The sequence below is a fragment of the Flavobacterium sp. HNIBRBA15423 genome (assembly GCF_052655965.1).
The window spans coordinates 4,037,005-4,094,675 of sequence record NZ_CP199751.1 but is presented as its reverse complement, the minus strand read 5'-3'; the positions used below and the strand labels follow the sequence as shown (position 1 = coordinate 4,094,675).

Here is a 57,671-nt window from a genome sequence, read left to right as displayed (position 1 = left end):
CTTAGATTTATCACCTAATCCTCTACCTTCTATTAAAGAGGATGAATGGGTAGAAGTAAATTAAAATAATCATTTAAAGCCCAAACTTCTATTAGCAATGTTTGGGCTTTTATTTAAAATAAACATCATGAAATACTATGCCGCATTATTCCAAAAAATAAAAGATTATTACAAAACACAAACAACTAATGATCTAGAAATTCCATTAATATGTCCTTCATTAAGAGTCTATGAAGAATCTGAAATGAAGTTATTACTTCCTCAAATGCTTATTGAGGAAAAACTTAAAGGAGAAGCATTACTCAAAAAACAAGACATCTCATTTCAATTAAATTCTATTCCATCATCTGATAAATATTGGGATATAAACCCAAGCAATACACTTTTTGATGCTTATAGCAAAATTATCAATACAGAACAAAGTATTACTATTGAAGAAAATCAATTAGAAATTGAAGACGCAAAAAAAATACTATATGATGCAAAAGAAAAACCTACAAAAGAAAAAAAAGCATATGATAAATACATTAATCTCTTTGATAATTTAATTTCAGAATGGGAAGAACATGTTTTAAAATTCAATAATTTAACAACTGATGATGAAAAACAAGTTTGGTTAGAAAAATTAAACATTATTTTGTTAAAAAAGGAAAAATTAATTATTGATCATAAACTTTTGGGATATAAAGATAGTATTGAAAAGGCAATGAAAGTAATTAATAAAACTGATGGGTTTGATGTTTTTTTATCCAATCTCATCAACTCCAGAAATATAATGGAAAACTCTAAAAAGACTGGACTTCAATCTTTAGAATCCTATCATGATATAAACTTTGTCCCATATGATTTCATGTCAAACGATAATGGCTGGACTAAGTTATTAATGGATAAAAAAGAATTAGATGAATTATATGAAAAAGTAAAACTTGAAAAAAATGATTTCCCAGAAGAAATTATATCAATAGATTATGATGAAAAAAACATCTTAGGTATAGAACTAGAATTCTCAATAATTAACATGCAACGCAATTGGTTTAATTTATCACCTATAATTTCTAGCTTTTTCAAATGGACAGAAGTAAAATCAATTTCTGATGGTCAAACAATAAGCAATGAATTTTTATTACCAGCCTTTTCAAAAAAAATGATTTTAATGAAAAATCTAAAAATAAATATTGATCCTAGCATAAATTCTGAACAAGTAAGTAATATTAATCAGCTTATTCATTTTGGTCCCATAATAATGAAAAACCAACTTTTTGTTAATTCCCAAAGTAATGTGAAATTTGTTAAAGCTATAAAAAATAAAGAAACTTTAAAATCAAATAATATAAATTATTACAGAACAAAAGCCAATATTTCCGATGCAACAATCAGCAAACCAGTAACTAGAACAGCTCCTATACCTAAACCAACAGCAGATTTTAGTAGAATTGCAAGACCAATAACTAGAGTTACTCCTGTTAAACCTGGAGCTATTAATCCAAAACCTATAATTATGGCTTCAGCAATTAAACTTAATCCCATCTTGTTTCAGCCTGCAACAGTTTTAGCTATAAATAACAATTTAACAACTATAGTAGTAAATATTAAAGATGCTGTTACAAAAGAAGCAGTATATAAATCAGAAATTTCAATTATAGGAACTAATAACAGTTATTTTAAAGAAATAGAATCTGATAAAGAAGGCACAATAGATTTCAAATTACCCATAGGCAATTATAAAATAAAAATTGTAAAAAATGGCTATAGCATCCTTGAACAAGAATTAAAAGTCGAGAATAAAAACACTATTACAAAAGAATATTCTTTATCACCAGAATCGGTTAATTATGATAGTTATTTTTTAATAGGTATGATTTGCGAAAAACTACCTAAAATCCCTAAATAAAACCTTATGCAAAAAAGTATAGAAACAAGGTGGTTATTAAGTTCAAATGAATTTAAAACGATAGAACATTGGTTTAACCAAAAAGATGTTTATTTTAAAAACACAGCTGATTTTCCTAGACAAGATTATTATTTAAAACTAGTAAAGAACACTAACCTAGGTATAAAAATAAGAGAACCAAAATTGGTTAATAATGAACAAAAATCTAAGCTAGAAATAAAACTACTCTTAGAAGATAATGGTTCTCAAAAATTCAATAATAACAATCAGGGCATAGTAAATACTTGGGAAAAGTTCAGTTTTGAAACCATTGGAAATGAACCAGAAACCGAAAAAATAATAGCATTATTTACTTTTAACGGTTGTGACTTACAATCTTGGATTAAAGTTGAAAAAGACAGATTATTGGTAAAATTTGATACCATCAAAAACACAATAGTTTCTGCTGAAACTATGATAGGTGAAGGAAGTGGTATCGAATTAACCAAATTTAAAATTGAAAACAAAATATACTATTCCCTAGGAATTGAAACCTTTTCGACTTCAAAAAAAGAAAAAGATAATTTTAATCAAACAACAAATTATATCTTCAATGATATTAAAATATCAGGACTTAGTAGTTTAAAATCACTCTCTTATCCAGAAATCATTAGTAATCATTTTCTAGGTTATTAAATAAACAAATTATCATGAGAACTATAAAATACAACAATAAAGCACCAGAAGTTGCTACATTATGCGATTTGCTTTCAAAACTAGGTTATAATTTAGTAGTTTCAGATTCTTTTACCCTTCAAGTAGATGCAGCGGTAAAAGATTTTCAATATAAAAACAACTTAGTTGTAGATGGAATAGTTGGTATAAAAACTTGGTCAAAACTATTTGAATTAAGTAATATTACAACACACAATAACAAACTATTATCGGAACGAGATTTAATAGAATTTGCAAATGAATTCCAACTTGAATTGCCTTGTGTAAAAGCTGTAAATGAAGTTGAAAGTAGCGGAAAAGGATTTTTAGCAAATGGCAAACCCAAAATATTATTTGAAGGACATTTTTTTTGGAGAGAGCTCAATAAAAAAGGCTTTAATCCTAGCCAATATTCAAATGCAAATACGGCTGATGTCTTATATCAATCTTGGACAAAAAAACACTATTTAGGTGGTGACGGAGAATATACTCGATTACAAAAAGCGATGCAAATAAACCCTAGTCAAGCATTTCAAGATGCTGCATATTGTGCTGCATCATGGGGTTGTTTTCAAATTATGGGATTCAATGCTATATCCATAGGTTATAATTCTATTGATGAATTTGTTCAAAAGATGCATCTCAACGAAAAAGAACATCTCATTGCCTTTGGAAAATTCCTAAAAACAAATAATCTTATTCCTTATTTACAAAATAAAGATTGGGCTGGTTTTGCTTTTCAATATAATGGTCCTAGTTATAAAACCAATAAATATGATGAAAAGTTAGCTACTGCATATAGAAAATATTCTTAAAAATTTACCTTTAATTAGATAAAGCAAATAATAACCAAGATTATTATGGGGGGTAGATTCAAATAATTATAGATTATATATATGACTAATTACTACACACTAAAAACCAAATACGCACACTCAACAACCTTGCTAAATTCCTAAAAAAAACTATCGTGAATGGTTTCAATTTTGACGTATATTAACCCATACTGATGTATTTAAAGCGGTTTAATAAGGGTTTTGTCGGAGATTGTTCGGAAACACTTCTGTCAAGTAGCAAAAAACTGACACTTTTTTGCAACAACTTCCGAACGAAACTGCTACCAAACCAAGAAAGGTAAATTTTATAATATTTCTGAGGATTAACCTAAAATTGTAAACTAAAACTAGTACAAGACAACAGCTATTTTAGGACGAGTCAAAGACAAGTCAAAGTAATATTTATAACGTATATATAGCGTATATATAGTGTCTTTATAACGTATATAATAGGAATACAACAAGGGGTAAAGCAATTTCATAATAAGAGCTTTTATTCATCATCCTTCACAAAAACACCTTCGTTTTATAAAGAATAAGAAACATAAAGTCAATTTTAAAACTAATTTTTAAAGCACATAAGATTTAGCTATACCACAATTTCTTTTTTTCATCTAAAAAAAGACTACAATTATTCGAAATTTAGTATTTTCGCATCTTCAAATAAGAAAGCGATATAATGAGTACTAAATTTACTGAATATAAAGGACTTGACTTGCCAACAGTTGCGTCTGAAGTATTGGATTTTTGGAAAAAAGAAAACATCTTCGATAAAAGTGTAACCACACGAGAAGGAAACCAACCCTATGTGTTTTTTGAAGGACCTCCTTCAGCAAACGGATTGCCTGGTATTCACCACGTAATGGCACGTGCTATCAAAGATATTTTTTGTCGCTATAAAACACAAAAAGGATACCAAGTAAAACGTAAAGCAGGTTGGGATACACACGGCTTACCTGTAGAATTAGGTACCGAAAAAGAATTAGGAATCACCAAAGAAGATATTGGAACTAAAATTTCCGTTGCAGAATATAACGAAGCCTGCAAACGCACTGTTATGCGTTACACAGATGTTTGGAACGATCTAACAGAAAAAATGGGCTATTGGGTAGACATGGAAAATCCCTATGTGACCTATAAATCCAAATACATGGAAACCGTTTGGTGGTTGCTAAAACAAATCTATAACAAAGACTTGTTATACAAAGGCTACACCATCCAACCTTATTCTCCAAAAGCAGGAACAGGTTTGTCTTCGCACGAAGTAAACCAACCAGGAAGTTATAGAGATGTAACTGATACTACAGTAGTAGCACAGTTCAAAGCAATTAATGAAACCTTACCTTCATTTCTTCAAGGATTTGGAGAGGTTCATTTTCTAGCTTGGACAACAACTCCTTGGACATTACCTTCAAATACAGCATTAACCGTTGGTCCAAAAATCGATTATGTTTTGGTAGAAACGTTTAACCAATATACCTTTCGACCAGTAAAAGTTATTCTAGCTAAAAACTTAGTAGGAAAACAATTTGGAAAAACATTTTTCGAATCTGCTGAAGCATCAGATTTTGAAAATTTCAAAGAAGGAGATAAAAAAATTCCTTTTCAAGTACTCAAAGAATTCAAAGGAGCTGATTTAGTTGGAATTCGTTACGAACAACTAATGCCTTTAGCTTTGCCTAATGATAATCCAGAAAATGCTTTTAGAGTAATTGCTGGTGATTTCGTTACCACAGAAGATGGAACAGGAATTGTACACACCGCACCAACTTTTGGAGCAGACGATGCTAAAGTAGCAAAAGAAGCAAAACCAGAAGTACCTCCAATGTTAGTCAAAGACGCTAATGATAACTTAGTGCCTTTAGTAGATTTACAAGGAAAGTTTATTCAAGGACTGGGAGAATATTCTGGGAAATACGTTAAAAACGAATATTACAACGATGGTGAAGCTCCAGAGCGTTCAGCAGATGTAGAAATAGCTATCCAATTAAAAGAAGAAAACAAAGCCTTTAAAGTAGAAAAATACGTACACAGTTACCCACATTGTTGGAGAACAGACAAGCCTATTTTATATTATCCTCTAGATTCATGGTTCATTAAAGTGACGGAAGTTAAAGAACGTATGTTCGACTTAAATGAAACCATTAACTGGAAACCAAAAGCAACAGGAGAAGGACGTTTTGGAAATTGGTTAAAAAATGCCAACGATTGGAACTTATCACGTTCAAGATATTGGGGAATTCCATTGCCAATTTGGAGAAACGAAGAAGGAACAGAAGAAATCTTAATTGGTTCCGTTGAAGAACTATACAACGAAATAGAAAAAGCAATTGCAGCAGGTTTCCAAAAAGAAAACCCATTCAAAGGATTCGAAATAGGAAACATGAGTGAAGAGAACTACGATTTAGTCGATTTACATAAAAATGTAGTAGATGATATCGTTTTAGTTTCTGCTTCAGGTAAACCAATGAAACGCGAGAGCGATTTAATTGACGTTTGGTTCGATTCCGGTGCAATGCCTTATGCACAATGGCATTATCCATTTGAAAACAAAGAGAAAATAGACGTAAATAAAGCATTTCCAGCCGATTTTATCGCAGAAGGAGTTGACCAAACACGCGGTTGGTTTTATACCTTACACGCAATTGGAACCTTAGTTTTTGATAAAATTGCCTATAAAAATGTAGTGTCAAACGGATTAGTGCTAGACAAAAACGGACAAAAAATGTCAAAACGTCTAGGAAATGCAGTAGATCCATTTACTACTTTAGCAGAATATGGCCCAGATGCTACACGTTGGTACATGATTTCAAATGCAAACCCTTGGGATAACTTAAAATTTGATATCGAAGGAGTAGCTGAAGTGAGACGTAAATTTTTTGGAACACTATACAATACATATTCATTCTTTGCGTTATACGCTAACATTGATAATTTCACGTATGCAGAAGCTGAAATTCCATTAAACGAAAGACCAGAAATCGACCGTTGGATTTTATCAGAATTGCATACTTTAATTCAGTTTGTAGATGAAGCGTATGCGGATTATGAACCTACAAAAGCAGCAAGAGCAATTTCTGACTTTGTTCAGGAAAACTTGAGCAATTGGTACGTTCGTTTATGTAGAAGAAGATTTTGGAAAGGAGAATATGGAACAGATAAAATTGCAGCCTATCAAACACTTTACACCTGTTTAGAAACAGTAGCAAAATTAGCAGCACCAATAGCTCCATTCTTTATGGACAAACTTTATAAAGATTTAAATGCGGCTACAGCCAAAGAAAAGTTTGAAAGTGTACATTTAGCAGAATTCCCAGTAATGGTTGAAAACTTTGTTGATAAATCACTCGAAAGCAGAATGTTGAAAGCGCAAACAGTATCTTCATTAGTTTTGTCCTTACGTAAAAAAGAAATGATAAAGGTACGTCAACCACTGCAAAAGGTAATGATTCCGGTGCTTGACAAAGCTTTTAAAGCTGAAATAGAAGCCGTTTCAGATCTTATAAAAGCAGAAGTAAATATCAAAGAAATTCAATTGTTAGAGGACGCTTCTGGGGTATTGGTAAAACAAATTAAGCCAAATTTTAAAGCACTTGGACCACGTTTTGGTAAAGATATGGGTTTGATTTCCAAAGAGATACAAAATTTCAACCAAGAACAAATCCAAATTCTTGAAAAGCAAGGCGAAATAATGCTTGAAATATCAGGAAAAAGTATTACTTTAACAACCGAAGATGTAGAGATTTCATCACAAGATATTCCAGGTTGGTTAGTAGCTAATTCAAATGGAATTACGGTTGCACTAGACATTACAATTGATGAAAAATTACGTAATGAAGGTGTTGCTAGAGAGCTAGTGAATAGAATTCAAAACATTAGAAAAGATTCTGGATTTGAAGTAACAGATAAAATAAAAGTACATATTCAAAATAATGCGATTATTGAGCAATCCGTTATAGAAAATGAAACCTATATTAAATCAGAAACTTTAACAGAAGAATTAATTTTTGTACCAAAAATAGAAAATGGTATAGAAATTGAGTTTGATGAAGTAAAAACAGTTGTGTTAATATCAAAATAGAGTTTCTGTTGAACTCCTTCTAGATATGATTATTAGTAATAACCTTAATAAATAGAAATGATGATTGATGAAAAATTAAGATATTCAGACGCAGATTTAGCTGAGTTTAAAGAAATTTTATTAAAAAAAATAGAGAAAGCACAAGCCGATTTAGATTTGATCAGAAGTGCTTATATGAATGATTTAAATAATGGAACAGATGATACTTCTCCAACGTTTAAAGCATTTGAAGAAGGCAGTGAAACAATGTCTAAAGAAGCAAATTCTCAATTGGCTACACGTCAAGAAAAGTTCATTAGAGACTTAAAGAATGCGCTTTTCCGTGTGGAAAATAAAACATATGGTATTTGTAAAGTCACAGGTAAGTTAATAAGTAAAGATCGCTTAAAAGTGGTTCCTCATGCAACTATGAGCATAGAGGCAAAAAACTTACAACGTTAATCTTTATATAAAATAATATTAACGCTCCTTTAGGAGCGTTTTTTTTTATTAAAATCCTTATTTTTGTTCAAATTTTAAACAGAATGTCATTAAAGAAAGCTTATTTTATAGTAATACTTATTCTACTTATCGATCAAATTTCTAAGATCTATATCAAAACACATTTTTTTATTAACGAAGAAATAAAAGTCTTTGAATGGTTTCGTATTCATTTTATTGAAAATGAAGGTATGGCATGGGGAGCAGTAATTCCTGGAGAGCATGGGAAATTAGCGCTTACCCTTTTTAGATTAGTAGTAGTGCCAGGAATAGCTTGGTGGCTTTGGGATTCAATTAAGAAAAAACAATCAAATTATTTAATTACTGCAATATCTTTAATATTAGCTGGTGCCATTGGAAATATTATAGATTCTGTTTTTTATGGAGTAATATTTAATGATAGTTATCATCAAGTAGCAACTGCGTTCGCTGAACAGCCTTATGGAACATGGTTTCATGGTGAAGTAGTAGATATGCTTTATTTTCCATTTTGGGAAGGAAATCTACCAGAATGGTTGCCATTTTGGGGAGGAAAACATTTTTCTTTCTTTAATGCAATTTTTAATGTTGCAGATATGGCAATTTCAACTGGTGTAGGTATATTAATTGTCTTTAATAAAAAAGCATTTTCCAAATAGCTTATTTTAATCAAAAAATATTGAAGTATAAAAAAAACGCTTTGCATTTGCAAAGCGTTTTTTGTGTAAATTATTATCAGTTTTTTATAAACTAGCTTTTAAAAATTCTCTATTCATACGAGCAATGTTTTCAAGAGAAATTCCTTTAGGACATTCAACTTCACAAGCTCCTGTATTTGTACAGTTACCAAAACCTTCTTCATCCATTTGTCTTACCATGTTTTGTACACGTTGAGTTGCTTCAACTTTACCTTGAGGCAATAAAGCATATTGAGAAACTTTCGCACCTACAAATAACATAGCAGAACCATTTTTACAACTTGCTACACATGCTCCACAACCAATACATGCGGCTGCCATAAATGCTTTGTCTGCATCATCCTTAGGAACAGGAATAGAGTTAGCGTCAATAGTGTTTCCAGAAGTATTTACAGACACAAAACCACCTGCTTGTTGAATTCTATCAAAAGAACTTCTATCTACTACTAAATCTTTAATTACTGGGAAAGCTTTGCTTCTAAATGGCTCAATATATATTGTATCACCATCTTTAAACTTTCTCATGTGTAATTGACAAGTAGTAGTTCCAGTTTCAGGACCATGTGCTCTACCATTAATGTAAAGAGAACACATACCACAAATACCTTCTCTACAATCATGGTCAAATGCTACAGGTTCTTGTTTATTATTAACTAATTGTTCGTTTAATTGGTCTAACATTTCTAAAAACGAACTAGCTGTAGATACATTATCTAATTTGTAATCTACTATGCCCCCTTTTTCTTTAGCATTTTTTTGACGCCAAATTTTAAGGTTTATATTTATATTTTTTGCTGTACTCATAATTTTCTATTTATAATTTCTAGCTGCAATTTTAATAAATTCATACTTCAAGTCCTCTTTATGAAGTTCTGCTTTAGTAGTATCTTGACCTTTGTATTCCCAAGCACCTACAAATGACATATTAACATCATCACGAAGTGTTTCTCCTTCAGCATCTTGATACTCTTCTCTAAAATGTCCTCCACAAGATTCTTTACGTTGTAATGCATCCATTGCCATTAATTGTCCTAATTCTAAGAAATCAGCTACACGAAGTGCTTTTTCTAATTCAGGATTCATTTCATCAGCACTTCCAGGGACATAAACTTCTTTGTAAAACGCTTCACGAATTTGACCAATTTCTTCAATTGCTTCTTTTAATCCTTGTTCATTACGAGCCATACCTACCTTATTCCACATTACGTGTCCTAATTTTTTATGGAAATGATCAACTGTCTTTGTTCCATTGTTATTTAAGAACATGTTAATTGAATCTTTTACATTCTTTTCCGCTTCAACAAATTCTGGAGCATCAGTTGAAATTTTACCTGTACGAATTTCATCTGCTAAATAATTAGAAACAGTATATGGTAATACGAAATAACCATCCGCTAAACCTTGCATTAAAGCTGATGCACCTAAACGATTGGCTCCATGGTCTGAGAAGTTCGCTTCACCAGCAACAAAACAACCCGGAATTGATGATTGTAAGTTATAATCAACCCAAACGCCTCCCATTGTATAGTGAACTGCAGGGTAAATTTTCATTGGTGTTTCGTATGGATTTTCGTCAGTAATTTTTTCATACATTTCGAATAAGTTACCATATTTCTCTTCCAACCATTTTTTTCCTAATGTGATAATTTCTTCTTCAGAAGGATTGTGGTTTCCTTGTGCATAAGCAACCTCTTTTCCTTTACTTTTCACTTCAGAAGAAAAATCCAAGTAAACACCTTCGTTAGTATCATTAGCTTCAATTCCATAACCTGCATCACAACGTTCTTTTGCTGCACGAGAAGCAACGTCACGAGGGACTAAGTTACCGAAAGCAGGATATCTTCTTTCTAAATAATAATCTCTATCTTCTTCAGCAATTTGTGTTGGTTTTAATTTACCTGCACGTATTGCTTCTGCATCTTCTTTTTTCTTTGGCACCCAAATACGACCTGAGTTACGTAATGATTCCGACATTAACGTTAACTTTGATTGGTTAGTTCCATGAACTGGAATACATGTTGGGTGAATTTGTACATAACATGGGTTAGCAAAAGCAGCACCTTGTTTGTGAATTTTCCAAGAAGCAGTTACGTTACTTCCCATAGCATTTGTAGAAAGGAAATATACGTTTCCATAACCTCCAGAGGCTATAACCACAGCATGAGCAGAATGTCTTTCAATTTCACCAGTAACTAAGTTACGTGCAATGATTCCACGAGCTTTACCATTGATTTTAACTAAATCAAGCATTTCGTGACGGTTGTACATTTTAACACGTCCTAACCCGATTTGTCTTGATAAAGCTGAATACGCTCCTAATAATAATTGTTGTCCAGTTTGTCCAGCTGCGTAGAAAGTACGTTGTACTTGTACACCACCAAACGAACGATTGTCAAGCATTCCGCCATATTCGCGTGCAAAAGGAACACCTTGAGCTACGCATTGATCGATAATGTTTCCCGAAACTTCTGCTAAACGGTGAACATTTGCTTCTCGAGCACGGTAATCACCACCTTTTATGGTGTCATAAAATAAACGGTAAATAGAATCACCATCATTTTGATAATTTTTTGCTGCATTAATTCCACCTTGTGCAGCAATGGAGTGCGCACGACGTGGAGAATCTTGAAAACAAAAAGCTTTTACATTATATCCCATTTCTCCAAGAGAAGCAGCTGCTGAAGCACCTGCTAAACCAGTTCCAACAACTATAATGTCTAATTTTGGTCTATTATTTGGAGCAACTAATTTTAAATGATCTTTATAATCAGTCCATTTTTTATTTAATGGTCCTTCTGGTATTTTAGAATCTAACTTCATATTATATCTGATGTTGATTATTTAGTAAAATGAATGTATAATGGGATAATTGCAAACAATAGTGGTACAATTACAGAAAATGCTTTCCCAATAAATTTAATAGTTGGTGTGTATTTAGGGCCATTTAATCCTAATGATTGAAATGCACTTGAAAACCCATGCCATAAGTGAAATCCTAAAGCAAACATTGCTAATACATATCCAATTGTAAACAATAAACCATATTTTGCATCTCTAAAAAATGCCATTGTAATTTTATGTAAGTCTTTATATAAATCGGTAATTTTCACATTAGCTTGAGCGTGATATAATTCCGTTTTATTAACTAATTTAAATTGTTTTGGAGCATGATTGTGTTCCTCTGTATGGGTGCCAATTTCTACTTGATCTATTGGGTAGTATTGACCCGATTGTGTGCCTACGTAGAAGTCTTGTTTCATACCAGGTTGACCTTCAATAGATTTAGTCATCAAAGGCATATTTTTATCAAAATGCATCTTTGCCCAAAAATTAACCATGTGAGTTACAATAAATACTAAAACAATTGTTCCTAAAACGGCCATGTTTCTTGAAGAAAAACTACTGTTAGCTGAAGGATTTGTTTTTGCGTATCCTATTGGTCTTGCTTTTGCATTTTGATAGGTTAATAAAAATCCATCAATAGCATGAAAAAGAATTGAAATGTAAGTTAAATAAGAAAGAATTTTTACTGCAGGATTAGTAGTCATAAATAACGCATACTCATTAAATTGTAATGCATCACCAAAAATCAATTGAAGATTTCCGGCTAAGTGACCAGCTAAAAACAAGCATAAAAATAAACCTGTAAGAGCCATCCAGTATTTCTTAGCAATAGATGACTTTAAAAGTGCTGATTTTGCCATAATTTTATTTGATTGTTCTAGTTTTAAAAATCAAACAAAAATACTGCATAAAAAATTTAACTACAACCTTTTAGTGGTAATTTATAATCAATTTAAAATATGTTTAATTGTCTTTGTTAATCAAAGGGTTACAGTTCTAGTTATCTAGTAAATGTTGGCTGTAAGCCTCTTATACCCATGTCAATTACATTTTCACCCGCAGTAGGTTCATATTTTCCATCTGCATTTACCTCTTGCCATTCAAAACTATTGTTTGTAGAAAGTGAAAGTGTTACAACAATGTCTTTATTTTCATTTCCAGTAATGACTAAGTTGTTTGAAAATTTACCGGTAACAACACAAGATCCCGATGGAATCGAAGATGTAGAAGCTATAGGGTTTGGTACGGTTGTGGTTCCTTGTGGAGTTTGACTTGAAGTTGCATAAGGGAAATCATGCAAAGCTAATGCCCAATATCCTTGTAAACGATTAGCATTCACATTAAAAATATTATTACCAATATTATGTGTTGTGATGTAAGTGTTATATCCTACAAAACTTTCTAAAGTTGCCGTATAATCATTTCCATTATTTAATATTGAAATATCATAATTTTGATAAGATAATGATACTCTAACATATTGATAACTTCCTTGATTAATGTTGCTTAATGGTATAGATAAGAATGTTTCATCTTCAAAAACTATTTTTGACTGAGAAAAATCAATAGCTGCATCTCCACCAGAAATAGTTTCTGGAGCATGATATAAAACAGTACCTTCTCCTAATTGAGTAAATTTGTTTTGGGTTAATTCAAAATAATGAGCACTTATAGTATTGAAAATAGGGGATTGAGCTGCATTTCCAATTGGAATTGATGAGGGCTGACCAAGATTATCTAGTCTAAACTGATTTTCATCAAACTTAAATTTTATGATTAATTGAGGTTCTTCGTTAACTAAATTATCGTCTTTGTCTGAACAAGAAAAGAAAATCACGCAACCTGTGAAAAACAGTATCAATAAAAATTTATTCATTTCTTTTCTAAAAATTTAACAATTAACACTTTAGTTAGTCTCTTTAAATATATTATTTAATAACGTGTAAAAATAGAATTTTATTGTTAATAATTATTGTTTAATAATGTTAAAAATGCAGATTGATTATTCTAAAATTATTCTGTGATTATATAACAATTTATTGTGAATTATAAAACGGAACTAATCTTTTATTTATAATTTAATAAAAATGAATTTTACTTGTTTTTTCTTGTTTTAAACAAGAGTTTTTTTTGACTAGAATTGTAAATTTATGGGCTTAAAAAAATGAATATGAAAACAGGAATCGATGCCATCGCATTTGATATTGCAAAATTATATTTGCCTATAAAGAAGTTGGCAATTGCCAGAAATATTGAGCCTGAAAAATTAGAAAAAGGACTAGGCTTATTAAAAATGACATTGTCTGATATTCATCAAGATACCGTTGTTTTTGGAGCCAATGCTTTGACGAAATTAATAGTAGAACAAAACATCAATTTAAGTGATATTTCCAGAATTTATGTAGGAACTGAAAGTGCAATTGATAGTTCAAAACCAATTGCTTCGTTTTTAAGTTCATTAATGGAACAAAAATTTGGTTTTAATTCTCTTTCAGAATGTGATGTTGTGGATTTTACATTTGCCTGCATTGGTGGTGTAGATGCTTTGCAAAATTGTATTGATTTTGTTCGATTAAATCCCGATAAAAAAGCAATAGTTGTTACTACTGATATTGCCAAATATGACTTAAATTCTGCTGGTGAATACACACAAGGTGCTGGTGCTGTAGCAATGTTAGTAAGTTCAAATCCTAGAATTATTGCTTTTGAAAATCATTGGGCAACTAGTACAAAAGGAGTTTTTGACTTTTTTAAACCATATCGAAATCTTTCAAAAGAAACAATTACAGGAAATGTATTTAATGAGAATTGGTTCAATAATTTAGAAGCAGAAATTGAAATTCATAAAGATCAACCTGTTTTTGATGGTCAATATTCTAACCAATGTTATATGGATCGAACAAAGGAAGCTTATTTTTCGTTTAAAAAACTAAAAAACACTGAAGACACCATATATTTTAGCTGGTCAAGTATTATTATGCATTTGCCATATTCGTTTCAGGGAAGAAGAATGCTGTCTGAAATTTATGCTTTGGATTCGAAAGAAATAATAGTTGATTCTAATTCTTTGGATTACCAAAATAAATTAAAAGAAGTGAGTAAATCTGAAGCATATCAAAAATTTGTTTCGGAAAAATTACAACCAGCAGAAATTGCTTCATCAATTATTGGTAACCTTTACACAGGTTCTATTTTTATGGGATTACTATCTACTTTATCTCATTTTTATAATATTAATAATGAAATTAAAGGAGAAAAATTTGGTTTCTTGGCTTATGGAAGTGGTTCCAAGTCTAAAGTTTTTGAAGGTACAATTCAATCGCAATGGAAAGAAGCTTTAAGTAAAATCCATCTTTTTGAAACCTTAGAACAAAATCACGAAATTGATTTTGAAACTTATGAAAAGTTACATAAAAAAGAACAAAAAACTAGTATAAGAACTCCAAAAAACGAATGGATTATCGATTATATTGAAAAAGAAAACCCAAATTTGATAGGTGCTCGTTATTATAAATGGATAGATTAACTTTCTAACTATATTTCTCCATGTATTTATTTACAATTAAATCCGTATTTTCATTACGAATTTTTTGTTCCAATTGTACAGGAGCTGCAGCTCTTTCTAAACAATCTTTAACCGCACAAGTTTCACAAGTAACACCAACCACTTGTTTTACAATTGATTCATTATCAATAAATTTAAATTTCTTTTTTAAAGTTGGTGTAATTAAAATCCCAACAGAAATGCTTCTAATATGATTTTTCTTAAAAGGATCTGGTGTTGCTGATGAGAATACTAAATATTCGTTTTTACTATTTTCATAACACGAAATTTGAGCATCAAAAAAATGTTCTTTTTTTTGTTTTAAAGATTCAACCATAGTTCGAACCGAAACCCATCTTCTGCAATAATGTTCGTTCATTTCATTAGCATGTGGTTCTTGCTGATTTGTGATATGTAATTCTTTCTTAATCTTATAATTATCACTTCCTATTTTATGCGACATACGTAAGAAAAAAAGATTTTTTAACTGATAGTCTTTTGGTAAAAGATTGGTTAGTCTTTGGTAAAAAGACTCTGGAGAAACCTTAAAGTCAGTAATCAATTGAACAAATTCTTGTGGTTTTGGGTTTTCTTTGGCAATAAATATGTCTAGTTTTTCGATCATCTTCTTTCTTGGTAATAACAAAGCACCAGCAAAATAAGAAGCATAAAAATTATTTAATACTTGATCAAAATTTTCAAATTTTATCCAACTAAACGTGTATAGTCGTTCTTCGATTTTTAAATAATTATAGGCAATTTCTTTAGCAAAAATGAATGCTTTCTGAGAATTATCAACATCGGTAGAAATTAATAAGGTTTTGCTTTTTGCAACAAAAATTGAACGCAAATCGCCTAATTCCTTTTGTTCATTAAAAAGTAATTCTTCTATTTTGTAATTATACTCTTCTATTAAAATCGATTTTAATTCCTCTAAGGAAATTTCAGCATCTAAATCAATATGAAAGGCTTTTGCAAAATCGAGTACTTTTTGCTCTAAATCTTCAAAGTAATTATTTTGAGCTTCTTGATAAGAGCGCAAAGCAGCTAAAAAAAAACTTTCTCTAGATAAATTATAGTGTTGAGCAATTTCAATAATAGTACTAATAAAAGCATTTACTTTTGCTGGAGCATTGGCAATAATATCAATTAAATCACTTTCTTCAATGCCAAAAATATCTAAAGGGATTTCTTTTAAGATTCCAGAATTTAAAATTTCACCAATAGGAGCAAGATTATTATCGAGCTTTAAAGAGACCATGTTGTCATAAGGAATCTCTAATTTTTCAGATAATAGTATGATTTTATCTGTTTTTGGATATTTTTTCCCTTTTTCAATTTCGTTTAAATACGATTTTGACAAACCTGTAATTTTTGCTAAACCAAATAATGATAAATTCTTGTTTGTTCGAGCCTGCCTAAGTTTCAGCCCAAATATCAATTTAATATAATCTCTTTCCAAATTCATAATATCAAAGATACGCTAATATTTAAAATAACAAAAAAATAATTTTTTTACATTTTAGCGTACGTTCGCTTGTTTTGTAAAAAACTTTTTTATAATATTGTACGAACAAAAATATTAAGTCATGGAAAATCAATTAGAAACAACTGCAAAAACATTCGAATTAACCAAAGGAATAAATGAGAAATTTCCTGCTATTTTAACTGAAAGTGCTATTCTTTTCTTAACTGAGTTGCATGATAGGTTTAATGATAAGAGAATTGAATTACTTGAAAAAAGAAATGAACAACAGCAAAAATTTGATGAAGGAGAATTACCTAGTTTTCCAAAAGAGACAAAAGACATTCGAGAAAAAGATTGGTTTGCAGGAACAACTCCTGAGGATTTACTAGACAGAAGGGTAGAAATTACAGGTCCAGTTGACAGAAAAATGGTCATTAATGCTTTAAATTCTGGTGCCAAAACATTTATGGCAGATTTTGAAGATAGTACTTCACCTACTTGGAGTAATTTAATGAATGGGCAACAAAATTTAAAAGATGCAGTTGAAAAAACGATTTACTTATTTGATGAAAAGAAAAATAAGGAATATAAGCTAAATGATGAAACAGCCGTTTTGATGGTTAGACCCAGAGGAATTCATTTAAATGAAAAACATATTCTAATAAATAAAGAAGAAACTTCAGGTTCATTAGTAGATTTTGGTTTGTATGTGTTTCATAATCATAAAACTTTAGCAGAAAATAACACGGCTCCTTATTTCTATTTGCCAAAATTAGAACATTATTTAGAAGCAAGATGGTGGAATGATATTTTTGAATTTACTGAAGAATATTTAGATATTAAGAAAGGCACTTTAAAAGCAACAGTTCTTGTAGAAACCATAACGGCAAGTTTTCAGTTAGATGAGATTATTTATGAATTGAGGAATCATATTGTTGGATTGAATTGTGGTCGTTGGGATTATATTTTTTCCTATATCAAAAAGTTTAGAAATAATGATAAGTTTATTGTGCCAGATAGAGATCAGGTTACGATGACAAGTCCATTCATGAAAGCTTATTCAGAATTGGTTATCCAAAGATGTCATAAAAGAAATATTCATGCAATTGGTGGAATGGCAGCACAAATTCCTATTAAGAATGATGAAGATGCTAATGAAATTGCTTTTAATAAAGTGAAGGCAGATAAAGAACGTGAAGTCAAAAATGGTCATGATGGCACTTGGGTTGCTCATCCAGATTTAGTTGAAGTAGCTATGAGGGTTTTTGATGAAAACATGCCAACGAAAAATCAAATCCACGTAAAAAGAAATGAATTAACTATTATAGAAGCTGATTTGTTAGAAGTACCAACTGGTACAATTACTGAACAAGGTGTTAGAAAAAACATTAACATTTCTGTTTTATACATTGCTTCATGGTTAAATGGTCAAGGTGCAGCAGCTTTAAATCATTTAATGGAAGATGCAGCAACAGCAGAAATTTCTCGCTCACAATTATGGCAATGGTTACGAAATACAGTAGTTCTAGACAATGGGAAAGCATTAACTGAAAAATATTACGACAAAATTGCGATGGAAGAATATGAAAAAATTAGAAATCAAGTAGGAGATGAGAATCATGAAAAATATAATTATAGATTGGCCGAACAACTTTTAGATATTTTAGTAGTCAACTATAATTTCATCGATTTTTTAACGCTTACAGGATATAAATACATTTAACACAACCCTATATTATAAATAAAATGAAAACACAAGAAACAAGAATCCAGGAATTAGTAACTGATTGGTTAACAAACGAAAGATGGAAAGGTATAGAACGTCCTTACACAGCAGAAGAAGTTGTTAAACTACAAGGCTCCTATAAAGTAGAACATAGTATTGCAAAAATGGGTGCTGAAAAACTGTGGAGAAAACTAAATAGCCAAGATTTTGTTGCTGGATTAGGTGCTTTAACAGGAAATCAAGCAATTCAAGAAGTAGAAGCAGGTTTAGAGGCAATTTATCTAAGCGGTTGGCAAGTAGCTGCAGATGCTAATGTAGCTGGAGAAATGTATCCAGATCAATCGTTGTATCCTGCTAATAGTGTGCCTCTTGTGGTAAAAAGAATTAATAATGCTTTACTGAGAGCCGACCAAATTCAGGTGGTGAATCAAACAGCAGAAAAAGATAAAAAAGATTATTTAGTACCAATTGTTGCCGATGCAGAAGCTGGTTTTGGAGGTAATTTAAATGCTTTCGAATTAATGAAATCGATGATTGAAGCTGGTGCTGCTGGTGTGCATTTTGAGGATCAATTAAGTTCAGCAAAAAAATGTGGTCACTTAGGTGGAAAAGTATTGGTTCCAACTCAAGAAGCGATTAATAAATTAGTGGCAGCACGTTTAGCAACTGATGTAATGGGAACACCCACTTTAATTGTAGCTCGCACAGATGCAGATGCAGCTAATTTATTAACAAGTGATATTGATCCAAGAGATGCAAAGTTCATAACTGGTGAAAAAACAAGCGAAGGATTTTTTTATGTGAAATCTGGGATTGAGCAAGGAATTGACAGAGGATTGAGTTATGCTCCTTATGCAGATTTAATTTGGATGGAAACAAGTAATCCAGATTTAAAATACGCTAAGCAATTTGCAGATGCTATTCATGCAAAATATCCAGGAAAAATGTTGGCTTACAATTGTTCGCCATCTTTCAATTGGGCTGCTAAATTAAGCGTTGCAGAAATGGAAACGTTTAGAGAAGACTTAGCAGCAATGGGTTATAAATTCCAATTTATTACTCTAGCTGGGTTCCATGCTTTAAATACAAGTATGTTTGAATTATCAAAAGCATACAAAGAAAGAGGTATGGCTGGTTACTCAGAATTACAAGAAAGAGAATTTGCTTTACAAAAAGACGGTTTCAAAGCTGTAAAACACCAAGGATTTGTAGGAACAACCTACTTTGATGCGGTTCAAAATACCGTTACTAACAATAGATCTTCAACAACAGCAATGAAGGATTCTACTGAAGTAGCGCAGTTTTAATTTATTTTTAGACAATTTGGTTTGACAAAAATGCCTTGGGAATTTCTCAAGGCATTTTTTTTATAAAAAATACCCGTTGGGTGTAATTATTTGCAGTAAAAAAATTGACTAGATATTGGTCAAGATACTGAAATTCAAAATCTTGAAATCGCCCAACAAGCCAATATCTATGTCAAATATAGTGAAAAATTATTTTAGAGTTTTAGAAGTTATAAGTTCTTTGAATTGTAAATTAGAGAATAGATCAGATGTTTGAAGAAAACAAAAAATATCTGATTTAGAAGTAGTTGCATTGAGTTTGATGGCTGAATTTATGTCTGTTGATAATGAAAACTCCCTGTTTAAAGAGATAAATAGTGAACAAATTTCCAATTTAATTGAATGAAGTCAGTTCAATAAAAGAAGACGAAAATTGTTTTTATTTTTAGAAGAAGTAAAAACAAAATTGGCATCTCGATTTTTAGAATTTGAAGATTATTCCATCGTGGACAGTATACCGTTGGAGGTTTGCAAATTTGCTCGTCATAGGAGAATTAAAATCTGCAAAAATGAGTTTGAAACTACTCTTTCAAAAGGGTTTTGTGCTTCTCAAAATAATTGTTTTATGGATATAAATTGCATGGAATTTATTCTATAACTGGAGTTTTTCACTCATTAGATATTACAAAAGCAGAAGTTCACGATGTTCATTTTTTAAAAAACATAAAACAACAAATGTCTGATTGTGTGTTGCTTGGATATAGAGATTACTTGTCTCAAAGCATTCAATTAGATTTGTTTCAAACGGTAAATATTAAATTAGAAACCCCAAAAAGGACTAATCAAAAAGATTATAAGCAAAACCTTATATATTTAGGAAATCAAGAAAAGAATTGAAACATTATTTTCGCAATTATTTGATCCGTTTAGAATTAGAAACAATTATGCTAAAACTTTTGAAGGTTTTAAAACAAGAATTTTAGTAAAAATAACAGCATTAGCATTGGTTCAATATATCAATAAATTCATTTTTGATAGACCAATGAACCATATAAAAATCAAACAATTTAATTACACCTAACGGGCTATAAATTAAGCAAACAATATAATACCAAAATTTAACGATTTAATTACAAAAAAATCCCACTAAAATTTAAAATTCTAGTGGGGTTTTTCCTTTTGTCAAAATGACAATGTGATATGTATATTTATAAATATTACCTCACTCTCTTGCGAATATCTTCTAAAGCATGGTCAATTAAAAGTTTTCCATCTCTGAAGACTTCTTTCATTTCGCCTTGTTGCTCTTCGTTCCAAGAAACATTATCTGTTAAGGTGTAATTTCCATCTACTAAATCGATTTTCATTAAGCCTTTGGCTGATTTTTTGGTTCCGTCATCTGTAATTGGGTCTTTAAAAATAGCTCTTCCTTCTCCATTTACTTCTCCATAAGTTGCTTTCATAGCAAATCCAAAGGTGTCACGCGTATTATATTGATACGTAAACGAACCAATTCCTAGAACGACATTGGTAGATGCAAATCCTTTTTTCTTTAATTCTTCACAAATTTGGGTAGCTCTATCAATCGTGATACTATCTCCGTAAATCGCTCCAATTTGTGGGACCAACTCTTTGTAGCCTTTTGCATTAGTAGTTCCTCCAAAAGTATCCCAAAGCAGCTCTACCACTCCTTTTCGTTCTTGCTCGGTTTTTCCGTTTGGATTTCCGCATAAAATATGGATTGGATCACCACTATCTGGTCTAACGACTACTTTTCCTTCTCTGCTTACAATTTCATCTTTTAATCTTGGTAAATAATCGGTTAATACTTTCCATAAATCCCAAGTATCAGAAACGATAGATACAATTCCTTTTGGATAAACTTCGCAAATTAATCTTTTGAAAGTATCATATTCTCCTTCTGTTGTTCCCATACACATTACAGAATGTTCAGTTGCTGCTACGGAACCACCTATTAATGTTGCATCGGAATTTGCGTTATAATATTCTTCTAAGAAATCAATTGCTGGAATAGTATCTGTTCCTGTGAAACTCAATAAGTGACCCGCTGCTGAAATTACGGCTGCTTCAATTCCTGCCATTCCTCTCATAGAGAAATCATGTGCTTGCCAATCCACAAATTCTGTAATTGAGGAGGTTTCATGAGCATACTTATCTAATACTTTTCGATATTGTTTCGCAATGGTAGCCGAATTGCATGGCATCCAAACTACTGCTGAAAGTAAGGTTTCAAAATAATTGGTTAACCAAAAGAATTCTGATTTTGTATTGTACATGGTGAACATTGGTGTACGAATAGGTACAGAAACTCCTTCTGGTAATGCTTTAAACGCCATAGGAATATAGCCTAAATCGTGTAAGTCTTCAATATGTTGTATTCCAACTTGGTTTTCTCCTAAATAATTATTAATTCTCCGAGCGTATTTTTTAGCTACTTCTTCTTTTGGTTTACCAAAGAAATGTGCTTGAAAATCTTCTAGAATATATTTTTTAATGAAATATTGTAAGCCAAAGAAAACTACCTCATCAATTCCTTCTATTCTTGATTTTCTTGGTGTCCAGTTGGAATATACTAAGGTTGTTCCGTTTGGGTATTGTCTTCTGTGATCTACTTTGTAACCGTCGGTTAATAGTAATGGGTTCATAATAATTATGTTTTACTTTATTGCTTTAAAAAATTTAGATTCTGGTGAATAAGAACCATAAATTGTGTCAAATTTAGTCTTTAATTTATCAAAATTAACTTCTTGTTTGTATTGATCCAAACAGGTTATTACTAAATTGCATTTTGTTGCTTTTGAATATATTTGGTCAATTTGCATTGCATGAAGTAACAACTCTTCGTCTAATTCTCCAAATCGAAGTTCTTTTTGAAATTCATTATATATACAAGTTTCTTCTTCATTGTTTACCAATTGCATTTCTTTTTCATTTGGCATCCAACCACTTCCATGTCTTGTGATGTAACATCTAGAAACATAAAATAGTTCTACATCTTGAATGTCTAACTTTTTACAAATTTCTATTGCGTTTTTTGAAGTTGTATTCGCATAAGTCACATTTGGAAATACACCATGATCCATATCCAACAAAACGCCTTGACTACCTTCAAAGATAAGGGTTTCATAGTTTTTTAATGCATTGTAATTGGCAATTTTCCAATCTATTCTTTCAATGCATTCTAAGAAGTATGCTACTTCATTTTGTAATTCAATAGTATTGGAAACACCATAATAAAATCCTATGTTTTTCAGTTTTTCAATTAGAAGATTTTGTGGTCCAACTAAATCTATGGCAAATAATTTATACGGCCCTTCGTTTCTTTTCATGGTGGCTCCAATTCCTTTTCCACATGAACCATGTACTAAGTTCTTGGAATTATTTCTATTTTGCCAAACATCAAATGGTGTAGTTATTTTTGCTAATGGATGAATGTATAAAGTGGTGTTTCCTTCTTTTTCTTTTAATTCAAGAAATTCATTGTATAAAAGTGATGGATGAATCGTACAATGTTCGCTAAAATAAGAGGGTAATCCTCGCAAAGCTCCACTTGCAAAACTAGAATGCACGTGCTTTTTTCCGTTTAAGATTACTGTGTGAGCTGCTTGTTGGCCACCTGAAAAACGGATTACTATAGCTTCGGGATTTTGGCTACAAAGAAAATCGGTTGTGATACCTTTTCCTTCATCGCCAAATCCTAAACCTATAACAATTTTTGCTTTTTTCATTTATAACATATCAATATGATCAAATCCTGTTGTTTCAGAGGTGCTTGAATCTCCTGTTAACCCTGATTTTGACTTGTATTTTTCACAAATGATGGTTTTAATAACATCTGGAATGGTTTTATAGTCTTCCACCGAAATGCAATTTTCTCCTAGCACTTCTTTCCAACCAATTTCTGCTGTTTGTGCTCTTGTAGAATGTAATACACTTATGTGGTAGACTTCGTATCGTTTTTTGGCTTCAGCCAATAATTCTAAATCACTATACGTTTGTTCTCCGCTTCCCATAATTTCTTTGATAGCAGAAGCTGGCAACACTTTCAAATTAGGTTCATCTCCAATGGTGAATAACAATCCTTTTTGGTTTCTTTTTTCGAAAGCGTCGATTTTAGTATGAAACGCTGCAAAATACCATGCTAATAAATAACTCTCTCCTGCATTTCCTCCACCACCCGATTCGATATAGGTTCTGGTTAACCACATGTCTAATTCTTCATCACCCGATTCGAATTGTCCTACTTGCAACGGATAACCATCGCATTCATGATCACCAATTCCTAGAAAAAGAAGTGCTGGATCTGGAACACCTCCATCTATAATTCCTCCCATTAGTTTTGGTAAACCTTCTTTTACTAATTCGTGTGGAATATGCCCCATACTTCCTGTTACGTCTAATCCTAAGATGATTGGGTATGAATTAGGATTTGCTTCAGAATCTCTAGCTTCTCTAAAGGTTACTCCATTAGGATTCATTGACTCATGTGCCTTTCTTAATCTATTCTGTGTGAAAATTTCATTAGCGGCTTTTGAAGCATATCCTTCTTTTGCTGCTTTACTAAGACGTGCACTAAAATTATATTTTGTTCCTCCCATGATTAATATGTTTTACCGAATAAGTATTCGTATCTTGTTTTTGCTATTTCAAATTGGATTTTTAGGTTTCTAATACTCAAAGACAATTCGATATCTCTTTGTACAAAAGTATCTGGATTGAAATCGGCAAAGGTTAGGCTATTTTTGTCTAACGGACTAATGTCGATACAGCTTTCTTGTTCTCTTTCTAATCGTTTTATTTTTAATTCGATGTCTTCAATGCGTCTTTTATAGATTAGTTCTGAGTCTTCTGCAATGGCTTTGGCTCTATCTTCTCTTATTTGGTCGTTGTTTCTTCGTAAAGCATCAACGAATCTTGGTTTTAAATCGTCACTCATATTTTTAGTTTTTATAGTTTTAGAATGTTTCTATTTTCTTATTATTATTTATCAGTTATTCTACCTCAAAGATACGTTCGTAAAGGCTTCTTCAAATCATCATAAATAATGATTTTCTTATCTTCTTCTAATTTCTTCCTCTTTCGTTTGGATATAAAGTTTGTACGACATCACTTTGCCAAAATTCTTTTGTTTCTATATCTAAACAAGTTAGTTTTCCCATGAAAGCTGCTCCAGTATCTATATTCCAAACGTTTGCTTTGTTCATTGGAAATTCTTCTCCATAATTTGTCGTTGGAGTATGTCCAATATAAATCTCATTATAATGTTTCAATCTTTTTGGATATAAAATAGAATCAATTTGTATTGTCTTATCCATTATTAAAACTGTTTCCCACAAAGTTCTATCGAAATAATAATTAGATTCGTATTCTTCTTTTCCCACTCCATGAATGGAAGTAAATCCTGCATGAAGAAATAGATTATTATTCTCGTCTATATGATAGTTTTTCAATTGTTGAAAAAAGATTTTGTGGTCTTCGTTAATTACATAACCTGTTTTCAAATAACTAGCTTTAGTTAATTTCCCACCATGTTCTTCCCAAACTGGATTTGAAGCTCCCAACTCTAGCCATCTTCCACACCACAGATCATGATTCCCTTTGATGAAAATACATTCTTGTTTTTCTGCTACTTCAATTAAAAATTGAATCGTTTCTGCTGATTCACTCCAACCATCTACATAATCTCCTAAGAAAATTAAGGTATCATCAATAGTGATTTTTGCTCTTTCAAATAATTGTTCTAAAGCTTTTAATCCTCCGTGTATGTCTCCGAAAACGAGTGTTCTTTTTTGTTTCATTTTAATAATCCCAAATTAATCCATTTTCATTTAAACGAAACTGATATTTTTGTGTATCTCCAAAGGTTTGATAGTCTTTATAATTTCCGTTTATTATTTCATCATAAGCCAAAAACATTTGATTCGATGCAATATGAAATGGCATTCTTCCACAACCTGTTGCTAACCCTGGAATAGCGACCGTTTTGATGGCTTCATTATTTTTGCAAGCAATTAATATGGCTTTCATCGCTAAATAAGCATTGACAGATGTTGCAATATTGAAACTCATTGGCACACGCATAGTTGGTGCTGAAATTAGAAATGGAATTCTCTCATTTCCTGTAGCCAAAGTAATAGATTTTCCAATTAGTAATTCTCTTTCGTCTAACTGAGCAATTTGTGCTTGTAATTCTTTTTGTAAATGCCAACCTAGTTTTTCAGAAAGATGCAAATCCAAACCTCCATCCATAAATCCGAAGGAATTTGCTGGACTTACTATGGCATCGCATTCGACCTCTAAAATATCTTGATTGATTACCTCAACATTTGGACAGTTTTTGAAATCTTCTTTCCAAGCTGTGCCTAATTCCTCTTCTCTGTATACTAATTTAACTTGTAACATGTTTTTAAAATTCAATATATTCTACTGGTATTTTATCAGTAAGCCAAACTCCGTTTTCTGATATGTAAAATTTGAGACCATCTTTGTGCATTTTTGGTGCATTAATACTCAAAATTATGGGTTTTCCTCTTCTACTTCCTACTTTTATGGCTGTTTCTCTGTCTTGACTTAAATGTACGTGTTGTCGGCTCATTTTTTGTAAGCCTTCTTTACGAATGGATTCCATAAATTTATCTACTGTTCCATGATATAGAAAATGTAATGGTTCAACTTCTTTTAATTCTAATTCGACCGAAATGGAATGCCCTTGACTGGCTCTTATTTTAGTTTTATCTTCATTGAAAGCAAATCTCTTTTTATCATTGTTTTCGACTACGTAATCGAGTAGCGTATTATCTAATTTCTTATGAAACTTATTACATTGTGTAAGTAGCTCGTCTACATTTGCCCATCCATTTTCGTCTAGGGTTAATGCTATGGTTTCTGGTGCATGCCTTAGTACTAAACTAAGGAATTTGCTTATATTTTTGGTTTCTATCATAAACATATCGCTCCGCTGGAGCTAGTTCTCTTATTATATATATTAAACTCCGCTGGAGTTTATAAAAGTTGTTCGTACAACTTGTAATTTTCTTCATCAAAACATACAAAGGTTATTTCTAGTATGTTTTCAACTGGATATTGCTTAACGGTTTCAATGGCAATTTTTGCAGCTTCCTTTTTAGGAAAGTGATAAATTCCTGTACTAATATTTGGAAAAGCGATTGATTTTAATTGGTATTGCTCTGCTATTTTTAAACTGTTTTTATAACAATTAGCCAACAACTGTTTTTTTTCTTCTTTATCTCCATTCCAAACTGGACCAACTGTATGAATGACATATTGAGAAGGTAAATTTCCTGCTGTTGTGATAACTGCTTCACCAACATTACAACCTCCTTGCTTGTTTCTGATAGCAATACATTCTTCCAAAATGGCTTTCCCTCCTGTTCTATGTATGGCTCCATCAACTCCACCACCACCAAGCAAAGAAGTGTTAGCTGCGTTTACGATTGCGTCAGCGCTTATTTTTGTTATGTCGTCTTGTGTTAGTATTATTTTCATATATACATGTCGCTCCGATGGAATCTATAAATATTCCGCTCCGCTGGAGCTTTTTTTATCTTATTATGTTTAAATTATAAATATTAAACTCCGTTGGAGTTTTTAAAATCGCTTTCACTATTTCGCTTCTTTTACTAATACGTCAAATACTTTTTGCATTCCTGTTGTTGCTTTTTCTTTTACATAGATGGCTCTTCCTCCATAATTTCCTCCGTCATGTTCAGGATTAATGATGATTAGCTGTGCGTCGTTTTTAATAAAGCTTAACAAGTTGGCTGCTGGATAGACTTGCAAAGAGGTTCCAATTACCATAAAAATATCGGCTTGTTTTACTATTTCGATAGCGACAGGATATAAAGGCACATCTTCCCCAAACCAAACAATATCGGGTCTTAACTGGGAATTATCTTCTGCTTTATCTCCTATTTTTATATCTTCAAAACATTCGTATACTAATTTTCTATTAAGCGAGGAACACATTTTGTTTAATTCTCCGTGTAAGTGTATTATGTTGTTTGAACCTGCTCTTTCGTGCAAATCGTCTATGTTTTGTGTAATGATATGTACTTCGAAATGTTCTTCTAATTGTTTTACTAAATGATGGGCTTTATTGGGTTCTACTTCTTTTAGTTTTCGTCTTCTTTCGTTATAGAATTCTAATACTACTTCTCTGTTTTTTCTCCACCCTTCTGGTGAAGCGACATCTTCTACTTTGTGGTTGTGCCATAATCCATCTGCATCTCTGAAAGTTTGAATACCACTTTCTGCACTTATTCCTGCTCCGGTTAATATTGCTATTTTTTTCATTTTATTTCTTTTTAATCCACCCTTTATACTTTCTTTCTTATTTATAAACGGTTCTCGATACATTTTTTACTCCACTTCGTTACGCAAAAAACACTTGAACTGACGAACTAACTTATTAAAGAGAATCTATTTCTTTTAATCTTTCCTTCAAAGTTTCATTTTGAGAATTTTGGTACTTTTCTCCATAAAACACTTTTACTATTTTTATTTCTCCTACGATATTCTTATTAAACACTTCTAATTCTTCTGAGGGAATCCATAGTTCGTTATGGTTTTTATCGCCTACATTTTGAATTTCAAATTGCTGTAAATAATCACTATTGACATCGAAAGCAGTTACAATACCACAATAACCTGAAAATTCATCGGGTGTGTTCCATTCTTTTGCTATTTGTTCCGCATATTCTTGGTTCATTACTGGATAAAATATGGTTTGCCAATCTAGTCTGGGTGGAAAAGATTTGAAATCACTTTCTGTAATGAGTTCCATTTCTTTTAATCCTACTGGACGGTATAGTTTTGTTGTTTTCATTTTACTTCTTCTTTCATTCTATACATTACATCACTTCGTAATGCGTATTTGTAACCACTTTCTATTTTCTTTCCTTCATGTTTATAGGAATGATAAAAGACCAATAGATCACCTGTTTTAGGTTGGATTGTAAACAAATCTTCAAATTCGGTTTCACCTCCTTCAAATTCTTCATTAAGATAAATTAGGAATGTAAAAAAGCTTTTTTCTCTTTCATTTCTTTTAAAACTTCCATCTCTATGCATTTTAAATCGTTGTCCAGGACTGTATTTGTAAAAACGGAATAGTTCGTTTAATCCTATTCTATCATAATTCCCAATTTCATTGGATAATAAAGGTTCTGCTCTTTTGTATAGTTCAGTTGCTAGTACTTCATCTTTGTATAAAATCCTATCATTATCCCTCACACTTTTTAACATCGATTGGGTATTTGTTCCCGTTTGTACTTTTGCTTCTTCATAGCCTATTTGTTCACTTTTCTCTATTAAAGTATTACATTCTTCTTTGGATAGGAAGTTTTCTATTACAAATATGTCTTTGTTATAAATGATTTTTTTCATTGTTCTTTCTTAATTCGTCTCTAACTTCCATTAAAGCAAAACCTAACAAATTTAATCCTTTCCATTGTTTTGGATCTTCAATATGTGATCGTGTACCAATTCCCCAAATTTTATCAAATGGACTTGCTTCAACAATAATTTGATTATCAGTGTTTAATAAAAATTCTTTCAGATTTTTATTTTGACTAAACTTATGAATATTACCTTCAACTACAAGCTGATAGCAATTCTCCTTCCACAATACATCATCAAAATTCTTAACTGCTCTTCCGTATTTTTTAGCCATTGCAGGACTTTCATTAGCCAAAATATTCTCATATTGTTCCTTATCATCAAACAGCAAAGCTTTCTTTGCCATCATCCAATGTTCAGCAGTTTTATATTCTATTCCTTCAACTGTAAAACTACTTTTCCACCATTGACTGAAACAAGTTTTTGTGATTGTTCCGTCTTTTGAAGGTTGGTGACCCCAAAAGAATAGGAATTTATTTTCTGTATTTATATTTTCAATTGTATATTTCATATTTCTCACTTAATTTATCACATAGTTTTGTGATGTCGTTTTTTCTAGCTAATACATTAATCCATTCTTCTGGAATACTTTCATAACCATATAGTAATCCTGCTAATCCTCCTGCGATGGCTGCTGTTGTATCGGTGTCGCCTCCTAGATTTACTGCTTTTAACACTGTTTCTTCATAACTAGTGGAATTTAATACACACCATAGACTGGCTTCGAGGCTACTTAAAACATAACCACTTGAACTTATTTCTTTTTCTTCTAATTCAGCTAATTTGACTACTTCATAGCCTTCAACTTGATTTTCTAATATTCTATGAAATTTGTCTACTTCCGCTTGTGAACAAATAGGATTATTTGTTAGAAAATCATTTACTTTTTCTTTCATTTCTCCAAAAGCTTCCCCTTTATTTTTCCCTTCTAAAAGTAATAAAGCATATTCTATGTAAATAAAACAAGCTATTACAGATCTTATATGAGCGTGTGTTATTGATGAAACTTCTTTAACCGTATCAAATCTTTTGGTGATACTAAAATTTTTTACATAGAATAACAATGGAAGAATTCGCATTAACGAACCATTACCGTTATCTCTTTCAGATGTTCCGCCAGCAAGTAATGGATTTGTTCCATTTTCGATGGAATGAATGGCAAAGTTTGTAGCAATTCCTATATCGAAAACACGTCCATGTGGTGTCCAAAGTTGTTCTTGTCTCCAAAGCACGAAATTATTTGCAATGTCATTTACATTATATCCTTTGCACAAACTTTCAGCCAGACAAAAGGTTAGCGAACTGTCATCGCTCCATGTTCCTCTTGGTTGTGCATGTGAACCATTTTCTCGCATATTGGTTACTGGAAATCTAGCTAATAGTTCTCTGTCTTGAAATTCTACAGGAACGCCTAATGCATCTCCAACCGCTACTCCAAATAATGCGCTATATATCTTGTTTGTTTTCATTTTTTTATTCAGTTACTTTATGAAACTATTTCTTCAAAAGCTTTCAACACTTGCTTCTTTTCTGAAGAATCTCGAATAGCAAATACGATTTTTTTAAATGCTTTTGCATATTTTTCTTCTATTACTTTCCTAAATAAAGTTGCTACTTCTTTTGGTTCGTTTCTAAATACTCCACATCCCCAAGCTCCAAGAATTAGTGTTTCTATCTTTTGTTGATTTGCAATGTGTAAAACATGTTCAATTCTTTTAATAAAAACTTCTTCAATTTGTGCTATTTCCTCTGTTCTGTTCTGTTGTAACATAGCTCCTTTATTAGGCGCAGGTGAAGTTATAACGTCTACTACAATCTCATTTGTTAGTGTATGACCTTCATCATTAAACCAAAATAAAGTGGCTGGACTATAAATCATATAATCGGAATATAAAAAAGAACGCTGGTTTTTATTATATTCATACATGGTTTTGTCTTTAGTTAGCGAGGCATACAAACTTGATGATCTTGCCAAACTTTCTTCTTGTGCAGATGCACCTCCTAAAAAACCTCCTCCTGGATTTTTTGCTGATGCAAAATTTAGAATAGCTATTGTGGTATTATTTTCATAAAACATTGCCTCCATAGTAGAACAATTTTTAACTACTATTTCTGCTGATTCCTTATTTTCAATTATTGGCTTACTCATTATTGCACTCCATTCTTCTAGTGCTATAGTAAACGTTTTTTCAATATTGTTTTTTATTTGAAAATTGACATCTTTTTTCTCATTATTTACATAATAAAATCCGTCATCAATTATTTGTACTGTGCTTTGTGCTATTGCTAGCCTACTATTTTTATTCATTTTTTTAGTATTCCGTTTTTAGCTTAATTTTTTAGTATTCCGTTTTTAGCTTAATTTTTTAAATGAGTTTGGAATTTATTAGATTAGGTTCTCGATACATTTTTTGTTCCATTTCATTCCACAAAAAACACTCGAACTGACGTGTGAAATAATCTAATTCTCTGCTTTTTTAAAATTAAATCTGTTTTTTTGATTATCAATACTTATTCTCGATACATTTTTTGTTCCATTTCATTCCACAAAAAACACTCGAACTAATGTTTAACGAACTGTTATTTTATTTTTAATGGAATCACTTCTACTTTCTCATTCTCAATATCTTTAAAGGAGTTAGTAGTGAATATCTTTTTAAATACGCTTAAACTTTCAAATCCTTTGTTGAAAATACCGTGACTTATTGCTAAGTATAAGTTACCTGCATTTTTCTTTTTTAGTTCTTCGGCTAAGCCAATGAATGTGCCTCCTCCATCGCAAATGTCATCTACAATTAAACAGTCTTTACCTTGTAAATCTTCTGAATAGACTTTAAATCCTGACAATTTTCCTGTTTTGACGTCTCTACTTTTGCTGCATTCTATTACTTCTATTCCTCCTAAATATTCTGATACTTTGTAGATTTTCTTTAAAGCTCCTCCATCTGGTGAAATTAACAACACTTCACTTCCAATATTTTTAATCACTTTTTGTATGAAATCGTAATTAGTTACTACTTCGCAGTTGTTCAGCAAGGCTGGTGTTACTTCTGAGTGTGGGTCAAATACTTGAATTTTATCCAGATGAAGACCATTAATAATATCTGCATATACTTTAACTGATAATGGCTCACCAGGAATCATTACACGATCTTGTCTTGCTGCGGGAAAGTATGGAATAAAAGCATTTATGTTTTTTACACCCATTCTTCTTAAAGCATCTATAGCTAAAGAAAATAAGCCTAAATCATTGAAAGAATTTAATCGATGTGTAACGCACACAGTTTGCGTAGTATCAAAATTGGTAGTAATTTTTATATGTGGCTCTCCTCCTGAGAATATAAAACTTTGAAATTCAATAGTGTTTTGAGTTCCTAGAGGTGTAAAGTGAGTATCTAAATTAAGTATCATAACTATTTTGTGTTTATTTTACACAAATATATGATTTAATTTTTTATTGACAAAATAATATTTTGTGTTTTTTTTACACTAACTTAATTTCGAAGTGAATTCCCTCTTTTTCAAGACGCTTGTATTCAGCTGTATTGAAGGTATAGAGCTTGGCAGGACGGCCTGTTTTTTTTGTAGCATATTCTTCAGTTTCGATAATAAACCCAAAACTCATCATTTTTTTTCTAAAATTTCTTCGGTCAATTTCTTTACCAATGATGGTTGTATATAAATTTTCTAATTGGGAAAAAAGAAATTTATTGGGTAACAAATCAAAACCAACAGGTTGATAGGTTACTTTATTTTTTAATCTTTGAATACCCATTTGAATAATCTCATTATGGTCGAAAGCTAAATTAGGAATTTTATCGATTTCTATCCAGGATACATGCTCTGCATCCGTATCGGCAATTAGGGTAAGTTTGGAAGGATCTACCAAAGCGAAATAAGCAACAGAAATAACTCTATTTCTTGGATCTCTTGTAATATCATCACCAAAAGTGTATAATTGCTCTAAATAATTTACTGAAACGTTTGTTTCTTCTTTTAATTCGCGTTTCACAGCTTCTATTAGTGCTTCATCCTCTTGCACTAAACCACCAGGCAGCGCCCAATAGGTATTTTGACTTCCAAATTTTTGTTGGATTAATAAAACATATAGTTTGGATTTTTGGTAACCAAAAACAACAGCATCAACCGCTATTCTTATATTTTGATGATTTGCAGACATAAAAACGTGTATATACTACGCAAAGATAGTTTTTTTTGGTTTTACTGTATGTATTAAATGCTTTGTTTTGCTTTTCACTATACTTTTCAATTACTAATACTTCCTATTAAATACGTTATAAAGACGCTATATATACGCTATATATATGTTATAAATATTTGATTGACTCACACTTGACCCGTCCTAAAATAGCTATACAGATTGTCTCGTCTTGAAATGACTAAAAATTCGAAAGACTCTATTTTTAAAACCATACTTTCTATATTTGATTCCAGCAAAATCCAAATCTTTTCTTAAGACTGTTAGTGGTAATTTAAAAAAATAGACCGACTTGTCTGTTTTTTCGAAAATTTGTTTTACATTTGTCATGTGAAACATTCTGAAATAAAAAATAAAATCATTGAAACCGCTTCATTCTTATTTTATAAGAACGGATATAATTCAACAGGAATAAACGAAATCATTTCGGAATCGGGTATAGCCAAGGCTACGCTCTACAATCATTTTAAATCAAAAGAAGATATATGTCTTGCCTATCTTAAGTTTAAAAACACTACATTTTTAAAAGATATAGAAGCATTCTGTAATTCAAAGGAAAAAGGAAAGCCTCAAATATTGGCCATTTTCGATTTTCTTCAGCTTTTTTTTAAGGATAAGGATTTTAATGGGTGCTGGTGTATTAAAACAGTTTCTGAAATACCCAATGATAATGAAATAATTAGAAATGAAATACAAAAGCAAAAAAATCTTTTTATTTATTTAATTGCAACACTTATTACGAACAATCTTGAAAACATTGAAGAAGAAGAAAAAATAAACTCTCTTGCCAGACAAATTTACCTCCTTTATGAAAGTGCTGTTAGCGAAAGTCACTTGCATCAACAGGATTGGCCTATTAAGGAAACAAAGAATTTATGTTCGCAAATCATAAAATAAAAAAAATTGCCCAGTAAAAGACAGACTTGTCTGTCTTATTATTAATTTTTGTATAAATAAAAGAATGAAAGAATTTGAAAAAAAAGTAGCCCTGGTAATTGGAGGCACAAGCGGAATTGGAAATGCAACGACAAATGCCTTATTAGATGGTGGGGCAACGGTGCATATTGTAGGCAGAAACGTTGACAAAATAGCTGATGCTCCTAATCTGATTAAGCATTCGGTAAATATTTCTGACATGGAGGAGGTTAAAGGCTTAATCTCAAAAATTGAATCTTTAGATTATTTAGATTATTTAGTTAACGCCTCAGGAATCTTTGGACCAAAACCATTCCTTGAACACACATTAGAGGATTACAATTCGTATTTAGATCTAAACAGAGGCTTCTTTTTTATTACGCAAAGTGCAGCTAAAAAAATGAAAACTACCAATGGAGGATCAATAGTGAATGTGGGCTCTATGTGGGCGAAACAAGCTGTAAAAGCAACACCATCCTCTGCCTATTCCATGCAAAAAGCCGGTTTACATTCTTTAACCCAGCATTTGGCTATGGAGCTGGCAGATGATAATATCCGAGTAAATGCAGTATCTCCGGCCGTAGTAAACACACCTGTTTATCACGGAGTATTTGGAGGTAAAGATGAGGCTGAAAAAGCATTAGAAGGCTTTAATGATTTTCATCCAATTGGAAAAAATGGCACGCCTACAGATGTTGCCAATAGCATTCTATTTCTGCTTTCGGAAAAAGCATCCTGGGTCACAGGTGCTATTTGGGATACAGATGGTGGTGTGATGGCAGGAAGAAATTAAAAAGCCCCATACCATTCTAGAAAAGTAATAGCGTTTTGGGTACACGCTTAACAGCTATTGTTTATAATCTATATTCTATTTTTTTAGACTATAGAATAATTTTACATCTTTTACATAATTATTAATTTAAAAATCAACATAATGCAGGCACAAATAATCACTTACCAATTAAAGGATATTTCACAAGAGGAATTTCTTAAGCAAATGGTAGAACCAGATGCACCAATCTTAGCAGAAGTAAAAGGTCTTATTTCAAAAGTTTGGCTGGCAGACAAAGAAAAAAATACTTTTGGCGGTTTTTATTTATGGGAAAATAAAACAGCAATGGAAAACTTTATGCACTCTGACCTAGTAAAAGCAGTTGTAAGCCGGCCATTCGTCATGAATGTCAATTCGGTTGACTACGAAGTAAATCAAAATGCTTCATTAATTACCCGTGGCTTAAAATAAGAAATTGAACTTTTATTATATCGACAAAAGCATCTGCTACTATTGATTTTATAAAATGAGGGCTGACGTACATCATGGAACGTCAGCTCTTTTGTTTATAAATACCAATTTATTTCATTCCCTAGCATGTCAAATATAAAATCGTTTTTGGCGTTTTTCAATCATAAATCTGTTTTTGAAATCACAAACGATGATGTTATTGTATATACTATTGAATACATTCTAAAAAACAGACTTTCTTCCTCTTATCAAAACCAAATTGTGAATGCTATAAAATTATATTTCAAAACCATTCACAATGAAATTCTTGTCATTGATAAAATTCATCGTCCACAACAAGAAAAAGTTTTACCTACTGTTTTGAGTAAGGAGGAAGTAAAACAAATTCTTTCTGCACATACTAATTTAAAACATAAAGTAATGCTTTCCATGATTTACAGCTGTGGTTTGAGAAGAAGTGAATTATTGAATTTAAGACCAAACGATATTGATTCTAAAAGAAATATTGTAATAATTAGACAATCAAAAGGCAAAAAAGATAGAATTACTCCATTATCTCCAAAAATATTAGAAATGTTACGGAATTATTATATAGAATATAAACCAAAAACTTGGTTATTTGAAGGGCAAAGTAAAGGAGAACAATATTCTGAACAAAGTCTGCAAAATATTCTAAAACAAGCCTTACAAAAAACAAAAATTACTAAACCCGTAACCTTACACTGGTTGCGACACAGTTATGCCACACATTTACTAGAAAGTGGAACAGATTTACGTTATATTCAAGAATTATTAGGTCATAATAGCAGTAAAACAACTGAAATATACACGCATGTAAGTACAAAAAGCATACAACAAATTAAAAGTCCATTTGATGAATTGTACTAATTTTTATATATTTACAAATGAAATAATGTATGATGTTTATCATACATATCTACCGAAAAATAGAGAGATATGTATGACGCAATCATACATATAAACAAGTTATGCATTAATTAGAGAAATGAACAAACTCAAAATCATCTTACTATTTACAATTGTCTTTTTGAGTTGTAAAAATGAAAACGATAATACCAAAATGAATTTTTTAGCTGACGAAATTCCGAATAATACACCTTTTGAATTCAAGCAAAATTTAGTTCCTGAAAATAAACTTATTCATAAGGGAATGTTTAGCCCTAACTTAAAAGAATATTATTATACTATTTCAGATAATAGCTTTGAAAAATTTGATGTTTTCGTAATAAAAAATAAAAACGGAAATTGGTCTGAACCAAAGAAAGCATTTTTCAACAGTAAATATAACGAACACGGAATGAGTTTTTCACCTGATGGAAATTCTATCTATTTTAGTTCAACAAGACCGACAAATATTCAAGGTGTTTTTGAAACTTGGCATATTTGGAAATCTGACAAAATTAATGGAGAATGGAAAGAACCTATTTTTGTTGATATCCCGAACTTAAGAGACAAATTAGTTTCTCATCCTACAATTACTAATTCTGGAACTTTATATTTTCACTCAAGCAATTTAGATTATAGCGAAATGGATATTTATCATTCAAAAAAAGTGAATGGTAAATTTGAAAACGCAGAAAAAACTACAATTTCGATGAATTCCAAAGCTGGAAAATGCACACCATATGTTTCCCCAAATGAAGACTATTTAATTTTTGCTTCAATTGGAAACGAACTCGACTTAATGATTAGCTATAATGATGGAAAAGGTGGATGGATAAATACAAAAAAACTGAATGATAAAATTAATAATAAGGGACAAGGGAATCCATATATAACACCCAATGATAAGTTTCTTTTTTACACGACTGGAGGGCATTTAGAAAAAGATTGGAAAGTAAAATGGGTGAATATAGAATCTGAAATAAACAATAACTAATGCCAACACCGTGTATAATTAATTGCTTGGTTTTAGCCAATTCACGAAAGTCCTCGCGGGCTTTCTATCTGTGTTTTATTTGCTAACTTTAGTGATTAAAACACGCAACTAATCATACACAACAACGTTGGCAACCATTAGAATGAAACAACATCAAATCATAATTCTTCTTTTTTTCAGCATTAGTGCTTTTGGACAAAAAGTGACATATAACCACGTTGTTGATTCAACAAATGTAGAAACTAAAGAAGTAATGATGCTTTTTGAAAACTACTTGGCTTCAAATCCCCAAAACAAAGCAAAAAATCCATTTTGGAATATTGAAGAACAACAGAAACATAAAAACTATGACTTCTTGGAAAGCGAATTTCAGCCTTCACTTTATATGGGATTTCCAATTCACGTTTTGAGCATAAAATTCAAAAATGACATCTGCCAAATTAAAGTCCAGTTTTCCTATTGTAAAGAAGATGGAAGTCCATATGTTTTAGCAATAGCAAACTATATCGCGAAAAAGGAAAACGAAACGTTTAAATTGTTCAATGCTTTGACTGTAAATAAACAAACTTGGAATTGCACAACGGTTGGTGTTGTGGACTTTTATTATCCAGCATACCATAAGTTCGACTACCAAAAGGCTCAAAAGCTTAATGATTTTATTAACGAGACTTGTGAGAATTTTGGTGTTCAACTGAAACCATTTGAGTATTATCTCGCTGACGACTATGATGAAATCCAAAAACTAAAAGGACTTGATTATTACATAGGAATGGGCGGACAGTCAAAGCCAAGTGGCAAAGCAACAGACGATAAAGTTTATTGTGGCGGTTTGGGAGAATATTATGCACACGAAGTTTTCCACGTTCAAATAGACGAACACTTTCCAAACAAGCATTTTTGGGTTTCTGAAGGAATAGCAACATTATTAGGCGGAAGTCGAGGAAAAAGTTTGGATTGGCATATAAAACGAACAAACTTCTATGTACAGAAACACCCTGAAATAGACCTAAACAATATGCTCAAGCTAACAAACTTGGATGGCGAAACTTCTTATCATTATGTTTTGGGCGGACTAATAGCCAAGAAAATATTTGAAACAGGTGGTTGGAAACTTCTCAAAGAATTTATGTCAAGTGGCAAAACCGATGAAGACTATTACAATGCGATTGAAGAACACCTTGGAATAAATAAAACAGAACTTAACGACTATATTCGAGAGCAATTAGAAATTGAATCAAAAAAATAACGGTTGCCAACATTGTATAAGCGTAATCCGGGCTAAAGTGCTAAATATAAACGAATTGAACATTAACAAACATACGGCTAAACCGAAAGTTAGTACATTTAAAGCCCGCACTACGCTTATACTAGACCGTTGTAAGCAATTTGATCAAAAACCGAAAAACATACTTCAAGTTACAAAATGAACGAAAATAAATTTATCGAAAAATTCCAAAATAAAACTGATTCGGAATTAGAATATATTTTAGAAAATAAAAAGAGTTATAATGAACAAGCTATTTCTGCTTCAATTCATATTTTGAAAGAACGTAACGGAAAAACATCTGAAATAGAAACCGTAGAGAATGAAATCAAAATTGAAAAGGAAAAGAAACAAATAGCTCAAAAGAAATTTGTAAAAAAAGAAAAGCAATATTACGGACGACCCAAACGTACCTGAATTACATTCAAAAAAAGTAATTATGGTTTTTTCTGGACTTTTTTCAACCATATTCGGAGCTATTTTGTTGATGTATAATATGAAGCAAACAGAAAATCAAACTGGTCGAATTCAAGTTTTGATTTTTGGAATTTTATATACAATTGTAACTTTAGTTGTTGTGAATTTAATGAATATTGGCGGAAATATCGCTTTGATTTTTAATATTGCTGGAGGTGGAATTTTGACAGAATATTTTTGGAATAAATTTATTGGAAAAGATTTTGAACACAGAAAAAGAAGTTGGATAAAACCAGCAATAATATCAGTTTTAATAACAATTCCGTTCATTTTAGCAATGATTTATGGGCAATAAAAAACTGCTTACAACAATGTATAAAAATAATGCGTAAGTTTATTTCTAAATCAAAAGTTAGTGCTTGTTTGCTTGCATCTGATTTTCCTTCGGAAAATCCTCGCACTCAAACTACGCACTATTCTTATACGTAACCGTTAGCGGTCATTGTAAAACCACACACCGAAAGAGAAATTAAATGATTAAAATACTTTACATTTTCACAATAGGACTTTTGACAAGTTACTCAACGTTTGGAATTTCTGTTGAAGATAGAACTCAATTTGAGTTTAGTTTGGACACTTTAAAATTATACGACCAAAGCAGACAGAGAGAAATTCCAATTGCAATTTATAAACCAACCTCAAAAGTTTCTGGAAAACAAAAAATTATCATTTTCAGTCATGGCTATGGACAAAATAAAGGTGGTGATTATTTGGCGTATTCATATCTGACAGAATTTTTAGCAACAAAAGGATTTTTCGTTGTAAGCATTCAACACGAACTTGCAACTGACAGTTTATTACCATTGACAGGAAATCCACAAATTGTAAGACGACCATTTTGGGAACGTGGTGCAGACAATATTTTATTCGTTATCAACGAACTCAAAAGAACAAATCCTGATTTAGACTTCAAACACATTACACTTATTGGACATTCTAACGGTGGTGATATGACTGCTCTTTTCCCACAAAAATACCCGAACACCGTTGAAAAAACAATAACGTTGGACAACAGAAGAATGGCGTTACCAAAAATAAAAAAGGTTAAAGTTTACTCGTTACGTTCAAGCGACCAACTAGCGGACGAAGGTGTTTTGCCGACAGAAAAGGAAGTTAAAAAGTATAAAATGAAAATAGTAAAATTGGCAAATACGACCCACAATGAAATGGACGACAATGCTAATGACGAGCAACAAAAGGAAATTCAAAAATATATCTTAACGTTTATAAATGACTGAGAAAGAAGAACAACGAACCGCTAACAGCGATAACTGTTGCACAACTACCATTTTTTAAAACATCCCGAAGTTTCAGAATCAAAATCATAAAAACCCAACCTCTTTTAAAGTGATTTAAAGGAGGTTTATTTTTAGATGAGTTTATAAATGTAAAAATTTTGTTGGCTTAAAATCCAGTTTTTAAAGTTGTAAAACATGGTTTTTACAAAAACAAAGTTCTTTCCTTGTTTTAGGGAAATAACTTGACTTAAAATAGATGTTTTTTTGATGGTAAAGCGCAAGTATTTCTTCAAGTTATACGTTAAACTTGCCATTAATACATGCTTGTTTGCGTTTTTAATACCTCGTGTGTTTACCCTCTTCATATTCGTAAAGTTGACCAAGGTTCCTATGACTGGTTCTACTGTTTTGCTTCGCACTCTTGACATTTTCTTGGCATACTTTTCATTTTGGGTCAGCTTTTGATGCATTTTGTCGTAATGTTCTTTGTGGATGCTATCATCTATCTTTTTGAACTTAGTACTTTTACCACAACATTGTTCTCTTAGTGCACAATGCTTGCAAGCCGATTCACTGCTTCTATAGGTGCGTTTGGTGTAGTCTTTACTATCGGTTTTTTCGCCTTTGAATAAAAGTTTGGCTTGGTTACCTCTAGGTTTAGTACATTGGTAAATTTTCTTCTTTGTTAAATATAAAGCCTTCTCGCTCGGGTTTGTATTGACCAAAGTTAGGAATGTAGGCATTGATGTTTTTTTCGTGTAAATACGCCAAAGCTTCGCCACTACTGTAACCACCATCAGCTAAGAGTTCTTCTAATTCAATGTCGTTTTCGGCTAGGTTTTCCTGAGTAAGTTCTACAATTTTTTCAATACATTGACTATCGCGTTTGTCAGCAAAATCAGAACACGCTCCTGTGATTACATGATGAGCATCGTCTACAGCGATTTGTCCAAAATAGTTTAACTGTCTGGCTTTACCTGGTTTTACACTTACTTTAGCATCGGGATCTGTAGGAGAATAATGGGTGTGATTGGATACGTATTTAGGTCTAATTAAATTGCCGTTCTCATCTGTTTTATCTCCTTTTTGACTACCTTTTGGCATTCCTTTATAAGCTTCTTTTTTCCAATTATGATGTTGTTCTACAATCTTTTTTCTTGTGCTTGTGGTTTTAAACTCGCTGTTTTCTTCTAATTCATTTACAAAAGCACTCGCATCGTCTAAAATTTCTTTTTCCACTATACTGTCCATAGAAGCATTTGCTTTTATAAAAACGCTATCTACTGCTTGTCGCTTGCCTCGAACCATACCTTGACTAACGCACATTTTTAGCACTCGTTTGAATAAAACTAAAAATATTTCTTCGCCATACAATTGACGCGTTCTACTTATCGTACTATGCCATGGTAAAGTTTCATGAACATCATATCCTAAAAACAATCGAATAGACAAACTATCGCTACAAAATGCTATCAAATTCCGGTCTGAATTTATGTTATTCAAATAACCTACCAGCAAGATCTTAAAGAAAACAACTGGATCTATACTCTCTTGCCCTTCTTTGCCATAATATTTTTTAGTAGCTTGATATATGAAATGTAAATTGAGTTCGCTTAACAACTTTCTGTAAAAATTATCCTGTGGAACTAGGTCTAATAAATTGACAGATACAAATAACTGGGGAGTAAAATTTTTCTTTCCTTGCATGCTTAAATTTACAAAAAAGTAATCTTTTCAATGTTGCCTTTTTGTTATCTTTGATGGAGTTGTGCAACAAGCACAGCCGTTTGGCGAGATTGGGGGTTCAGTGCTTCGATTGAAAAATAAGTACTAAATTTGAAGTGCGGTTCTTCGTAGAAAAGTTTGGTGCAAAAAAGCCCCACCTGCGTATAGCCGTAAACCATTAGCTGCAAGCAAAATAATGACCTTAAATAAATAAAATGAAAAAAAAGACTATAATCTTCTTATTGATTTTTATCTCATTTGGACAGTTAATTTACGGACAGAAAAATAAAATTAAGATAATTGAAAACAATCTGACTGAAGTAAAAGATTTTATTTTTGAGGATAGTATTATTACAAAATACAACATTCTGGACAGAATGGATTTTTACAAAATTCCATCTGTTTCTATTGCAGTAATAAATGACGGAAAGATAGAGTGGGCAAAAACTTATGGTTACGCAGATATCGAAACAAAAAGATTAGCTAACAAAAAAACATTATATCAGGTTGCATCAATAACCAAATCTGTAAATGGCTTGGGCATAATGAAACTTGTGCAAGAAGGAAAGCTTTCTTTAACCACCGACATCAGAAAATATTTAAAATCTTGGACTTTCCCAGACAATGAACTTTCTAAAAACAAACTGATTACTTTAAAAAATTTATTGAGCCATACAGCAGGATTAAGTGTTCACGGCTTTATTGGTTATTCAATAAATGATAGCTTGCCGACTATCAATCAAATTCTGAATGGTGAGATGCCAGCCAATAACGAAGCTATAATACCAATCTATCCAATAAACGAACACTTTGAATATTCCGGAGGCGGTTATACTGTGATAAGAAAAATATTGGACGATAATATTTCGGCTAATTATGACAGTTTAATGAAAACAGTTGTGTTATCACCACTGAAAATGACAAACAGCACTTTCAGCCAGCCTCTTTCAAAGCATTATAAAAATTATGCTTTTGGCACAGACCAAGAAATGCAAACACTAAATGGAAATTATTATATCTATCCTGAACAATCAGCAGGCGGGCTTTGGTCAACAGCTACTGACATCGCAAAATTTGTTATTAGTATTCAAAATGATTTAAAAAGTGGCCCAAACTCAATACTTAATAAGAAATCAACACAAGAAATGCTTACTCCTATTTTAAATAATTATGCTTTGGGATTTGGCATTGTTGAAAAAGGTGGTGAAAAATATTTTTGGCACGAAGGCGAAAGCTATGGTTATAATTCTATATATTATGGAAGTTTTACAACAGGCAAAGGGGTTGTTATTCTAACAAATGCTTATCCAAGCAACGGACAACCTTTTATACAAGAACTTTTAAATAGTGTTGCAACAGTTTATAATTGGAAAGACTTTTACAAACCTATCAAGAAAAAGTTAGCTTTTGTTCCCGAAACATTAATTTCAAAATACATTGGCGAATATTATTCAGAAAATCCACAAATGAAAATATCAATTACTAAAAATAGCAATCAGCTTGAACTTACAGCAAGACAAACAGAAAAAATGTACGCTACTAAACTCAACACATTTTTTCTTGCTTCAGCACCAAATGACGAATGTGTTTTTTCAAGTTCAAAAAATGATGATTTTATAGATACTTTTGAAGTAGTTCAAAACAATATGATAATTATTACTGCTACAAAGAAGAAGGAATAAATTGCCAGCAGCTAACAATGTGTATAAGTAATAGCGGCTTAAGTATATAAACAAAAGTATAAACATAAAACCAAGGTCAGAGTAAAATCGAAAGGTTTGTGATTAGAAATCCGCTACTACTCATATACGAGACCGTTAGCGGTAATGCGACCAAAACCGTATCAAAAACAAAAAAACGAATGGACGAACAAAAAATAATTGAAAAATTCATAGAACTTTCCGAAGGAAAATTGACAGCCGAAGATTGGAAAACTTGGTTTTCTGAAAACGTACAAAGTGTTGAACAAATATGTGGAAGAACAAATTTTTTAAAAATAAAACCGTCAAATAGCTTTAGTGAAATAAGAAATGTGTACCACGGACAAACGGCTGTTTCAAATTGGCTGAAATCAAAAAATATAGAAGTTTCTTTATCTGACATTTATAAAAAAAATTACGAAAAGGAATTTGATGATTACTGTAAAGCACAAGACGAAAAACGTAAAAAATTAAAAAAGTCAGTTGAAACTAAATTTGGCTATTTAAAAGAAATATACCCCAAATTATTACGACAATTAACTAAATCTTACGATGGATACACTAAAGTAGAAGTAGGGAAAAGTATTGATGAAATTGAATTTAAAGAAAATGAATTATCATTAAAATTTTCAGATGAACTTAAAGTATTTTTTAATCACGTTTCAGTCTTTGAATTTGAAGGTGTAGAAATCAATTTCAATTATTTGGACAAGCAATTGTTTGAGAAAAAAGAGTTTTTAATTCTAGGAGAATTTTGGCAATATGGAGACGGAGACAAGTTGTTATACGACATTGACAATCAAAACATTTTTGTTTTTGCTCACGAATACAATCCGCCAAAAGTTATTAAACAAGCACAAACAATGACAGAGTTTGTTGAAAAAATACTTGTTCGACATTTAAAAGAATATGAAGAATAAATAGCACTACCGCTAACAGCACCTACATGCAAGCAAGGGTTTCGTGCTTCGTAGGACAGGTAAGTAGTAAAATTACGTTCTGTTCTTCGTAGGAAGTTCAGTGGTAAAAATCCCTGCCTGCGTTTAGCTGCGGCCCGTTAGCGGTCATTGCATTACGAAACCGCACAAATACATAATTAATTAAAAAATGAATATTAAAAACCTTACTTATTTACTTCTGATTTTATCATTCTACAGTTGTAGTGCACAAAAAAAAAACAAATGATGAAACTTGGAACAAAATTGTTACAGAAACTAAAACTATAAACAATATAACATACATATTCCCAACTGAAGTTGAAATTCCGCGTAGAAATCTTGCAATTGAAGAATGTCAAAAAGCAATTGAAGAAAATTTAAAACTAATTGGGGAAACAGAGCTCAATAATAAAATGGATATTGAATTTTTAAAATCAAGAAAAGAAATGCTAAAATATGGTGGAATGGCCGCTCAAGGTTTGGCTTATCCCGACAGAGGTGTTTTCTTCACTTTGCTTAAAGACAAAGGTTCGCCAATAAAACACGAGATGATGCATATGATAACAATGTATAAATGGGGAACTCCAGATAGTTCATTAACTTGGATGAATGAAGGTTTAGCAACTTATGTTGGCGGAACTTGCTTTAAATACTCATTAGAAGAAATCTATAAATATTTTATTCAAAGTAATAAATTGATTTCTATCGATAAATTATCCGAAGATTTTTATGAAAACCCTGATATGATTGCTTACACACAAAGTGCTTTTATTTGTAAATTTCTAATTGATAACTATGGAATATCTAAATTTAAAGAACTTTGGAAAAGTGGATATGAAAAACTAAACGAAATCTACGGAATTGACTCAAATACTTTAGAGAATACTTTAAAAGATTATATCAATAAAAAATATCCAAAAGATATAAATTTTGATTGGGAGGAATTTAATAAAGGATGTTAAAAGCAACGAACCGCTAACAGTAGTTAAAAGTAATGGCTTGGGCAAGGGCATACTTCCGAATTTTCTCCGAAAATTCAAAAGTTTGCGTTATATTTGTTTTGGCTTGGTCTTGGCTCATCGCCACTTCTTTTAGCTGCAAAACGTTACCCAACATTTGACCAAAAAACCGTAGAAATTGAAATTTAAAATTGGACTTTCATTATTTTTTATTTTCGGATTTTTCTTTTTTAGAATAATCGGACCAATAATTACTGGAAAACTTAAAGAGTTCCATATCAGAAATAATACCAGTTTAGTAGAGAAAGCACCTGGTATTTTTAAATTTTTCAATTTTTTTTTTAAGGGTTTTGCAATATTCTGTTTGATTTATGTTGTAATGATTTGGACAGGTTTTGTAACAATACCAAGCGAATAAATGTTTAGAAAAAGAAAAATAATATTAATTCATTTAGCATTATTCATACTTCTGACTTTATTGCTGTTGTTCACATCTGAACCTTTATTAAATAAGTTTGCAACTGGAATTCACAATGTCGGAATGTGGATAGATTTAATGACTTTTGGAACAATCGGAATTCTGATTTTGACTACCATTTCGTGTCTGATTTTCTTGAACAAAGGCAAAAAGAAAAAGCGAATTGAGAAAATTGAGCTAACCGAAAACGGATTTGAAATTAATTACGATGAAGAAATCACTAAATTCAATTGGTCAGAGATTGATAAACTAACTGGATTTAAAGTTGACCGATTTACAATTGATGATATTTGTTTAAAAATAGAATCTAATAATAAAGTGGCTTATGTGACAGAGGAATTCCAAGGTTGGCGGAATTTTATAAATAAAATGCTAACTGAATTTCCTCAAATAGACAAAAACTTGGAAGAAATTATTGCAAAGTCTGCGTTTGAAAGAAATGAAACTGAATCGTATAACCGAAATAAAAACGTTGGGTAACAACGTATATAATCCATTGCTAGTGAGAGCCTACTTACGAAAATCCTCGCGGATTTTCTATTCGGTTTTTATTTGCTAAATTACGTGCTAAACTACGCAACGTATCATATACAAAACCGTTGTGCATAATTTAGGCATAAAAATTGATCCGAAATTTAATCAATAAATTTTCAATCCATGAAACATACTATATTCTTCTTTATAGTCTTTGTAATATTCTCATGTCAAGTTCATTCACAAACTATTAAAAGGATAGATGATTCTATTATACCTGTTGAGACTCTAAATTCTAATTTTGAGCGTTTACAGCGTGAAGTCAACGTTCATGGGATCACAATATCTATCATTACAAAAGACAGTGTATTATTTCAAAAAGCATATGGTTTCAGAAACTTAAAGAAAAAACTGCCTTTAGAAATGTCGAATAACTTTTATGCCGCCTCTTTAAGTAAGCCGGTATTAGCTTTTATTGTGATGAAACTGGTTGATGCTGGAGTTATTGATTTAGACAAACCTTTAGTGGAATATCTTGATAAACCATTGCCATCCTATACTTTTAAAGAAACCTATGAAGGGTATCAAGATTTGGAAGGTGATGAAAGGTATAAAAAGATAACCGCCAGAATGTGTTTGTCTCATACCACTGGTTTTCCTAACTGGAGATATATAGGAAATTCGGGCATCAACATGAATAAACCACTAGAGATAGAATCAAACCCAGGAACTTACTACAGCTACTCTGGAGAAGGTATTCAATTGCTTCAGTTTGTAGTTGAACAAATCACGAAAAAAAGATTGGAAGAGTTGGCGCAGGCATACGTATTTCAACCGTTTAATATGACGATGACTAGCTATTTATGGCAAGATAGATTTGAGACCAACTACGCGGTAGGGCATTACGACAGAAAAAAGATACTTGAACGACAAAAAAGAAATCAGGAATATGCTGCTGGAAGCATGGAAACCACCCCAGAGGATTATGCCAAGTTCATTCAGGTGATGTTGGGAAGAAAAGGTTTAAGCCCAAAGGCATTTGATGAGATGTTCAAGCCACAAATTGCTATTACCTCTAAACAACAGTTTGGGGATAATAGATGGAAAATTACCGATGAAAATATAAATATTAACTTAAGTTATGGTCTAGGCTGGGGTATATACGAGACACCTTATGGTAAAGCAATTTTTAAAGAAGGACACATGGATGGCTGGGAACATTATGCCATATTATACCCATCAAAAAACATAGGTATGGTCATTATGTGCAATAGTTCAAACGGAGAAGGAATTTTTAAAGAGCTATTAGAAATTGCCATGGGAGATAGATGGATGCCTTGGTATTGGGAAAATTTTATACCTTATAATATTAAAGATTAGCCATGACTATTGATAAGATCAACTATGCACAACATTGTATAAGAGCAATAGCGGGTGAAGTAGAAATATCAAGACTTATGCATTTAAAAACTTTTATGGTAGTGGATAGGTAATTGCCTTAAAATCCGCTACTGCTCTTATACTAGACCGTTGGCAGACATTATAAAAAAGACCGAGAATTCAAGAACTTAAAACAATAAAGATGAAAAAAATTATATTTATACTGATTTTAATTTTTCAAATTACAAATATATTTTCTCAAACATCAACTTGGCAATGGGCATTAAATGCTGGTAACAATGAAAATGATAGAGGAAATGGAATAGCAATTGATTCAAACGGAGATGTTTATAGTACAGGTTCTTTTGCTAGTTCAAGCATAACTTTTGGTACTTATACATTGACTAATAATAGTTATTCTTCCGGTTATATATTAAAGCAAGATACACTTGGAAATGTAATTTGGGCAAAATGTATAACTGGAACTTCAAACAATATTGTTGGATGTGGAGACATCTGTACTGATAGTAATGGAAATATTTATGTAATTGGAACATTTCAAGGAATCGTAAACTTTGAAGGTGTTACTTTAACCGCAAATGGCATTAGTGATATATTCATTATAAAATATGATAGTAATGGAAATCAAATTTTTGTTAAACAGAGTACTAGCTCTTCTTTTTATTCAGATGGAGGAAAAATATTCGTTGATAATAATGGTTATATATATATTACTGGTGTATTTGGAGGTACTTTAGGAAGTCAACTTAATTTTAATAATCAAACTGTTACAAATAGTGTACAAGGTTATCAGGATGTCTATCTTTTTAAATTAGATAGTAATGCAAATGCTATTTGGGGGAAAAGTATAAGTGGAATAACAACAAAAAACGTAAAATCTATTGGAGCAGACAATAATGGTAATGTTTATTTAATTGGGGATTTCCTTTCTCCTACAATTACAATTGGTAATACAACTCTAACAAATTCTGTATCTAATAGTTCAACTGCTGATATATATATAGCAAGATATAACAATTCTGGTGATGTAGTTTGGGCGTATTCATTCGGCGGACAACAATCTGATTATGGAAGAGATTTAAAAGTTGACAGCAATGGAGACATTCATGTAACTGGAAGTTTTTATAAATCATCAATAAATTTCAATGGTACAATTCTACAAGGAAATAGTTTATGTTTAAACACATATGTTTTAGAATTTGATAATAATTTCAACATTATTTGGGGTAGAAGTTTTGGCTATGCTAACAACAATAGTAATGGACATAGTATTGATGTTGACATAAATGGAAATACTTATTTGGCAGGAGATTTTTATGTTGCATTAAATATTGGTTCTTTTAATTTAATAAATGTTGGAACTAACGGATGGGGAGATATTTATGTAATAAAATACGATTCGCAAGGAAATGTGTTACAGGCAAATTCTGCAGGTGGAAATTATATTGAAGAAACAAATAAAATTAGAGTAAATAATACTGGTGATGCATTTTTAACTGGTCGCTATTATAGTCCAACAATAACTTTCGGTAGTCATTTACTTGCGAACAATTCTATTTCCAACAAATCAGACATCTTCATTTCTAAACTACAATTTAATAGTATTCTATCCATTAATGAACAATTAATTAAAGATAAGATAACATTATATCCAAATCCAATGATTTCAAATTCATTTTTGGATTTTGAAGAAGAACAGATTAACTCTATAATTCAGATAACTGATATGAATGGAAAAGAAATAAAAAAAATTAATTTTAGTGGGAGAAGAATGAATATTGAAAAATCAGGATTAAAAAGTGGAATATATTTTATCATAATAACGAATAGTCAAAATGAAAAAGAAATTAAAAAATTAGTTATATATTAGAAACCATATAAAAACAGAACAACGATCTGCCAACAGCAGTTTTACAAAATGGCGGGTTCAGTGCTAAATTCAAGGTCAGTTCATCAAATAAACTTCAGTAATAAATTAAAGTTAAGTGCTTAAAAGTCAACCACTTCGCCAAGTTGCAAAACGTTAGTGGTAATTTTACTGCAGACGGAGAAAAATATCAATTAAAATTTCAAAAATGAGAATATTCTATTTATTTATCTTATTAAATTCTTTATGTTTCGGACAAAACAAAGAAAATGAATTTAAAGCCGAATATTATTACAATAAAGCATTTGAAATATTAAATAATACTACTCACAATGCTTTATCGGAAGAACTTTCACTTGAAGCATTAGAATATTCCAACAAAGCAATTGAGTTAAATGCAAAAAACTCAAAATATTTTAGAGTTAGAGGTACAACTTACTTTCACTTGAAAAATTATGATTTAGCACTAAACAACCATAATGAAGCGATAATAATTGATTCAACAAATTCACTTGCATGGATGGGACGAGCGATAGTTTTTGAAAATACTCAAAGATTTGAGCTTGCTGAAAAAAGCTATATAAAGGCTTTGGAATTTGACAAAGATTCATCTGCCATAATTTTTAATTTCGGTTTACTTTATAGTAAATGGAAAAAAATTGATTTATCAATATTATATTATGATAAAGCTGTAAAATTAGATCCTGAATATACTAGTGCATACATTAATCGTGGAGATATTAAACTAAAATTAGGAATGTATAAAGATGCAGTTTTAGATTTTAATAAAGCAATATCTTTAGATTCAATAGACAAAGTATCTTATAACAATAGAGGTCTTTGCAAATTTTATTTAAAAGAATATCAAAATGCAATTCTTGATTTTGAAAAAGCATTAAACATAAATCTTGGCAAATCTTTTAATGAAAATTTTGATACTGACAAATATTCATATAATAATATGGCAAATTCATATTGTTATTTAGGCAATATTGAAAAAGCATGTGAATTTTGGAATATTGCAATCCAAAAGGGTTATGTGTATAAAAAAGAGTGGAAAGAAATTTACAACATTGAAGACCCGAATGAACTAATTAAAAAATATTGCAAATAATAAAAACGCCTGCTAACAGCCACTACAACGTTGTAGTGTATTTTAGAAATGAGTAATAAAAAACGAAATTTATATTTAATCATAATCGGAATTTTATTGATATTTGGAACTATATTCTCTTGGAATTATTCGACTTTCAGCGGACTGAAAAAAAACACAGGATATACTTATGGAAAAATAGTAGCTAATTGGCAATCTGGAAAACATAATTACGAATATTCAAGATATGAATATCAAGTTAACGAAATTAAATTTCAAGGTAAACAAGGAGATAAATATCCGAAAGAAAAATTAGTTGTTATTGTTTATGACAAAGAGAATCCAAAATATAGTATGATTGCGGAATATCCTTTTGAATTAATAAATGAACAAAACGACACATTAAAAATTGAGGAAAAATTTGTAAATTATAGTTGGTGGAATTATTTACCAGTTGACAATATTTCAGATTTATGGGGAAAATAAAATCGGAATTTAAACTATAAAAACACACTATAATAGCGGTTTGCTTCAATGGCTTGTTCCGGATTTTCCTACGGAAAATCCACTGCTGAATGGAATGTTTTGTTATATTTGTAATGGCTTGGTGTTGGTTCAACGCCACTGAAAGCTAGCCTCATAACGTTAGCGAGAATTTATCGCATCGACAGAAAAACTAATGAATATGAAAAAACATCAACAATTCTATTTTTATTTTTATCGATAATAACCTACGGACAAAACCCTAATTTCACCATCAATGAAATAGACAGTATTGTTAAACGAATTGACTCAACTTGTATTCAGGGAGGGGTTGAAGATTTTATTTTCCATAAGAAAGGAAACAAACGAAAGGTTATCGGTGGCGGTGCAGAATGGTATTATACAGATGTTTCTAAAACAAAATTATTGAAAACCATTCGAGAATATTCGTTAAACTCCGAAAATTTAGACACATACTATTTTTACCAAGATTCTTTAATTTATCTCAAGACATCGAACGTAACTTATAGTGAAGACAAAAAGAAAATTAATTCGGAAGGAAAATACTATTTTCAAAACGACATACTAATTTTCAAACAAGACAATAACAATGTTAATTTTAATCCCAAAAGACATCTTAAAACGGCAAGATATTTTTTTGATTCAGGGAAAATTTGGAGAATGTAAACAAAAAACTCTCGCTAACAGCGGTTTGCTTCAATGGCTTAATTCGGTGATTCTTTAGAAAACACGATGATAACTCAAAGTTTGGTTTATATTTGTGATTGTTCGGTGAGAGCTAAGCCACTGAGGCAAGCCGCAGGGACGTTAGCTACAATTAAAACATACTCAAGTGAAAAAGACGATTTATTTGATAATTATAATACTTTCGATTTCTTGTAAAAACAATAATTCCGATAATAATTTTAGGAATGAAATTGACCGAATTAAAGATGAAGAACTTCCGAATAAAGAATACGCAGTGACAACTTTTGAATTTGATACCCTAAATGGGAAAAAGTTCTTCAGCGAAATAAAAAACATATCGAATTCTGGAATTAAATCAATTAGAATATCAACTGAATATTCTGAAAATGATAGCCTAATAGAACAAATTGAAATCGGACCATTTACCAACTCTGAATTCTTAAATCAGAAAATAATAAAAGACAGGAACGGAAATAAAAACTTGTATTTCTTACTTGAGAATGAAAATGGAGCCTTTATTTATGAAATAAAATATGAGGAAGGTAATCTGAAGAAAAGCCGAATTGAATCAAATTATTTGAATTGGAATGAGCTAATTGTTGAAATGAATAAAGAAGAGAAATAAAAGAACTGTAGCTAACAGCCGTTTGTAACAATTGCTAGGCTCAGTTTGTGCTCGGAATTTTCTCTGAAAATTCCACGAGGAGTTTTGTACTTGTAATCTTTTGTTATAAATTTACACAACTACCACAAGCGGCCAAACGTTACCAACAATGCAAAAAACAGTCGTCATACTAATTTTATTAATTCCAATATTAATATTTGGGCAAAACACAACTGATTTTGCTGAAATAGAAAACATTCAATATTTTCATCCACGACTTGATTATAGTTTAGCAGATACACTTAATTTAAAAACTTGGAAAAATTTTAAAAAAGGAAAAAAGGAAAAAATCAAAGAGAACATAATATCTTTAGCTAACGACATAAAAAATGACACTTTAGAATTAACACAAATATTATTATACGGAAAAAAACAGCCAATTAGACTAATAGTAAATAACTCAATAATATTTGACCAAACATTGACCGATGAATCTCAAAAATATGCATATATCATAAATGACTATCCATCCGACGACAAAACTTTTGAAATAACAAGTATTAAAAGAAATTCTGGAATTGTTTTAGCAACATTAATATTATTCGATTCTAAAAAAATAGTCAATTTCAAAATGGATACGGCTTATTCTGGTATTTATCTTAACACCCAAAATATTTTAGTAGGAGATATTAATGAAAACATTGAGAGTTTTGACAAAAATATCGTGGGTGACTATGGAAATAAAGAACTTCCAGTTGCCCCAAAAAAAATAGAGGTTGTAGATGAGGAATATGGTAGAATTACAATCGACCATAAAATTAAAAGAGGAAAGCACAGTTGGTAACTCCGTGTATAAAAAATTGCTAGTTTTAGCTAAAACAAAGTTGGTTGCATGTTTGCCGACTTCCGATATTTTCCTTCGGAAAATCCTCGCCACCAAACACGCAACTTTCCATACACGAAAACGTTAGCTACAATATTATGAATGACAATTTCGAATATAACAAGTTTAGTGAAGAAATCCAACATTGGGATTTTACAATTATACAACGTCCATCAGACAAACGAATAAATTCAACAAATGTTAGGATTGATTGTTTATCTCCAGCTGTAATAAAAAAAGGATCACAAAAGGAAAAAGCATTAATAACAGAATGGAACGAAGTTTTTCCAAAACTCGACAATGTAAAATATTTAAAAATTGATGTTTACAACCAAGAAATTTTTGATGGTATGTGCAAAATTCCAAATTTGGAAAAACTAACAATTACAAATTCAAATTTTACCAACTTGACTTCAATCCATTTATTTAAAAACTTAAATCGCTTTGAACTTATAAGAAACAATAAAATAACAGATGTTGAGCCACTTTCGAAATTAAGACTTGAATATTTGAAATTTGAAGAATGTTTTAATATTTCAAATTATGAAATAATCGGAAATCTAAAAACATTAATTGGACTATCTATTAATGGCAATTGGACTGCTCCCAAAAATCTAAAACTTAATTCGATAAAAACATTTGAAAATTTAAATGAATTAGTTCATCTTGATATTGAGCTTTGTAGTCTTACAGATAACTCTTTTGATAGTATTTTAAAAATGGAAAAACTTAAACGTTTCGACTATCTTGGGAAAGTAGATAAAAAAACAGTTTTAAATATAAAAAACAATCATAAAAATCTTTGTTCCGGAAGTTTTATAAATTAGAAATACTGTGGCTAACACTTGCTACAAGCAATTTGGGGATTTAGCTTAATTTGAAATTGGTTTTGTATTTGGAAGATTAGGCAAATCCGAAGAATGGGCTTAATTTAGTCCCAAACCCGCTGTAGTACCAGAACGTTAACTGCAAGCTTCAAGAAATCAATATATATGAGAAAAATTGTTTTATTATTTACTTTAATTCTTTTACAATCTTGTTGGGTTTGTCCTGAAAAGCAAAGTTTAGAGTTTACTAAATCAACAAAGACGATTAAAATTTTATCCGAGGATTACTATATAAAATCTATCAGAATCACTGAATATTTACCAATGGAAAATTACATTGAAACTGTTGATTCAAATTATGCTGAGTTCACTCAAAATGGAGTAAGAGGCGCAACTGAAATAACTTTAGAAAATAGTGGTGAAAATTATATTACAAAAGACAAATCTGATTTTGAAAGTTTACTAAAAAAAGATTATTTAGAATATGTCATAAATCTTGAAAAATTTGAAAACAAAAAAGATGGAAATTTTGATAATGAAATAATTAGGTTTGTGAGTACCGAAATAAAAGCCGAAAAAAATATTTTTAAATCAAATCATTCTTGTCCATAAAACCAGCGGCTAACTGGCGTTTGGCAAGATTGCGAATTTTGTAGTAAATTCACGTTTACATTTCGCAAGAAATTTTATCTTTAACAGAAAATAATTAGTTCCGTAGTTCGCAACCTCGCCAAGCGCCAAGACGTTGTGCGTCAGTTTGGCGAAACGTAGAAAAATATTACAAAAAATTAAGAAACATAGATGTTAAATAAATTAAGCAAAAATCAACTTTACTTATCAATCACAATATCTAATATATTATTTATTTTTCTGAATTTTTCAATTGGACCAACTTCTGTTTTTGGTCTTGCTGAATTTATACAAAACAAAACTGGATATTTTTTTGGTGTTGACATAAATACTCTTGATTATTTTTTAATTTCACTAATTCCTATTTTTGGATTACTACTAAATTCTGAAAGGAAAGTTAATAATTTCGTAGAAATCCTAAAAGACAACTTAACCATTTTATTATGCTGTATAATAACTTTTAGTGTTGGATTATTTATTTTGGTAACGAAAATTGGAAGTCCAAGCGTAAATCCACTAATTCCAGAGTATTTGCGTGTAGAACCATTTAAGATTTACTCAACTTTTTTTATTGGAATTGGAATTATATTGCCTTTTTTAATAAATAAGAAATACGTTGAAAAAACAGAAAATGGAATTGAGGAAATTGGAAGATAAAAACTAAAAAATATTTATGGATGTGGATAAATTGAAAATTTGCGATGAATGTAATAGTGAATTCAATAAAGAATCTTCTGAAATGGAAAATCTTTGTCCAGAATGTTCTTCAGTTTTATATGGCTATCCGAATTGTGAACATAATTTTATAGAAAATCGTTGTGAAAAATGCTATTGGAATGGAAAAACTAGTGAATATATCGAAAAACTGAAAGCTGAAAAATAAAAAACGAACGCACAACAAGCGTTTGGCAAGATTGCGAATTTTGTAGTAAATTCACGCCTATGTTTCGTAAGAAATTTATAATTTAACAGAAAATAAGAAGTTCCGAAGCTCGCAACCTCGCCAAGCGCCGGAACGTTGTAAGCAAGTTTAAAAATGAGTGCTAAAAAGAAAACCTTTGTTGGAATCATATTTTTATCAATTTCCTTAATAATTGTTTCTGTTTTTTATGGTTTATATTTAATGGCTGACGAAGATAAATATGGTGATTTAGTTTATATAAAAGAAAAAGTTGAAGATGGAGATTTAATCTTAAAATGTAGCAGAGAATCTGTATTTGACGAAATTGGAATAATTGAAAAGGCATATGGTAAAGTTTATGTTTGGGATAATAAAAATACTTTAAAGAAAACTTTGTTTGATTGGTGTGAAAAACAAAACGCACAGAAAGTTATAATTTTGAGAGCAAAAAGAAAAGTAAAAAATGAAAACATTCCAAAAATTGAAGACAAATATAATTACTTGTTAAACTCAACCGAATACGAAAAAATAACTGAAACTTTATAAAAAAACCTACTTACAACATCCATTTGTAGCAATTACTAGGTATGGCTTGGGTTCTGAATTTTACTTCGTCTGTTCGCTTCGCTCGGGTCTCCGAAAATTCTAAAGTAGTTTTGTACTTGCAAACTTTTGTTATAAATTTACGCAACTGCCACAAACAGCAGGACGTTGTGTAGCATTATAAATACGATACAAAAGAATGACAGTATCCATCAAATATTTATTGACTTATTTATTTATCATATCTATAATGACCATAATTGGGTTAGAAATGGACTTTGACATTATTATATTTTTAATTTCATATGGACTTGTTGGACTTTGCCTTTTTTACTTTTTAAAGAGGTTCAAATTTTTCGGATTAAAATCAAGTACTATTCCATTCATAATTATTACTTCTGTATTTTTTACATATATTCTTATGACAAGTATTATTATTTATGAGACTGACTTGGCTTATGCAAAAATAAAATCAATACCAATTGACAATTTGGTTCAATTCTATAATACTAAGGACATTCAAAAGATACCCCAAGAGAAACTACGAGCTTGGATAGGAGTCAGATATAAGGAAATAGGAATTGTCTCAAAAAACAGAATTAGAACTATAAATGCAGTTGGATGGCGAGGAAATTCAGTATTTGCTTATTATGATTTTGACGAGAAAAAATTTAATGGAAGTTACCATTGAAATGAGAAGAAAAACGCTACATAATAGCAGTTACAAGAAATTGGCGGTTCGGTGGTTAAATCAAGCTTTGTACTTCTATCAAAGTTTGTGCTTGGTTGACAGTGAAGTGCTTCTAAATCACCTCCTTAGGGTAGATGCAAAACGTTAGTGGTCAGCTTAGACAGACAATGAAACAGACATTTTACATATTGACATTTTTGCTTCTAACAAGTTGCGGACAATCAAAATCCAATCAGACAAGCACGACTGTTTCTGACACGATTGTGGCAACCAACAATGTTGTTAGAACAGACACGGTTGGACTGAAAGAAACTTTCAACGAAGAAGATTTACCTGTAAACGAATTTTTAACAATCAGGCTGAAACCAATTAGAGCGAATTTTAAGAGAATTAACTCAATAACAAATTGGACTTCCATTGATACCAAAGAATTATCGGAATCAACAGAAGGTGGAGAAGCAAAGTTTTATTATCAAAAAGGACAATTAAAAAAGATTGTTACACGACACTATGGCGAAACATTTCAACTACTGACAGAATATTATT

The 57,671-nt window shown here is 31.1% G+C and carries 57 protein-coding genes and 2 pseudogenes (2 of these 59 only partly in view); 37 read left to right on the top strand and 22 right to left on the bottom strand.

Going from position 1 to position 57,671, the window contains the following annotated elements:
• The 7 genes from ACULEV_RS18265 to ACULEV_RS18235 all read left to right on the top strand — a co-directional run.
• Positions 1-64, top strand: partial view of a hypothetical protein gene (locus ACULEV_RS18265; RefSeq protein ID WP_445456486.1) — the end only. The gene continues 1,487 nt to the left of window position 1, outside the view; only the last 64 of its 1,551 coding nucleotides appear in the window; its start codon lies beyond the left edge, outside the window; its stop codon occupies positions 62-64.
• A 63-nt stretch (positions 65-127) separates the two neighbouring features.
• A complete protein-coding gene (locus ACULEV_RS18260; protein ID WP_445456485.1) occupies positions 128-1,891 on the top strand; it encodes a hypothetical protein in 1,764 nt (587 codons plus the stop codon).
• 6 nt (positions 1,892-1,897) lie between these two features.
• Entirely contained in the window at positions 1,898-2,566 is a 669-nt protein-coding gene (locus tag ACULEV_RS18255; protein WP_445456484.1) for a hypothetical protein, read from the top strand.
• A gap of 14 nt (positions 2,567-2,580) precedes the next feature.
• Positions 2,581-3,399, top strand: coding sequence for an N-acetylmuramidase domain-containing protein (locus ACULEV_RS18250; protein WP_445456483.1), 819 nt, complete (start codon positions 2,581-2,583; stop codon positions 3,397-3,399).
• Between the two features lie 700 nt (positions 3,400-4,099).
• The gene (ileS, locus tag ACULEV_RS18245) at positions 4,100-7,501 is read left to right on the top strand and encodes an isoleucine--tRNA ligase (RefSeq protein ID WP_445456482.1); all 3,402 of its coding nucleotides are present in this window, start codon (positions 4,100-4,102) and stop codon (positions 7,499-7,501) included.
• 60 nt (positions 7,502-7,561) lie between these two features.
• Entirely contained in the window at positions 7,562-7,942 is a 381-nt protein-coding gene (locus ACULEV_RS18240; RefSeq protein ID WP_445458563.1) for a TraR/DksA family transcriptional regulator, read from the top strand.
• A gap of 83 nt (positions 7,943-8,025) precedes the next feature.
• Positions 8,026-8,619 carry a lipoprotein signal peptidase gene (locus ACULEV_RS18235; RefSeq protein WP_445456481.1) on the top strand — a complete coding sequence of 198 codons (594 nt, stop codon included), beginning with the start codon at positions 8,026-8,028 and terminating at the stop codon, positions 8,617-8,619.
• An 84-nt stretch (positions 8,620-8,703) separates the two neighbouring features.
• Here ACULEV_RS18235 and ACULEV_RS18230 read toward each other — a convergent pair whose 3' ends face one another.
• The 4 genes from ACULEV_RS18230 to ACULEV_RS18215 form a co-directional block, all read right to left on the bottom strand.
• A complete protein-coding gene (locus ACULEV_RS18230; protein ID WP_445456480.1) occupies positions 8,704-9,462 on the bottom strand; it encodes a succinate dehydrogenase/fumarate reductase iron-sulfur subunit in 759 nt (252 codons plus the stop codon).
• A gap of 6 nt (positions 9,463-9,468) precedes the next feature.
• Positions 9,469-11,478: a fumarate reductase/succinate dehydrogenase flavoprotein subunit gene (locus ACULEV_RS18225; RefSeq protein ID WP_445456479.1), complete on the bottom strand. Its 2,010-nt coding sequence runs from the start codon at positions 11,476-11,478 to the stop codon at positions 9,469-9,471.
• Between the two features lie 17 nt (positions 11,479-11,495).
• The gene (locus ACULEV_RS18220) at positions 11,496-12,362 is read right to left on the bottom strand and encodes a succinate dehydrogenase cytochrome b subunit (RefSeq protein ID WP_445456478.1); all 867 of its coding nucleotides are present in this window, start codon (positions 12,360-12,362) and stop codon (positions 11,496-11,498) included.
• Positions 12,363-12,502: 140 nt separating this feature from the next.
• Positions 12,503-13,378, bottom strand: coding sequence for a hypothetical protein (locus ACULEV_RS18215; protein ID WP_445456477.1), 876 nt, complete (start codon positions 13,376-13,378; stop codon positions 12,503-12,505).
• 294 nt (positions 13,379-13,672) lie between these two features.
• On the opposite strand from ACULEV_RS18215, the gene ACULEV_RS18210 reads away from it, so the two are divergent.
• Positions 13,673-15,028, top strand: a complete 1,356-nt coding sequence (locus tag ACULEV_RS18210; RefSeq protein ID WP_445456476.1) for a hydroxymethylglutaryl-CoA synthase family protein — start codon at positions 13,673-13,675, stop codon at positions 15,026-15,028.
• A gap of 4 nt (positions 15,029-15,032) precedes the next feature.
• Here ACULEV_RS18210 and ACULEV_RS18205 read toward each other — a convergent pair whose 3' ends face one another.
• Complete coding sequence (locus ACULEV_RS18205; protein WP_445456475.1) at positions 15,033-16,514, bottom strand: helix-turn-helix domain-containing protein; 1,482 nt, start codon at positions 16,512-16,514, stop codon at positions 15,033-15,035.
• Between the two features lie 121 nt (positions 16,515-16,635).
• Between ACULEV_RS18205 and aceB the strand changes: the two genes are divergently transcribed.
• From aceB to ACULEV_RS18190, 3 genes and pseudogenes are all read left to right on the top strand, one after another.
• Positions 16,636-18,237 carry a malate synthase A gene (gene aceB, locus ACULEV_RS18200; RefSeq protein ID WP_445456474.1) on the top strand — a complete coding sequence of 534 codons (1,602 nt, stop codon included), beginning with the start codon at positions 16,636-16,638 and terminating at the stop codon, positions 18,235-18,237.
• A 23-nt stretch (positions 18,238-18,260) separates the two neighbouring features.
• Entirely contained in the window at positions 18,261-19,547 is a 1,287-nt protein-coding gene (gene aceA / locus ACULEV_RS18195) for an isocitrate lyase (RefSeq protein ID WP_445456473.1), read from the top strand.
• Positions 19,548-19,716: 169 nt separating this feature from the next.
• A pseudogene (locus tag ACULEV_RS18190) lies at positions 19,717-20,607 on the top strand (IS982 family transposase).
• Positions 20,608-20,743: 136 nt separating this feature from the next.
• On the opposite strand, the gene ACULEV_RS18185 reads toward ACULEV_RS18190, so the two are convergent.
• The 16 genes from ACULEV_RS18185 to ACULEV_RS18110 form a co-directional block, all read right to left on the bottom strand.
• A complete protein-coding gene (locus ACULEV_RS18185) occupies positions 20,744-22,192 on the bottom strand; it encodes a nicotinate phosphoribosyltransferase (RefSeq protein WP_445456472.1) in 1,449 nt (482 codons plus the stop codon).
• Positions 22,193-22,204: 12 nt separating this feature from the next.
• Complete coding sequence (locus tag ACULEV_RS18180; RefSeq protein WP_445456471.1) at positions 22,205-23,275, bottom strand: adenylosuccinate synthetase; 1,071 nt, start codon at positions 23,273-23,275, stop codon at positions 22,205-22,207.
• Positions 23,276-24,145 carry a hypothetical protein gene (locus tag ACULEV_RS18175; protein ID WP_445456470.1) on the bottom strand — a complete coding sequence of 290 codons (870 nt, stop codon included), beginning with the start codon at positions 24,143-24,145 and terminating at the stop codon, positions 23,276-23,278.
• A 2-nt stretch (positions 24,146-24,147) separates the two neighbouring features.
• Positions 24,148-24,483: a hypothetical protein gene (locus ACULEV_RS18170; protein ID WP_445456469.1), complete on the bottom strand. Its 336-nt coding sequence runs from the start codon at positions 24,481-24,483 to the stop codon at positions 24,148-24,150.
• Between the two features lie 127 nt (positions 24,484-24,610).
• On the bottom strand, positions 24,611-25,345 hold the full coding sequence (locus ACULEV_RS18165; RefSeq protein WP_445456468.1) for a metallophosphoesterase family protein: 735 nt from the start codon (positions 25,343-25,345) through the stop codon (positions 24,611-24,613).
• Between the two features lies 1 nt (position 25,346).
• Positions 25,347-25,949: a macro domain-containing protein gene (locus ACULEV_RS18160; protein ID WP_445456467.1), complete on the bottom strand. Its 603-nt coding sequence runs from the start codon at positions 25,947-25,949 to the stop codon at positions 25,347-25,349.
• A 4-nt stretch (positions 25,950-25,953) separates the two neighbouring features.
• Positions 25,954-26,490, bottom strand: a complete 537-nt coding sequence (locus ACULEV_RS18155; RefSeq protein WP_445456466.1) for an RNA 2'-phosphotransferase — start codon at positions 26,488-26,490, stop codon at positions 25,954-25,956.
• Positions 26,491-26,549: 59 nt separating this feature from the next.
• Entirely contained in the window at positions 26,550-27,053 is a 504-nt protein-coding gene (locus ACULEV_RS18150; RefSeq protein ID WP_445456465.1) for an O-acetyl-ADP-ribose deacetylase, read from the bottom strand.
• A gap of 117 nt (positions 27,054-27,170) precedes the next feature.
• Entirely contained in the window at positions 27,171-27,860 is a 690-nt protein-coding gene (locus ACULEV_RS18145) for a Sir2 family NAD-dependent protein deacetylase (RefSeq protein WP_445456464.1), read from the bottom strand.
• A 115-nt stretch (positions 27,861-27,975) separates the two neighbouring features.
• Complete coding sequence (locus ACULEV_RS18140) at positions 27,976-28,392, bottom strand: ADP-ribosylation/crystallin J1 (protein WP_445456463.1); 417 nt, start codon at positions 28,390-28,392, stop codon at positions 27,976-27,978.
• On the bottom strand, positions 28,389-28,952 hold the full coding sequence (locus tag ACULEV_RS18135; RefSeq protein WP_445456462.1) for a 2OG-Fe(II) oxygenase: 564 nt from the start codon (positions 28,950-28,952) through the stop codon (positions 28,389-28,391). Before ACULEV_RS18135 ends, ACULEV_RS18140 begins: the two co-directional genes overlap by 4 nt.
• Positions 28,933-29,475, bottom strand: a complete 543-nt coding sequence (locus ACULEV_RS18130) for an NADAR family protein (protein WP_445456461.1) — start codon at positions 29,473-29,475, stop codon at positions 28,933-28,935. The genes ACULEV_RS18135 and ACULEV_RS18130 overlap by 20 nt, the downstream gene beginning before the upstream one ends.
• Positions 29,459-30,433, bottom strand: a complete 975-nt coding sequence (locus ACULEV_RS18125; protein ID WP_445456460.1) for an ADP-ribosylglycohydrolase family protein — start codon at positions 30,431-30,433, stop codon at positions 29,459-29,461. Before ACULEV_RS18125 ends, ACULEV_RS18130 begins: the two co-directional genes overlap by 17 nt.
• 17 nt (positions 30,434-30,450) lie before the next feature.
• Positions 30,451-31,272, bottom strand: a complete 822-nt coding sequence (locus ACULEV_RS18120; protein WP_445456459.1) for a TIGR02452 family protein — start codon at positions 31,270-31,272, stop codon at positions 30,451-30,453.
• Positions 31,273-31,544: 272 nt separating this feature from the next.
• Positions 31,545-32,375: a ribose-phosphate diphosphokinase gene (prs, locus tag ACULEV_RS18115; RefSeq protein ID WP_445456458.1), complete on the bottom strand. Its 831-nt coding sequence runs from the start codon at positions 32,373-32,375 to the stop codon at positions 31,545-31,547.
• A 73-nt stretch (positions 32,376-32,448) separates the two neighbouring features.
• Positions 32,449-33,144, bottom strand: coding sequence for an NUDIX hydrolase (locus ACULEV_RS18110; protein WP_445456457.1), 696 nt, complete (start codon positions 33,142-33,144; stop codon positions 32,449-32,451).
• A 369-nt stretch (positions 33,145-33,513) separates the two neighbouring features.
• On the opposite strand from ACULEV_RS18110, the gene ACULEV_RS18105 reads away from it, so the two are divergent.
• The 9 genes from ACULEV_RS18105 to ACULEV_RS18065 all read left to right on the top strand — a co-directional run bounded on the left by ACULEV_RS18105 (position 33,514) and on the right by ACULEV_RS18065 (position 40,220).
• Positions 33,514-34,080 (top strand): TetR/AcrR family transcriptional regulator, encoded by a 567-nt coding sequence (locus tag ACULEV_RS18105; RefSeq protein ID WP_445456456.1) that lies wholly within the window; start codon positions 33,514-33,516, stop codon positions 34,078-34,080.
• A 64-nt stretch (positions 34,081-34,144) separates the two neighbouring features.
• On the top strand, positions 34,145-34,891 hold the full coding sequence (locus tag ACULEV_RS18100) for an SDR family NAD(P)-dependent oxidoreductase (protein ID WP_445456455.1): 747 nt from the start codon (positions 34,145-34,147) through the stop codon (positions 34,889-34,891).
• Positions 34,892-35,032: 141 nt separating this feature from the next.
• On the top strand, positions 35,033-35,341 hold the full coding sequence (locus tag ACULEV_RS18095) for a YdhR family protein (RefSeq protein ID WP_445456454.1): 309 nt from the start codon (positions 35,033-35,035) through the stop codon (positions 35,339-35,341).
• Between the two features lie 126 nt (positions 35,342-35,467).
• Entirely contained in the window at positions 35,468-36,229 is a 762-nt protein-coding gene (locus ACULEV_RS18090) for a tyrosine-type recombinase/integrase (protein WP_445456453.1), read from the top strand.
• Between the two features lie 118 nt (positions 36,230-36,347).
• On the top strand, positions 36,348-37,241 hold the full coding sequence (locus ACULEV_RS18085) for a TolB family protein (RefSeq protein WP_445456452.1): 894 nt from the start codon (positions 36,348-36,350) through the stop codon (positions 37,239-37,241).
• Between the two features lie 142 nt (positions 37,242-37,383).
• Positions 37,384-38,487 (top strand): hypothetical protein, encoded by a 1,104-nt coding sequence (locus ACULEV_RS18080; protein ID WP_445456451.1) that lies wholly within the window; start codon positions 37,384-37,386, stop codon positions 38,485-38,487.
• A gap of 177 nt (positions 38,488-38,664) precedes the next feature.
• Positions 38,665-38,922 (top strand): hypothetical protein, encoded by a 258-nt coding sequence (locus ACULEV_RS18075; RefSeq protein WP_445456450.1) that lies wholly within the window; start codon positions 38,665-38,667, stop codon positions 38,920-38,922.
• Between the two features lie 22 nt (positions 38,923-38,944).
• A complete protein-coding gene (locus tag ACULEV_RS18070) occupies positions 38,945-39,277 on the top strand; it encodes a hypothetical protein (protein WP_445456449.1) in 333 nt (110 codons plus the stop codon).
• A gap of 214 nt (positions 39,278-39,491) precedes the next feature.
• Positions 39,492-40,220, top strand: a complete 729-nt coding sequence (locus tag ACULEV_RS18065) for an alpha/beta hydrolase family protein (protein WP_445456448.1) — start codon at positions 39,492-39,494, stop codon at positions 40,218-40,220.
• Between the two features lie 131 nt (positions 40,221-40,351).
• On the opposite strand, the pseudogene ACULEV_RS18060 reads toward ACULEV_RS18065, so the two are convergent.
• Positions 40,352-41,927 (bottom strand): annotated as a pseudogene (locus ACULEV_RS18060) (IS1182 family transposase).
• Positions 41,928-42,160: 233 nt separating this feature from the next.
• Here ACULEV_RS18060 and ACULEV_RS18055 point away from each other — a divergent pair.
• The 17 genes from ACULEV_RS18055 to ACULEV_RS17975 form a co-directional block, all read left to right on the top strand.
• Positions 42,161-43,627, top strand: coding sequence for a serine hydrolase domain-containing protein (locus ACULEV_RS18055; protein ID WP_445456447.1), 1,467 nt, complete (start codon positions 42,161-42,163; stop codon positions 43,625-43,627).
• Between the two features lie 179 nt (positions 43,628-43,806).
• Complete coding sequence (locus tag ACULEV_RS18050; RefSeq protein ID WP_445456446.1) at positions 43,807-44,565, top strand: hypothetical protein; 759 nt, start codon at positions 43,807-43,809, stop codon at positions 44,563-44,565.
• 242 nt (positions 44,566-44,807) lie between these two features.
• Entirely contained in the window at positions 44,808-45,545 is a 738-nt protein-coding gene (locus ACULEV_RS18045) for a peptidase MA family metallohydrolase (RefSeq protein WP_445456445.1), read from the top strand.
• Between the two features lie 415 nt (positions 45,546-45,960).
• Complete coding sequence (locus ACULEV_RS18040) at positions 45,961-46,500, top strand: hypothetical protein (protein ID WP_445456444.1); 540 nt, start codon at positions 45,961-45,963, stop codon at positions 46,498-46,500.
• Positions 46,501-46,677: 177 nt separating this feature from the next.
• Positions 46,678-47,874 carry a serine hydrolase domain-containing protein gene (locus ACULEV_RS18035; protein WP_445456443.1) on the top strand — a complete coding sequence of 399 codons (1,197 nt, stop codon included), beginning with the start codon at positions 46,678-46,680 and terminating at the stop codon, positions 47,872-47,874.
• Positions 47,875-48,076: 202 nt separating this feature from the next.
• The gene (locus tag ACULEV_RS18030; protein WP_445456442.1) at positions 48,077-49,765 is read left to right on the top strand and encodes an SBBP repeat-containing protein; all 1,689 of its coding nucleotides are present in this window, start codon (positions 48,077-48,079) and stop codon (positions 49,763-49,765) included.
• 205 nt (positions 49,766-49,970) lie between these two features.
• Positions 49,971-50,876 (top strand): tetratricopeptide repeat protein, encoded by a 906-nt coding sequence (locus ACULEV_RS18025; protein ID WP_445456441.1) that lies wholly within the window; start codon positions 49,971-49,973, stop codon positions 50,874-50,876.
• A gap of 48 nt (positions 50,877-50,924) precedes the next feature.
• The gene (locus ACULEV_RS18020) at positions 50,925-51,341 is read left to right on the top strand and encodes a hypothetical protein (RefSeq protein WP_445456440.1); all 417 of its coding nucleotides are present in this window, start codon (positions 50,925-50,927) and stop codon (positions 51,339-51,341) included.
• A gap of 850 nt (positions 51,342-52,191) precedes the next feature.
• Positions 52,192-52,671, top strand: a complete 480-nt coding sequence (locus ACULEV_RS18015) for a hypothetical protein (RefSeq protein ID WP_445456439.1) — start codon at positions 52,192-52,194, stop codon at positions 52,669-52,671.
• A gap of 148 nt (positions 52,672-52,819) precedes the next feature.
• Complete coding sequence (locus ACULEV_RS18010) at positions 52,820-53,494, top strand: hypothetical protein (protein WP_445456438.1); 675 nt, start codon at positions 52,820-52,822, stop codon at positions 53,492-53,494.
• A gap of 137 nt (positions 53,495-53,631) precedes the next feature.
• A complete protein-coding gene (locus tag ACULEV_RS18005; protein WP_445456437.1) occupies positions 53,632-54,360 on the top strand; it encodes a hypothetical protein in 729 nt (242 codons plus the stop codon).
• A 165-nt stretch (positions 54,361-54,525) separates the two neighbouring features.
• Positions 54,526-54,972 carry a hypothetical protein gene (locus ACULEV_RS18000; protein ID WP_445456436.1) on the top strand — a complete coding sequence of 149 codons (447 nt, stop codon included), beginning with the start codon at positions 54,526-54,528 and terminating at the stop codon, positions 54,970-54,972.
• Positions 54,973-55,161: 189 nt separating this feature from the next.
• Positions 55,162-55,647 carry a hypothetical protein gene (locus ACULEV_RS17995; protein ID WP_445456435.1) on the top strand — a complete coding sequence of 162 codons (486 nt, stop codon included), beginning with the start codon at positions 55,162-55,164 and terminating at the stop codon, positions 55,645-55,647.
• 16 nt (positions 55,648-55,663) lie between these two features.
• Positions 55,664-55,873 carry a hypothetical protein gene (locus ACULEV_RS17990; RefSeq protein WP_445456434.1) on the top strand — a complete coding sequence of 70 codons (210 nt, stop codon included), beginning with the start codon at positions 55,664-55,666 and terminating at the stop codon, positions 55,871-55,873.
• Between the two features lie 153 nt (positions 55,874-56,026).
• Positions 56,027-56,437 carry a hypothetical protein gene (locus ACULEV_RS17985; protein WP_445456433.1) on the top strand — a complete coding sequence of 137 codons (411 nt, stop codon included), beginning with the start codon at positions 56,027-56,029 and terminating at the stop codon, positions 56,435-56,437.
• A gap of 418 nt (positions 56,438-56,855) precedes the next feature.
• Entirely contained in the window at positions 56,856-57,125 is a 270-nt protein-coding gene (locus tag ACULEV_RS17980) for a hypothetical protein (protein ID WP_445456432.1), read from the top strand.
• A gap of 167 nt (positions 57,126-57,292) precedes the next feature.
• On the top strand, positions 57,293-57,671 hold the 5' portion of the coding sequence (locus ACULEV_RS17975; RefSeq protein WP_445456431.1) for a hypothetical protein. Its footprint extends 284 nt past the window's final position; 379 of the gene's 663 nt are visible here — the first part of the coding sequence; it begins with the start codon at positions 57,293-57,295; the stop codon falls past the right edge of the window.

Excerpts from the sequence above, each read along its gene's own strand:
- ACULEV_RS18100 (WP_445456455.1), top strand. The coding sequence starts at position 34,145 with ATGAAAGAATTTGAAAAAAAAGTAGCCCTGGTAATTGGAGGCACAAGC.
- ACULEV_RS18085 (WP_445456452.1), top strand. The coding sequence starts at position 36,348 with ATGAACAAACTCAAAATCATCTTACTATTTACAATTGTCTTTTTGAGT.
- ACULEV_RS18225 (WP_445456479.1), bottom strand. The coding sequence starts at position 11,478 with ATGAAGTTAGATTCTAAAATACCAGAAGGACCATTAAATAAAAAATGG.
- ACULEV_RS18135 (WP_445456462.1), bottom strand. The coding sequence starts at position 28,952 with ATGAAAAAAATCATTTATAACAAAGACATATTTGTAATAGAAAACTTC.
- ACULEV_RS18080 (WP_445456451.1), top strand. The coding sequence starts at position 37,384 with ATGAAACAACATCAAATCATAATTCTTCTTTTTTTCAGCATTAGTGCT.
- ACULEV_RS18020 (WP_445456440.1), top strand. The coding sequence starts at position 50,925 with ATGAGTAATAAAAAACGAAATTTATATTTAATCATAATCGGAATTTTA.
- ACULEV_RS18175 (WP_445456470.1), bottom strand. The coding sequence starts at position 24,145 with ATGGGAGGAACAAAATATAATTTTAGTGCACGTCTTAGTAAAGCAGCA.
- ACULEV_RS18110 (WP_445456457.1), bottom strand. The coding sequence starts at position 33,144 with ATGTCTGCAAATCATCAAAATATAAGAATAGCGGTTGATGCTGTTGTT.
- ACULEV_RS18185 (WP_445456472.1), bottom strand. The coding sequence starts at position 22,192 with ATGAACCCATTACTATTAACCGACGGTTACAAAGTAGATCACAGAAGA.
- ACULEV_RS18235 (WP_445456481.1), top strand. The coding sequence starts at position 8,026 with ATGTCATTAAAGAAAGCTTATTTTATAGTAATACTTATTCTACTTATC.
- ACULEV_RS18180 (WP_445456471.1), bottom strand. The coding sequence starts at position 23,275 with ATGAAAAAAGCAAAAATTGTTATAGGTTTAGGATTTGGCGATGAAGGA.
- ACULEV_RS18255 (WP_445456484.1), top strand. The coding sequence starts at position 1,898 with ATGCAAAAAAGTATAGAAACAAGGTGGTTATTAAGTTCAAATGAATTT.
- ACULEV_RS17985 (WP_445456433.1), top strand. The coding sequence starts at position 56,027 with ATGAGTGCTAAAAAGAAAACCTTTGTTGGAATCATATTTTTATCAATT.
- ACULEV_RS18230 (WP_445456480.1), bottom strand. The coding sequence starts at position 9,462 with ATGAGTACAGCAAAAAATATAAATATAAACCTTAAAATTTGGCGTCAA.
- ACULEV_RS18030 (WP_445456442.1), top strand. The coding sequence starts at position 48,077 with ATGAAAAAAATTATATTTATACTGATTTTAATTTTTCAAATTACAAAT.
- ACULEV_RS18055 (WP_445456447.1), top strand. The coding sequence starts at position 42,161 with ATGAAAAAAAAGACTATAATCTTCTTATTGATTTTTATCTCATTTGGA.
- ACULEV_RS18125 (WP_445456460.1), bottom strand. The coding sequence starts at position 30,433 with ATGAAAACAAACAAGATATATAGCGCATTATTTGGAGTAGCGGTTGGA.
- ACULEV_RS18210 (WP_445456476.1), top strand. The coding sequence starts at position 13,673 with ATGAAAACAGGAATCGATGCCATCGCATTTGATATTGCAAAATTATAT.
- ACULEV_RS18010 (WP_445456438.1), top strand. The coding sequence starts at position 52,820 with ATGCAAAAAACAGTCGTCATACTAATTTTATTAATTCCAATATTAATA.
- ACULEV_RS18050 (WP_445456446.1), top strand. The coding sequence starts at position 43,807 with ATGGACGAACAAAAAATAATTGAAAAATTCATAGAACTTTCCGAAGGA.
- ACULEV_RS18155 (WP_445456466.1), bottom strand. The coding sequence starts at position 26,490 with ATGATAGAAACCAAAAATATAAGCAAATTCCTTAGTTTAGTACTAAGG.
- ACULEV_RS18165 (WP_445456468.1), bottom strand. The coding sequence starts at position 25,345 with ATGAAACAAAAAAGAACACTCGTTTTCGGAGACATACACGGAGGATTA.
- ACULEV_RS17995 (WP_445456435.1), top strand. The coding sequence starts at position 55,162 with ATGTTAAATAAATTAAGCAAAAATCAACTTTACTTATCAATCACAATA.
- ACULEV_RS18150 (WP_445456465.1), bottom strand. The coding sequence starts at position 27,053 with ATGAAAATAATACTAACACAAGACGACATAACAAAAATAAGCGCTGAC.
- ACULEV_RS18130 (WP_445456461.1), bottom strand. The coding sequence starts at position 29,475 with ATGAAATATACAATTGAAAATATAAATACAGAAAATAAATTCCTATTC.
- ACULEV_RS18145 (WP_445456464.1), bottom strand. The coding sequence starts at position 27,860 with ATGAAAAAAATAGCAATATTAACCGGAGCAGGAATAAGTGCAGAAAGT.
- ACULEV_RS18215 (WP_445456477.1), bottom strand. The coding sequence starts at position 13,378 with ATGAATAAATTTTTATTGATACTGTTTTTCACAGGTTGCGTGATTTTC.
- ACULEV_RS18205 (WP_445456475.1), bottom strand. The coding sequence starts at position 16,514 with ATGAATTTGGAAAGAGATTATATTAAATTGATATTTGGGCTGAAACTT.
- ACULEV_RS18095 (WP_445456454.1), top strand. The coding sequence starts at position 35,033 with ATGCAGGCACAAATAATCACTTACCAATTAAAGGATATTTCACAAGAG.
- ACULEV_RS18120 (WP_445456459.1), bottom strand. The coding sequence starts at position 31,272 with ATGAATAAAAATAGTAGGCTAGCAATAGCACAAAGCACAGTACAAATA.
- aceB (WP_445456474.1), top strand. The coding sequence starts at position 16,636 with ATGGAAAATCAATTAGAAACAACTGCAAAAACATTCGAATTAACCAAA.
- ACULEV_RS18170 (WP_445456469.1), bottom strand. The coding sequence starts at position 24,483 with ATGAGTGACGATTTAAAACCAAGATTCGTTGATGCTTTACGAAGAAAC.
- ACULEV_RS18040 (WP_445456444.1), top strand. The coding sequence starts at position 45,961 with ATGTTTAGAAAAAGAAAAATAATATTAATTCATTTAGCATTATTCATA.
- ACULEV_RS18090 (WP_445456453.1), top strand. The coding sequence starts at position 35,468 with ATGTCAAATATAAAATCGTTTTTGGCGTTTTTCAATCATAAATCTGTT.
- ACULEV_RS18250 (WP_445456483.1), top strand. The coding sequence starts at position 2,581 with ATGAGAACTATAAAATACAACAATAAAGCACCAGAAGTTGCTACATTA.
- ACULEV_RS18240 (WP_445458563.1), top strand. The coding sequence starts at position 7,562 with ATGATTGATGAAAAATTAAGATATTCAGACGCAGATTTAGCTGAGTTT.
- ileS (WP_445456482.1), top strand. The coding sequence starts at position 4,100 with ATGAGTACTAAATTTACTGAATATAAAGGACTTGACTTGCCAACAGTT.
- ACULEV_RS17990 (WP_445456434.1), top strand. The coding sequence starts at position 55,664 with ATGGATGTGGATAAATTGAAAATTTGCGATGAATGTAATAGTGAATTC.
- ACULEV_RS18005 (WP_445456437.1), top strand. The coding sequence starts at position 53,632 with ATGAATGACAATTTCGAATATAACAAGTTTAGTGAAGAAATCCAACAT.
- ACULEV_RS18220 (WP_445456478.1), bottom strand. The coding sequence starts at position 12,362 with ATGGCAAAATCAGCACTTTTAAAGTCATCTATTGCTAAGAAATACTGG.
- ACULEV_RS18160 (WP_445456467.1), bottom strand. The coding sequence starts at position 25,949 with ATGTTACAAGTTAAATTAGTATACAGAGAAGAGGAATTAGGCACAGCT.
- aceA (WP_445456473.1), top strand. The coding sequence starts at position 18,261 with ATGAAAACACAAGAAACAAGAATCCAGGAATTAGTAACTGATTGGTTA.
- ACULEV_RS18070 (WP_445456449.1), top strand. The coding sequence starts at position 38,945 with ATGGTTTTTTCTGGACTTTTTTCAACCATATTCGGAGCTATTTTGTTG.
- ACULEV_RS18000 (WP_445456436.1), top strand. The coding sequence starts at position 54,526 with ATGAGAAAAATTGTTTTATTATTTACTTTAATTCTTTTACAATCTTGT.
- ACULEV_RS18140 (WP_445456463.1), bottom strand. The coding sequence starts at position 28,392 with ATGAAAACAACAAAACTATACCGTCCAGTAGGATTAAAAGAAATGGAA.
- ACULEV_RS18025 (WP_445456441.1), top strand. The coding sequence starts at position 49,971 with ATGAGAATATTCTATTTATTTATCTTATTAAATTCTTTATGTTTCGGA.
- ACULEV_RS18035 (WP_445456443.1), top strand. The coding sequence starts at position 46,678 with ATGAAACATACTATATTCTTCTTTATAGTCTTTGTAATATTCTCATGT.
- ACULEV_RS18260 (WP_445456485.1), top strand. The coding sequence starts at position 128 with ATGAAATACTATGCCGCATTATTCCAAAAAATAAAAGATTATTACAAA.
- ACULEV_RS17980 (WP_445456432.1), top strand. The coding sequence starts at position 56,856 with ATGACAAGTATTATTATTTATGAGACTGACTTGGCTTATGCAAAAATA.
- prs (WP_445456458.1), bottom strand. The coding sequence starts at position 32,375 with ATGATACTTAATTTAGATACTCACTTTACACCTCTAGGAACTCAAAAC.
- ACULEV_RS18075 (WP_445456450.1), top strand. The coding sequence starts at position 38,665 with ATGAACGAAAATAAATTTATCGAAAAATTCCAAAATAAAACTGATTCG.